Origin of the sequence: Nocardia sp. NPDC003269 (genome assembly GCF_042888005.1) — a bacterium.
Lineage (GTDB): Bacteria > Actinomycetota > Actinomycetes > Mycobacteriales > Mycobacteriaceae > Nocardia.
On the sequence record NZ_JBIAPA010000008.1, the window covers coordinates 1 to 55,334 of the forward strand.

Annotated in this window: 59 protein-coding genes (1 of these 59 running past the window's edge); 22 read left to right on the top strand and 37 right to left on the bottom strand. The window is 70.3% G+C overall.

Going from position 1 to position 55,334, the window contains the following annotated elements; translation table 11 throughout:
- Positions 1-386: 386 nt before the first annotated feature.
- Positions 387-875 carry a transcriptional regulator gene (locus ACFYWJ_RS34235; protein ID WP_355284974.1) on the top strand — a complete coding sequence of 163 codons (489 nt, stop codon included), beginning with the start codon at positions 387-389 and terminating at the stop codon, positions 873-875.
- Positions 876-935: 60 nt separating this feature from the next.
- Here ACFYWJ_RS34235 and ACFYWJ_RS34240 read toward each other — a convergent pair whose 3' ends face one another.
- On the bottom strand, positions 936-1,340 hold the full coding sequence (locus tag ACFYWJ_RS34240; RefSeq protein WP_355284971.1) for a hypothetical protein: 405 nt from the start codon (positions 1,338-1,340) through the stop codon (positions 936-938).
- Positions 1,341-1,419: 79 nt separating this feature from the next.
- A complete protein-coding gene (locus ACFYWJ_RS34245; RefSeq protein ID WP_355284969.1) occupies positions 1,420-2,916 on the bottom strand; it encodes an NAD(P)/FAD-dependent oxidoreductase in 1,497 nt (498 codons plus the stop codon).
- 42 nt (positions 2,917-2,958) lie between these two features.
- On the opposite strand from ACFYWJ_RS34245, the gene ACFYWJ_RS34250 reads away from it, so the two are divergent.
- From ACFYWJ_RS34250 to ACFYWJ_RS34260, 3 genes are read left to right on the top strand one after another with little or no spacing between them, the layout of a single operon-like run.
- The gene (locus ACFYWJ_RS34250) at positions 2,959-3,534 is read left to right on the top strand and encodes a YdcF family protein (RefSeq protein WP_387163780.1); all 576 of its coding nucleotides are present in this window, start codon (positions 2,959-2,961) and stop codon (positions 3,532-3,534) included.
- A 57-nt stretch (positions 3,535-3,591) separates the two neighbouring features.
- Positions 3,592-5,196 carry a GMC family oxidoreductase gene (locus tag ACFYWJ_RS34255; protein ID WP_355284966.1) on the top strand — a complete coding sequence of 535 codons (1,605 nt, stop codon included), beginning with the start codon at positions 3,592-3,594 and terminating at the stop codon, positions 5,194-5,196.
- A gap of 30 nt (positions 5,197-5,226) precedes the next feature.
- Positions 5,227-5,949, top strand: a complete 723-nt coding sequence (locus ACFYWJ_RS34260; protein WP_355284963.1) for a VIT family protein — start codon at positions 5,227-5,229, stop codon at positions 5,947-5,949.
- 6 nt (positions 5,950-5,955) lie between these two features.
- Here the strand turns inward: ACFYWJ_RS34260 and ACFYWJ_RS34265 are convergent, their stop codons facing one another.
- From ACFYWJ_RS34265 to ACFYWJ_RS34315, 11 genes are all read right to left on the bottom strand, one after another.
- Positions 5,956-7,530, bottom strand: coding sequence for a Na+/H+ antiporter (locus ACFYWJ_RS34265; RefSeq protein ID WP_355284961.1), 1,575 nt, complete (start codon positions 7,528-7,530; stop codon positions 5,956-5,958).
- Between the two features lie 53 nt (positions 7,531-7,583).
- Positions 7,584-8,198, bottom strand: coding sequence for a hypothetical protein (locus tag ACFYWJ_RS34270; RefSeq protein ID WP_387163773.1), 615 nt, complete (start codon positions 8,196-8,198; stop codon positions 7,584-7,586).
- A gap of 136 nt (positions 8,199-8,334) precedes the next feature.
- Positions 8,335-9,294, bottom strand: coding sequence for an MlaD family protein (locus ACFYWJ_RS34275; RefSeq protein WP_355284108.1), 960 nt, complete (start codon positions 9,292-9,294; stop codon positions 8,335-8,337).
- A complete protein-coding gene (locus tag ACFYWJ_RS34280) occupies positions 9,291-10,340 on the bottom strand; it encodes an MlaD family protein (RefSeq protein WP_355284111.1) in 1,050 nt (349 codons plus the stop codon). The genes ACFYWJ_RS34275 and ACFYWJ_RS34280 overlap by 4 nt, the downstream gene beginning before the upstream one ends.
- The gene (locus ACFYWJ_RS34285) at positions 10,337-11,425 is read right to left on the bottom strand and encodes an MlaD family protein (RefSeq protein ID WP_355284113.1); all 1,089 of its coding nucleotides are present in this window, start codon (positions 11,423-11,425) and stop codon (positions 10,337-10,339) included. The genes ACFYWJ_RS34280 and ACFYWJ_RS34285 overlap by 4 nt, the downstream gene beginning before the upstream one ends.
- A complete protein-coding gene (locus ACFYWJ_RS34290; protein ID WP_355284116.1) occupies positions 11,425-12,432 on the bottom strand; it encodes an MlaD family protein in 1,008 nt (335 codons plus the stop codon). The genes ACFYWJ_RS34285 and ACFYWJ_RS34290 overlap by 1 nt, the downstream gene beginning before the upstream one ends.
- Positions 12,420-13,424: an MlaD family protein gene (locus ACFYWJ_RS34295; RefSeq protein ID WP_355284119.1), complete on the bottom strand. Its 1,005-nt coding sequence runs from the start codon at positions 13,422-13,424 to the stop codon at positions 12,420-12,422. The genes ACFYWJ_RS34290 and ACFYWJ_RS34295 overlap by 13 nt, the downstream gene beginning before the upstream one ends.
- The gene (locus ACFYWJ_RS34300) at positions 13,424-14,455 is read right to left on the bottom strand and encodes an MlaD family protein (protein ID WP_355284121.1); all 1,032 of its coding nucleotides are present in this window, start codon (positions 14,453-14,455) and stop codon (positions 13,424-13,426) included. The genes ACFYWJ_RS34295 and ACFYWJ_RS34300 overlap by 1 nt, the downstream gene beginning before the upstream one ends.
- A 4-nt stretch (positions 14,456-14,459) precedes the next feature.
- Positions 14,460-15,326: an ABC transporter permease gene (locus tag ACFYWJ_RS34305; protein ID WP_355284124.1), complete on the bottom strand. Its 867-nt coding sequence runs from the start codon at positions 15,324-15,326 to the stop codon at positions 14,460-14,462.
- Positions 15,326-16,171, bottom strand: coding sequence for an ABC transporter permease (locus ACFYWJ_RS34310; RefSeq protein WP_355284127.1), 846 nt, complete (start codon positions 16,169-16,171; stop codon positions 15,326-15,328). Before ACFYWJ_RS34310 ends, ACFYWJ_RS34305 begins: the two co-directional genes overlap by 1 nt.
- A gap of 197 nt (positions 16,172-16,368) precedes the next feature.
- On the bottom strand, positions 16,369-17,469 hold the full coding sequence (locus ACFYWJ_RS34315) for a calcium:proton antiporter (protein ID WP_387163766.1): 1,101 nt from the start codon (positions 17,467-17,469) through the stop codon (positions 16,369-16,371).
- 95 nt (positions 17,470-17,564) lie between these two features.
- Between ACFYWJ_RS34315 and ACFYWJ_RS34320 the strand changes: the two genes are divergently transcribed.
- Entirely contained in the window at positions 17,565-18,221 is a 657-nt protein-coding gene (locus tag ACFYWJ_RS34320; protein WP_355284133.1) for a PhoU domain-containing protein, read from the top strand.
- Between the two features lie 5 nt (positions 18,222-18,226).
- Here ACFYWJ_RS34320 and ACFYWJ_RS34325 read toward each other — a convergent pair whose 3' ends face one another.
- Both ACFYWJ_RS34325 and ACFYWJ_RS34330 read right to left on the bottom strand, forming a co-directional pair.
- Positions 18,227-19,060 (bottom strand): RNA polymerase sigma factor, encoded by an 834-nt coding sequence (locus ACFYWJ_RS34325; protein ID WP_355284136.1) that lies wholly within the window; start codon positions 19,058-19,060, stop codon positions 18,227-18,229.
- Positions 19,061-19,077: 17 nt separating this feature from the next.
- Entirely contained in the window at positions 19,078-20,001 is a 924-nt protein-coding gene (locus ACFYWJ_RS34330) for a haloalkane dehalogenase (RefSeq protein ID WP_355284139.1), read from the bottom strand.
- Between the two features lie 201 nt (positions 20,002-20,202).
- On the opposite strand from ACFYWJ_RS34330, the gene ACFYWJ_RS34335 reads away from it, so the two are divergent.
- The 3 genes from ACFYWJ_RS34335 to ACFYWJ_RS34345 are packed head-to-tail and all read left to right on the top strand — an operon-like array spanning position 20,203 to position 22,011.
- Positions 20,203-20,988 carry an HNH endonuclease family protein gene (locus ACFYWJ_RS34335; RefSeq protein WP_355284142.1) on the top strand — a complete coding sequence of 262 codons (786 nt, stop codon included), beginning with the start codon at positions 20,203-20,205 and terminating at the stop codon, positions 20,986-20,988.
- A 35-nt stretch (positions 20,989-21,023) separates the two neighbouring features.
- Positions 21,024-21,248: a hypothetical protein gene (locus tag ACFYWJ_RS34340; RefSeq protein ID WP_355284144.1), complete on the top strand. Its 225-nt coding sequence runs from the start codon at positions 21,024-21,026 to the stop codon at positions 21,246-21,248.
- 25 nt (positions 21,249-21,273) lie between these two features.
- Complete coding sequence (locus tag ACFYWJ_RS34345; RefSeq protein ID WP_355284147.1) at positions 21,274-22,011, top strand: phosphatase PAP2 family protein; 738 nt, start codon at positions 21,274-21,276, stop codon at positions 22,009-22,011.
- Positions 22,012-22,021: 10 nt separating this feature from the next.
- Here ACFYWJ_RS34345 and ACFYWJ_RS34350 read toward each other — a convergent pair whose 3' ends face one another.
- Complete coding sequence (locus ACFYWJ_RS34350; protein WP_355284149.1) at positions 22,022-22,447, bottom strand: hypothetical protein; 426 nt, start codon at positions 22,445-22,447, stop codon at positions 22,022-22,024.
- Positions 22,448-22,580: 133 nt separating this feature from the next.
- On the opposite strand from ACFYWJ_RS34350, the gene ACFYWJ_RS34355 reads away from it, so the two are divergent.
- The gene (locus ACFYWJ_RS34355) at positions 22,581-23,387 is read left to right on the top strand and encodes a helix-turn-helix transcriptional regulator (protein ID WP_355284152.1); all 807 of its coding nucleotides are present in this window, start codon (positions 22,581-22,583) and stop codon (positions 23,385-23,387) included.
- A 25-nt stretch (positions 23,388-23,412) separates the two neighbouring features.
- On the opposite strand, the gene ACFYWJ_RS34360 is transcribed toward ACFYWJ_RS34355, so the two are convergent.
- From ACFYWJ_RS34360 to ACFYWJ_RS34380, 5 genes are all read right to left on the bottom strand, one after another.
- On the bottom strand, positions 23,413-23,883 hold the full coding sequence (locus ACFYWJ_RS34360; RefSeq protein WP_355284154.1) for a DUF2231 domain-containing protein: 471 nt from the start codon (positions 23,881-23,883) through the stop codon (positions 23,413-23,415).
- 89 nt (positions 23,884-23,972) lie between these two features.
- Entirely contained in the window at positions 23,973-25,184 is a 1,212-nt protein-coding gene (locus ACFYWJ_RS34365; protein WP_355284156.1) for an NAD(P)/FAD-dependent oxidoreductase, read from the bottom strand.
- A gap of 161 nt (positions 25,185-25,345) precedes the next feature.
- Positions 25,346-25,987, bottom strand: a complete 642-nt coding sequence (locus ACFYWJ_RS34370; RefSeq protein WP_355284159.1) for a PadR family transcriptional regulator — start codon at positions 25,985-25,987, stop codon at positions 25,346-25,348.
- Positions 25,988-26,069: 82 nt separating this feature from the next.
- Positions 26,070-28,100, bottom strand: coding sequence for an MDR family MFS transporter (locus tag ACFYWJ_RS34375; protein WP_355284162.1), 2,031 nt, complete (start codon positions 28,098-28,100; stop codon positions 26,070-26,072).
- A 67-nt stretch (positions 28,101-28,167) separates the two neighbouring features.
- The gene (locus ACFYWJ_RS34380) at positions 28,168-28,800 is read right to left on the bottom strand and encodes a TetR family transcriptional regulator (RefSeq protein WP_355284165.1); all 633 of its coding nucleotides are present in this window, start codon (positions 28,798-28,800) and stop codon (positions 28,168-28,170) included.
- A gap of 129 nt (positions 28,801-28,929) precedes the next feature.
- Between ACFYWJ_RS34380 and ACFYWJ_RS34385 the strand changes: the two genes are divergently transcribed.
- The 4 genes from ACFYWJ_RS34385 to ACFYWJ_RS34400 are packed head-to-tail and all read left to right on the top strand — an operon-like array spanning position 28,930 to position 31,613.
- The gene (locus tag ACFYWJ_RS34385) at positions 28,930-29,850 is read left to right on the top strand and encodes a sigma-70 family RNA polymerase sigma factor (RefSeq protein ID WP_355284168.1); all 921 of its coding nucleotides are present in this window, start codon (positions 28,930-28,932) and stop codon (positions 29,848-29,850) included.
- A 39-nt stretch (positions 29,851-29,889) separates the two neighbouring features.
- Positions 29,890-30,765, top strand: a complete 876-nt coding sequence (locus tag ACFYWJ_RS34390) for an oxidoreductase (protein ID WP_355284170.1) — start codon at positions 29,890-29,892, stop codon at positions 30,763-30,765.
- Positions 30,766-30,816: 51 nt separating this feature from the next.
- The gene (locus ACFYWJ_RS34395; protein WP_355284173.1) at positions 30,817-31,248 is read left to right on the top strand and encodes a transcriptional regulator; all 432 of its coding nucleotides are present in this window, start codon (positions 30,817-30,819) and stop codon (positions 31,246-31,248) included.
- Positions 31,245-31,613 carry a DUF3817 domain-containing protein gene (locus ACFYWJ_RS34400; protein WP_355284176.1) on the top strand — a complete coding sequence of 123 codons (369 nt, stop codon included), beginning with the start codon at positions 31,245-31,247 and terminating at the stop codon, positions 31,611-31,613. The genes ACFYWJ_RS34395 and ACFYWJ_RS34400 overlap by 4 nt, the downstream gene beginning before the upstream one ends.
- A 64-nt stretch (positions 31,614-31,677) precedes the next feature.
- On the opposite strand, the gene rdgB is transcribed toward ACFYWJ_RS34400, so the two are convergent.
- From rdgB to clpS, 10 genes are all read right to left on the bottom strand, one after another.
- Complete coding sequence (rdgB, locus tag ACFYWJ_RS34405; RefSeq protein WP_355284179.1) at positions 31,678-32,283, bottom strand: RdgB/HAM1 family non-canonical purine NTP pyrophosphatase; 606 nt, start codon at positions 32,281-32,283, stop codon at positions 31,678-31,680.
- Between the two features lie 2 nt (positions 32,284-32,285).
- Positions 32,286-33,050, bottom strand: coding sequence for a ribonuclease PH (gene rph, locus ACFYWJ_RS34410; protein WP_218716805.1), 765 nt, complete (start codon positions 33,048-33,050; stop codon positions 32,286-32,288).
- Positions 33,051-33,094: 44 nt separating this feature from the next.
- Entirely contained in the window at positions 33,095-33,859 is a 765-nt protein-coding gene (locus tag ACFYWJ_RS34415) for a cyclic nucleotide-degrading phosphodiesterase (RefSeq protein ID WP_355284182.1), read from the bottom strand.
- Positions 33,860-33,928: 69 nt separating this feature from the next.
- Entirely contained in the window at positions 33,929-34,654 is a 726-nt protein-coding gene (locus tag ACFYWJ_RS34420) for a rhomboid family intramembrane serine protease (protein WP_355284184.1), read from the bottom strand.
- 56 nt (positions 34,655-34,710) lie between these two features.
- Entirely contained in the window at positions 34,711-35,673 is a 963-nt protein-coding gene (locus ACFYWJ_RS34425) for a cysteine synthase (protein WP_355284187.1), read from the bottom strand.
- A 1-nt stretch (position 35,674) separates the two neighbouring features.
- Positions 35,675-35,953, bottom strand: a complete 279-nt coding sequence (locus ACFYWJ_RS34430) for a MoaD/ThiS family protein (RefSeq protein WP_355284190.1) — start codon at positions 35,951-35,953, stop codon at positions 35,675-35,677.
- Positions 35,954-35,988: 35 nt separating this feature from the next.
- A complete protein-coding gene (locus ACFYWJ_RS34435) occupies positions 35,989-36,408 on the bottom strand; it encodes a M67 family metallopeptidase (RefSeq protein ID WP_355284262.1) in 420 nt (139 codons plus the stop codon).
- 114 nt (positions 36,409-36,522) lie between these two features.
- Positions 36,523-37,581 (bottom strand): P1 family peptidase, encoded by a 1,059-nt coding sequence (locus ACFYWJ_RS34440; RefSeq protein WP_355284192.1) that lies wholly within the window; start codon positions 37,579-37,581, stop codon positions 36,523-36,525.
- A 24-nt stretch (positions 37,582-37,605) separates the two neighbouring features.
- Positions 37,606-38,175: a DUF2017 domain-containing protein gene (locus ACFYWJ_RS34445; protein ID WP_355284194.1), complete on the bottom strand. Its 570-nt coding sequence runs from the start codon at positions 38,173-38,175 to the stop codon at positions 37,606-37,608.
- A 13-nt stretch (positions 38,176-38,188) separates the two neighbouring features.
- Positions 38,189-38,539 carry an ATP-dependent Clp protease adapter ClpS gene (clpS, locus tag ACFYWJ_RS34450; RefSeq protein WP_355284197.1) on the bottom strand — a complete coding sequence of 117 codons (351 nt, stop codon included), beginning with the start codon at positions 38,537-38,539 and terminating at the stop codon, positions 38,189-38,191.
- Between the two features lie 61 nt (positions 38,540-38,600).
- Between clpS and ACFYWJ_RS34455 the strand changes: the two genes are divergently transcribed.
- The 6 genes from ACFYWJ_RS34455 (at position 38,601) to ACFYWJ_RS34480 (ending at position 45,607) form a co-directional block, all read left to right on the top strand.
- Entirely contained in the window at positions 38,601-39,914 is a 1,314-nt protein-coding gene (locus tag ACFYWJ_RS34455; RefSeq protein WP_355284200.1) for a nicotinate phosphoribosyltransferase, read from the top strand.
- A gap of 116 nt (positions 39,915-40,030) precedes the next feature.
- Positions 40,031-40,597 (top strand): isochorismatase family protein, encoded by a 567-nt coding sequence (locus ACFYWJ_RS34460; protein ID WP_355284202.1) that lies wholly within the window; start codon positions 40,031-40,033, stop codon positions 40,595-40,597.
- Positions 40,598-40,683: 86 nt separating this feature from the next.
- Positions 40,684-41,220: a hypothetical protein gene (locus ACFYWJ_RS34465; RefSeq protein ID WP_355284205.1), complete on the top strand. Its 537-nt coding sequence runs from the start codon at positions 40,684-40,686 to the stop codon at positions 41,218-41,220.
- Positions 41,221-41,276: 56 nt separating this feature from the next.
- Positions 41,277-43,322, top strand: coding sequence for an ATP-dependent DNA helicase (locus tag ACFYWJ_RS34470; RefSeq protein WP_355284207.1), 2,046 nt, complete (start codon positions 41,277-41,279; stop codon positions 43,320-43,322).
- A gap of 167 nt (positions 43,323-43,489) precedes the next feature.
- Complete coding sequence (locus tag ACFYWJ_RS34475; protein WP_355284209.1) at positions 43,490-44,119, top strand: methyltransferase domain-containing protein; 630 nt, start codon at positions 43,490-43,492, stop codon at positions 44,117-44,119.
- A gap of 150 nt (positions 44,120-44,269) precedes the next feature.
- Positions 44,270-45,607, top strand: coding sequence for a glycosyltransferase 87 family protein (locus ACFYWJ_RS34480; protein WP_355284212.1), 1,338 nt, complete (start codon positions 44,270-44,272; stop codon positions 45,605-45,607).
- 3 nt (positions 45,608-45,610) lie between these two features.
- On the opposite strand, the gene ACFYWJ_RS34485 is transcribed toward ACFYWJ_RS34480, so the two are convergent.
- The 6 genes from ACFYWJ_RS34485 to ACFYWJ_RS34510 all read right to left on the bottom strand — a co-directional run bounded on the left by ACFYWJ_RS34485 (position 45,611) and on the right by ACFYWJ_RS34510 (position 52,369).
- The gene (locus tag ACFYWJ_RS34485; RefSeq protein WP_355284215.1) at positions 45,611-46,423 is read right to left on the bottom strand and encodes a hypothetical protein; all 813 of its coding nucleotides are present in this window, start codon (positions 46,421-46,423) and stop codon (positions 45,611-45,613) included.
- Positions 46,424-46,632: 209 nt separating this feature from the next.
- Positions 46,633-47,190: a DoxX family protein gene (locus ACFYWJ_RS34490; RefSeq protein ID WP_355284218.1), complete on the bottom strand. Its 558-nt coding sequence runs from the start codon at positions 47,188-47,190 to the stop codon at positions 46,633-46,635.
- 178 nt (positions 47,191-47,368) lie between these two features.
- Positions 47,369-47,782, bottom strand: a complete 414-nt coding sequence (locus ACFYWJ_RS34495; protein WP_355284221.1) for a hypothetical protein — start codon at positions 47,780-47,782, stop codon at positions 47,369-47,371.
- Between the two features lie 64 nt (positions 47,783-47,846).
- Positions 47,847-49,208, bottom strand: a complete 1,362-nt coding sequence (locus ACFYWJ_RS34500; protein ID WP_355284224.1) for an NCS2 family permease — start codon at positions 49,206-49,208, stop codon at positions 47,847-47,849.
- Positions 49,209-49,305: 97 nt separating this feature from the next.
- The gene (glgP, locus tag ACFYWJ_RS34505) at positions 49,306-51,876 is read right to left on the bottom strand and encodes an alpha-glucan family phosphorylase (RefSeq protein ID WP_355284227.1); all 2,571 of its coding nucleotides are present in this window, start codon (positions 51,874-51,876) and stop codon (positions 49,306-49,308) included.
- Between the two features lie 70 nt (positions 51,877-51,946).
- On the bottom strand, positions 51,947-52,369 hold the full coding sequence (locus ACFYWJ_RS34510) for a VOC family protein (protein WP_355284230.1): 423 nt from the start codon (positions 52,367-52,369) through the stop codon (positions 51,947-51,949).
- A gap of 79 nt (positions 52,370-52,448) precedes the next feature.
- Between ACFYWJ_RS34510 and ACFYWJ_RS34515 the strand changes: the two genes are divergently transcribed.
- The 3 genes from ACFYWJ_RS34515 to ACFYWJ_RS34525 form a co-directional block, all read left to right on the top strand.
- Positions 52,449-53,039, top strand: coding sequence for a TetR/AcrR family transcriptional regulator (locus ACFYWJ_RS34515; RefSeq protein ID WP_355284233.1), 591 nt, complete (start codon positions 52,449-52,451; stop codon positions 53,037-53,039).
- 50 nt (positions 53,040-53,089) lie between these two features.
- Positions 53,090-53,734 carry a LysE family translocator gene (locus tag ACFYWJ_RS34520; RefSeq protein ID WP_355284235.1) on the top strand — a complete coding sequence of 215 codons (645 nt, stop codon included), beginning with the start codon at positions 53,090-53,092 and terminating at the stop codon, positions 53,732-53,734.
- An 82-nt stretch (positions 53,735-53,816) separates the two neighbouring features.
- Positions 53,817-55,334, top strand: partial view of an alpha-1,4-glucan--maltose-1-phosphate maltosyltransferase gene (locus ACFYWJ_RS34525; RefSeq protein WP_355284237.1) — the 5' portion only. 483 nt of this gene lie beyond the right edge of the window; only the first 1,518 of its 2,001 coding nucleotides appear in the window; the start codon lies at positions 53,817-53,819; the stop codon falls past the right edge of the window.

The following is a 55,334-nucleotide window of genomic DNA, read 5'->3' on the forward strand; positions in this document are numbered from 1 at the left end:
CCTCGTTTCCCTGTGCGATCCGCTAGCCTCGAGAGGCTCGGCGGTTCGGCACCGGGTCGGTGTCCGTGTCGCTCTGACTCGAATTAAGTTACGCAGCTGCGAACGCGAAGTCAAATCGCCTGGTAGACGCGGTGTTTCCCGAGGCTTTCGCACCTGGTCGCGGCCATTCGCGTGCGAGACCCGGCGGTCGAGCCGACGCCGGCGGCAATCCGCCGGTCACGGCGATCCATTGGCAACTGATCATTCGTCCAGCTCTGGACGATCTTCGAAACTTCCCCTCACCTGCCGACATGACATGACACACGTAGACACCCCACCCCCTCCGAGATACAGTTTGCCGACGTTCAGCAATTTTCCAGTTAACGTCAGGGTGGAAGGAGGCCGAGGTGACGGAGGATCTCGACTCGGTCGAACGTCGCGCCTGGAGCGCGGTGGTCACCCTCGCGATGCGAGTGCCGAGCGCGCTCGACTCGCGGCTGCAACGCGAGTTCGGCGTGACCCATTTCGAGTACCGGGTCATGGCCCTGCTGCGGGAGGCGCCGGACCATCGGATGCAGCTGAGCCTGCTCGCGGCCAGGGGGCACGGGTCCATCTCCCGGCTCTCCCACGTGGTGTCCAAGCTGGAACGGGTGGGCTGGGCCAAGCGGGCGGCGGCGGAATCGGGACGCGGCGTGGACGCGGTGCTCACCGAGACCGGGCTGGCCAAGGTGGCCGAGGCGACACCGGAGTACCTGGTCGCGGTGCGCAGGCTGGTCCTCGACGGACTCGACGAGCCGCAGAAGGCCGAGCTGGCCTCGCTGGGGGAACGGATCTCCGACCATCTGCTCGACACCCTCGGCGAGCCCGACGCCGGCGAACCGACCCTCGCCCGCTGACCTCCGACGACACGACGCCGCCCCGGTCGATGACCGGGGCGGCGTTGTCGGTGGCGGGGATCAGGCGTTGTCGGGGCGCCAGGTGGCCACCGCCCAGATCACCACGACGCTGATGATGATGATCAGGATCGACCACCAGGGGTAGTACGGCAGCCACAGGAAGTTCGCGATGATCGCGAGTGCGGCGATCACCATGGCCGCCACCCGTCCCCAGGTCTGACCGGCCAGCAGGCCGATCGCGACGATCACGGCGATCGCGCCCAGGACGATGTGCCACCAACCCCAGGCTGTCAGGTCGAACTGGTAGAGGTACTCGGGCCCGACGACGATCAGATCGTCGTTGGCGACAGCCGAGATACCTTCGAGGATCTGCAGGACACCGACCACGGCCAACAGAATGCCTGCGCCGATGGATGTTCCTGCCGCGATTCCCTCACGTACCGGGTGCTGATTCTGATCTGTCATCGCTCGGCCTTCCCGTCGGGTCAACGGATGTGCCACCACGGCACACGCCAACGGTAGAAACCCGACGGGGCCGCGCGCCTCACCCGTTGTGGGTGAACTCGCCTACCCGGCGGACCGGGCGCAATGTCTTGCCGAGGTCGGTGCGGAGGGTGAACAGCGTGTCCAGCAGGTAGTTCTGCCGGACCCGCCACGGACGGCGGTCGCCCTGCCGGGGGAACAGGGCGATCGAGCGCTGGATGTAGCCGGAGTTCAGGTCGAGCAGCGGGCGTTCGCCGAGCTTGCCCGTCGGCTCCGGGACGACGGCGGGCACCCCGGTCCGGTCGATGTGGGCGAGGACCTTGCAGACCAGGCGCGAGGTGAGATCGGCGCGCAGCGTCCACGAGGCATTGGTGTAGCCGACGCAGATCGCGAAATTGGGCAGGCCGGTGAGCATCGCGCCCTGCCAGACGAACTGGTCCGACAGCGGGACCGGGGTGCCGTCCACCGAGGGCGCGATCCCACCGAAGGCGAGCAGCCGCAGGCCGGTGGCGGTGACGATGATGTCGGCGGGCAGGACCTTGCCCGACGCGAGCTGGATGCCCTCGGGGACGAAGCGGTCGATCCGGTCGGTGACGACGGTCGCCTTGCCCTTCTTCATCGCCTTGAAGAAGTCGGCGTCGGGCGCGGCGCAGAGGCGCTGGTCCCAGGGGTCGTAGTCGGGGGTGAAGTGCTCGGCGACCAGCTTGTCGTCTTTGAGGATGCGGGAGGTGAGGCCGGTGAGCAGCTTGCGCGCGGCGGCGGGGCGGCGACGGCAGTACTGGTAGAAACCGATGTTGAACAGGATGTTCTTGGTCCGGATCAGCCGATGCGCGAGGTCGGCGGGCAGCGCTTCGCGGATCTTGTCGGCCTGCTTGTCGCGGCCGGGCACCGCGCTGATCCAGGTGGGGGTGCGCTGGAGCATGGTGACGTGCTCGGCCTCGCCGGCCAGCGAGGGCACCAGGGTGACCGCGGTCGCGCCGCTGCCGATGACGACCACCCGCTTGTCGCGCACGTCCAGATCGGTGGGCCAGAACTGCGGGTGCACGATGGTGCCGTCGAAGTCGGCGCGACCGGTGAACTCGGGGGTGTGCGGCTGCAGATAGTCGTAGTAGCCGGCGCAGGCGTAGAGGAAACCGCAGGTCAGGGTGCTCAGCTCGGGGCCGTCGGGGCCCTCGTGGGCGATGGTGAGCTGCCAGCGCGCCTGCGCCGACGACCAGTCGGCACCGATCACCCGGGAACCGAAGCGGATGCGCCCGTCGATGCCGTTCTCCCTGGCCGTCTCGCGGATGTAGTCCAGGATCGCGGCGCCGTCGGCGATGGAACGGGCCGCGCGCCAGGGCTTGAACGGGTAGCCCAGGGTGAACATGTCCGAGTCGGAGCGGATGCCCGGGTAGCGGAAAAGATCCCAGGTACCGCCGAGATCGGCGCGGGCCTCGAGGATGGCGTAGCTGCGGTGCGGGTGTTCGGTCTGCAGCCGGTACGCGGCCCCGATGCCGGACAGTCCGGCGCCGACGATGACGACGTCGAGGTGTTCGGGGGCAACGGCGGAGTCGGTCATGGGGTCCAGTGTGCACCCTTCGCTATCCTCGATGCAGTGTCGATCTTTCGACGTGCGGGATGGTTGCTCGTCGGCGCACTGGTCATCGTGCTGGGTACGGCAATCGCCGGATGGCCCGTCTTCGTCAACCCGCAGCTGGACCCGCTGCGTCGCGCCGATGTGATCGTGGTGCTCGGCGGCACCCCCTACGAACGCTTCGACCTCGGCATCGAGCTCGCCCAGCAGGGCTACGCGCCCGAGGTGCTGATCTCGCAGTCCACCGGGGCCGACGACCCGATGATGGACAAGTACTGCGGCGGCCGATTCGCCTTCCGGGTCTCGTGTTTCCTGCCCGATCCGTGGACCACCGACGGCGAGGCGCGCGAAATCATCCGGCGGGCAAAGATTTACGGCTGGCGCCACATCATCGTGGTGACGTTCACGCCGCACATCTCCCGCGCCCGCTACATCGTCGGCCGGTGTTTCGACGGCGAGATCACCATGGTCGCCAGTCCCACCGACACCGGGCTGGAATTCTGGGCCTGGATGTATGTGCGCCAATCCGCCGGGTACGTGCGGGCTTTCGTGAACCAGCATTGTGAGACCTCCGGAAATTCCGCGTCCCGGCTTCTAGAGTGACACCAAAGCGCGGCCGGGTGCCGGGCCGCGCGGGTGGCACGGGCGAGAGGACCGCCGATGCTGGTGGAGGATCTGCGCACCGTCGGCGACGACGCGCTGCGCACCCAGATCTGCGTCATCGGCTCGGGCCCGGCCGGGCTGACGGTCGCCACCGAACTGGCCGCGGCGGGACTGCAGGTGCTGGTCCTGGAGAGCGGTGACCACGACATCGGCCCCACCGAAACAGAATTCGCCGCCATCGACAGCATCGGCGCGCCACGCCTGCCACCCGACCGGATAGCGGGGAGCCGCGTTCTCGGCGGCAGCTCGCGGGTCTGGGCCGGGCGCTGCGGCCTGCTCGACGATCTCGACTTCGCCACCCGGCCGTGGGTCCGCCGATCGGGCTGGCCGATCGAGGCGACCGCGCTGCACCCCTACGCCGACCGCGCCGCCGCGCACGCCGGACTCGGGCACGGCGGCGGGTTCACCGACGCCGAGTTCTGGCCGCTCGCCGGCCGTCCGGCGCCCGTCACCGGACTCGACACCGCGTCGCTGCGCCCGTACTTCTGGCAGTTCAGCCGAGACCCGGGGAACCGATTCGACAGCAAACGGTGGGGTCCCGCGGTGCGCGATGTCGTCGCGCCGACCGCGCGGGTGCTGGTGAACGCGACCGTCACCCATCTCGACACCGATGCCACCGGGGCGCACGTGAATTCGGTCGAGGTGACCGGCGCGGGCGGACGCGTGCGCACTGTCGAGGCGCGGCTGTTCGTGCTCGCGGCGGGCGGGATCGATACGCCACGGCTGCTGCTGGCCTCGCGGCGCACCGTCGCGGGCGGCATCGGGAACCGATACGACCAGGTGGGGCGCTATCTGATCGATCATCGCAGCGGCGTGGTCGGGACGCTGTCCCCCGCCGCCGCGGGCGCGGCGCTGGCCCGGTTCGGCAAGTACGTGGTGCGGGGACCGCGCGGCAAGCACACCTATCTGCACGGGCTCGCCCTGTCCCCCGAAGTCCAGCGCGGGGAAGCGCTGCTCAACTGCGCGCTGTGGTTGCAGGAGGTCACCGCGCCCGACGATCCGTGGGACGCGGTGAAGCGGGTGCTCGGCGGACGGGGCCGCTGGCAGGACGGGCGGATCATGGTGTCGGACACCCGGCTGCTGCTGGCCGGCGCGCGGCGCAGGCTGATCGATGGGGTCGGGCTGCCGCACCGGCTGACCGGGGTCGAGGTGTGGGCGATGGTCGAGCAGGCACCCGATCCGGAGAGCCGGGTGCGGTTGTCGCAGCGCACCGACCCGGTGGGAATGCCGCTGCCCCAGGTGGATTGGCGCGTCGACGCGCGCGAGGACGCGACCGTGCGACGGGCGACGGCACTGCTGGTGGCCGAGTTCGCGCGGCTCGGGCTGCCCGCGCCGGCGATCGTGCCCGCGGCCAGGGCGGGCAGTACCGAGCCGCTGGCGCTGGCCGACCGGGCGCATCCGAGCGGCACCACCAGGATGTCGGCCGATCCCCGGCACGGGGTGGTTGACCGGCACTGCCGGGTGCACGGCGTGGACAACCTCTACATCGCGGGCAGTTCGGTCTTCCCGACGAACGGGCACGTCAACCCGACGCTGACGGTGCTCGCGCTGGCCGTGCGCCTGGCCGACACCCTCCGCGAGGTCCTGCGCGCCCAGCGCTGATCCGGCCGCGCCCCGGATTAGGCTGACCGGGTGCAGGACTCGTCTTCGACCATCCATCCGCACGAACCGCACGCGGAGGGACTCGCGTCGCGGTTGAACTGGCTGCGCGCCGGGGTGCTCGGCGCGAACGACGGCATCGTGTCCACCGCGGGTCTCGTCGTCGGCGTCGCAGCGACGACGAACAACACCCACACGATCCTCACCGCGGGCGTGGCCGGCCTGGTCGCGGGCGCGATCTCGATGGCCGCGGGCGAGTACGTGTCGGTCAGCACCCAGCGGGACTCGGAGAAGGCGCTGCTGGCCAAGGAGCGCCGGGAACTGGCCGAGGATCCCGCGGCGGAACTGGCCGAGCTGACCGGGATCTACGAGGCCAAGGGGCTCAGCCCGGCGACCGCCCGCACGGTGGCCGAGGAACTCACCGCCCACGACGCGTTCACCGCGCACGCCGAAGCCGAACTCCGGCTCGATCCCACCGAGCTCACCAATCCGTGGGCCGCGGCGGGTTCGTCGGCGGTCGCGTTCACCTGCGGCGCGCTGCTGCCGCTGATCGCGATCGCGATCCCGCCCGCGCAGTGGCGGGTCCCGGTGACCTTCGCGGCGGTGCTGCTCGCCCTTGCCCTCACCGGATCGGTGAGCGCGCGGCTGGGCGGCAGCCGCCGGGGCAAGGCGGTGCTGCGGGTGGTGCTCGGCGGCGCGCTGGCCATGGCGATCACCTACGCGATCGGCATGCTCACCGACACCCTCGGCGGTTGACGCCGGTCAGCGGGTCGGCCCGAGATCAAGCCTGCGGGTGACCCGGTCGACGACGTCGGGCGGCATGCCGGGTTCGCGGCGGGCGGCCTGGGCCTCGCGCCTGCCCGCCTCGAGGACGGCCGAGCGGACGGCCCGCAGCTGCGAGGCGAGTTTGCGTTCCTGGTCGAGGGCGGCCTTGGCGTCGGCGTCGGCCGCCTCCGGGTCGGCCTTGGCCGAGAGGTGACGCAGGGTGTCCTTGATGTCCTCGTAGACGTCGTCGGGCAGGCCGTCGCGGGCGGCGATCATCTTCAGCTCGGCGAGTTCGGCCCGCACCACCCTGGTCCACAGCTGCTGTTCGACCGCGCGTTCCTGGCGGGTGTCGGCGTGCACGCCGGTGATCCGCACGACCAGCGGCAGGGTGATGCCCTGCACGAGCAGGGTGAACAGGACGACGGCGAAGGCGACGAACAGGATCTCCGAGCGGGCCGGGAAATCCGCGCCGGAATCGATGGTGAACGGCACGGCCAGCGCCAGCGCGACCGTGGCCACCCCGCGCATCCCCGCCCACCAGGTGACGATCACCTCGCGCCAGGTGAACGGCTCGTCGGTGTAGCGCCAGAGCCGGGTGCTCACCGCCCAGGTGACCAGCAACCAGGCCAGCCGCAGCAGCACGACGACCGCGATCACCGCGGCGGTGACCCCGGCCAGCGACGGCCAGCCGTGCCCGGTGGTCTCGATGACCACGCGCAGTTCCAGGCCGATCAGCGCGAACGCGAATCCGGTGATCAGCATTTCGGCGATGTCCCAGAACGCGTCGGCGACCAGGCGGTAGTCGCGGTCGCCGATCTCGGTCACCGCGTCGGTGAGGTACAGCGCGCACACCAGCACCGCGAGGACCGCGGAGCCCTCCCAGTGCTCGGCGACGCCGTAGGCGACGAACGGCAGCAGCAGGCTCAGGGCCACCTGGGCGGTCGCGTTGTCGAGGTACTTGGTGAGCTTGCTGCCCACCCAGCCGAGCACCAGGCCGACCACGAGACCGACCACCGCGGCCAGCACGAAGTCACCGAGGGCGTGCCACGGCGAGAACAGGCCGGTCACCACGGCCTGGATGCCGACGGTGTAGATGACGATCGCGGTGACGTCGTTGAACAGGCCCTCCCCGCCCAGGGTGACGATCAGCCGGCGGGGCAGGCCGAGTCTGCCCGCCATCGAGGTGGCGGCGACCGGGTCGGGCGGGGCGACCAGCGCACCGAGCACCACGCCCGCCGCGACGGCGGTCGCCGGGTTCCAGGCGTGGAAGACCGCGGCCACCGCGACGGCGGTGACGATCACCAGCCCGACCGCGCGCAGCGCGATGATCTGCCAGTTCTCGGCGAACTGCCGCCAGGAGGTGCGCCGGGCGGCGGCGTAGAGCAGCGGCGGGAGGACCAGCGGCAGGATCAGTTCGGGTGGGATGTTCAGGCTCGGGACGGCGGGGATCAGCGCGAGCAGACAGCCGAACACGGTCATCAGGATGGACGGCGCGATCCCCAGCCTGCCGCCGAGCGATTCGGCGAGCACCGTCACGAGCAGGATCACCAGAGTGAGTACCAACTGGTCCATAGCGGATCAGTCTCACCGACGGTGGCGACGCGCGGCGGCCGACCCGCCGCCCGTCACGGCAGCACGGCCGCGGCGGGCGGAACGAAGATCGGCGGCAGCGGGAACGGCAACTGGATGACCGGCGGCGGTGGAGGCGGCGGCGGGGGCGCCGGTTCGGGCGCCGGGATCGGCTCGGGTGCGGGCGGGGGCGGCGGCGGCGCGTAGACCGGCGGTTCGTACACCGGCGGCGGCTCGAACGCGGGCGGCGGCGCCTGGACCGGCGCCGGTTCGGGTGGCAGCGGCTCCGCGGGTGGCGGGGGCGGCGGCGCGGGGGCGGCGGGGACCGCGGCGTCGGGGGTGGTCACCGTGCACTGCCACTGACCGTCGGTCTCGACCCGCCAGTGGGCGACGATGCCGCCCGCCGAGCAGTTGCCGCCGACCCGGCGGGCAGGCCACGGTGGCGCGAAGGCGACTTCCTGGCCCGATACCTCGGCGTCGACCGGCAGGCCGTTGGCGTCCGACCCCATCGGATTGACGGTCGACGGATCGTTCTCGTCGCCCTGATTCGCCCGCAGCACCAACCCGAGCGCCACGACCAGCGCCAGCAACGCGGCCAGCACCGCCGCGATCGCGATCACCCGGGTACTGCCTCCGGTCCCCTGGTCGGGATCCTCGCCGCCGTCTGCCATGGATCGCACCGCCTTCGCCCAGTGGACTCGGACTGCCTCGTCCAGCAGGCTACCGCACGGTTGCTCGAACCGGGCTCGGCTCGAGCCGACAACCACTGGCCAGGGACTATACCTATATTCAGTGGTTGCCGGATGTTTACCTGATCGCGACCCTGACCTTCACCGCATCAGCGTCGGTGTTGTGCAACGCCTGGGCGATGAGCGTGCTGAGGTCGATCTGCGGGCCCGTCGCCGTGATCGACTCGGTGAGCGGACGCAGTCCGGGCAGCAGCGCCGAGAGCTCGGGGCCGAGCTCGTTCAGCTTGGCGGTGAGCTGCTGGAGGAACGGCACCAGGCCGCCGTCGCGCAGATACATCTCCGGGTCGCCGCCCGCCGCGCTGACCCGCCCGACCGACTCGACGAACTCGTCGATGACCTGGCTCAGCCGCACGAAGGCGGGCGCCGCGGCCGAGGTGGCCGGTCCGGCCCAGCCGATGTCGCCGGAGACGTACTCGAAGTTGTTCTGCAGTTCGGCGATGGCGGGCGCCCGGCTCATGATGGCCGCGGCGAGCAGGTCGCCCGCCCTGGCCAGCTCCGGGATGACGTTCTCCGTGCCGGTCATCGCCTGCCCGAGCGTGTCGACGAGCGATCCGACGACCGCCGGGTCGAGCTGCTCGACGGTCTTGGTGACCAGCCGCGCGACCTCGGGGATCGACATCGGCGTGCGCACGTTCTCCCCGGACAGCCGCTGGCCGTCGGTCAGATACGGCCCGTCCGCGCTGCGCGGCACGAACTGCACGTACGGCTCGCCCAGCGAGGACAGGTGCTCGATGGTGACGATGCTGCTCATCGGCACCTTGTTCGCGGCGCCGAACTCGAAGCCGACCCGCACGCCACCGGTGGCCGAGGTATCGACCGCGGTGACCTTGCCGATCTCGATGCCGGTCAGCAGGATCGGCGAGCCGACGCTGAGGCCGCCGGAGTTCGCCAGTTCGATCGAGGCCTCGGTGTAGTCGGCGAACGGGTCGACCCGCACCACCCCGAAGGTCAGGTAGCTCGCACCGAGCACGGTGATGGCGGCGATGCCGCCCAGCGAGGCGAGGGCACCGATCTTCATCGCACCATTCCGATCATCCGCAGCGCGGTCACGATCTGCTCCACCTGCTCCTGTTCGGCGACCCGCACGCCGGTGACGTTCACCTTCGGGCCGCGTTCGGCGAAGGGAATCACCTTGTCGCGCAACAGCGCGGTCAGCAGGGCCATGTTCGTCGACGAGCGCAGATCGGCCGAGCCGCCGGTGGCCAGCGGCAGGAACGCCGTCGCCGCTGCGTCGCCCGCGTTCGCGATCGGTTCCAGCCAGGTCAGCGAGGAGCCGACCGGGCCGAGTGCCAGGAAGATGGCCATGGTCTTGGCGATCGAGTCCTGGGTGCCCGAGAGTGCCCGCACGGCTTCGGGACTCAGGATGTGGGTGAGCTCGGCGTCGATGCCGACCATGACCTCGGCATTGGCGGCCAGGCCGTTGACCAGCAGGTCGACTTGGTCCAGATGGGCGGCCAGATCGGCGGCGTCGGCGCCCATCACCGCCGAGATCCGCGCGGTCTCCTTGGGATCGGCGGGCATCACCGAGTTCACCCGGCCGATCATCTCCTGCAGCTGACCGATCGCGCCGCCCTGCACGAACAGCGCCATGGTGGCCATCGTGTCTTCCAGCTGCACCGGCGGTTTCGTGCGTTCGATCGGAATGGTGCCGCCGTCGCGCAGCAGCGTGCCGAAGCCGTCCTTCGGGGTGGTCAGCGCGACGTGGATGTCGCCGAGGATGGTGTCCTGGCGCAGTTCGGCGATGGTGGTGGTCGGCAGCCGGACGGAGTCGAGGATGTCGGCCTCGACGACGACGTACCCGCCGCGACCGGCGGGCGCGTCGGCGGGCTGGATCACCCGGACGGTGTCGACGGTGCCGATCTCGGCGCCGTTGGCGATCACCTTCGACTTGGCGGGCAGGTTCAGCGCGCTGCTGAACTCGATCTGCACGCGGTAGGTCGGGCCCGCGACGGTGGAGCCGGGCACCGGCACCTCGGCCGGGTCGAAACCGCAGCCGCCGGCCGCGAGACCGGCCGCGACCACCAGCGCGATCATGGTGCGCCGCAGTGTCTTACGCGAGTTCATCGGGCACCTGCCATTCCCAGCACGACCTGCACGAGGTTCACATCGGTCAGGCCCTGCGCCGGATCGGCGCACTGCCCGGGGAGCAGCGCGTTCACCGCGGCGCACACCTGGTCGGCCTCGCCGCCGGGCAGCGCCACCTTCGGCGCGGCGTAGGTGATCGCGGTGCCGCCCGCGGCGCTCTGGAAGGCCGAGGTCAGCGCGGGCATCTTCAGCACCACCTCGCGCAGCGATCCGACGTTGGCGCGCAACAACTTCACCAGCGGGACGGCGCCGTCGAGGGCGCCGATCAGCGGGTCACCGAGGATGGTGGTGACGTCGTTGAGCATCGGCAGCAGCTCGCGCAGACCGTCGAACAGCGTGGTCGCGGGGCCGAGCAGGTCGTCGGAGGCCTGGTTGAGCAGTGGTGCCAGCCGGACCAGCATCGATTGCAGGTCACCCCAGTTGGCGGCGACCCGGTTCGAGACCGAGGCGAACGCGTCGAACAGACCGGCCAGGTGGCCGATGTCGGCGTCGGGCTTGTTCATCGCCGAGCCGAGCTTGTGCACCAGTTCGTTGACCGTCGGGCCGACGCCCTCGGTCGCGCGGTCCAGCGAGGACAGCCCGTCCACGAGCGCGCTCGGCTGCCCGGCCTCGACGCCGGAGAGCTCTTCGGACAGGCTCGCCAGCGCGGTCAGCGTCTCGGTGATGGACTTGGGCGTCAGCGTCTTGGTGATGCAGCCGCCGGTGAACTTCGTGGTGTCCTTGCCGCTGGTCAGCACGGCCAGATTGCGGTCGGCGGCAACGGAATACGCGACGGTGGTCGCGGAGGCGTCGGCGTAGACCGGATGGTCGGCGTCGACCTCGAACTCGACGCGCACCTTGGCGCCCTCGTTGCGCACCGCGGTCACCTCGCCGACGTCGATGCCGCGCATCGTGACGTGGTTGCCCGGGTACAGCCCGATCGCGTCGGGCATGAGCGCGCAATAGGATTCGGTCTTCTTCAGCGGATCGAAGGTGACGAAGTAGCCGGCGATCACCAGCACCGCCAGCACGCCGACCCCGGCGATCGACATGAACGCCTGGGATCCGAGCAGTCGTTTCAGCATCAGCACGCCTTCCCCGGCAGCGGCACGCAGACGCGCGCGCCGGACTGGTCGACCACGACGCCCGCGTCCGGGGTCACCAGCTGCGACAGCTTGGTCTGCAGGTCGTGCACGGTCCCCAGGACCGGCTCGAACCCGCCTTCGAGCTGCTGCAGGCGCGGCAGCGCGTCGGCCAGTGCCTGGGCCTGCGGTTTCAGCGTGGAATCCCAGCTGGGCGCGAGCCCGGCGAGCCGATTCACCACCGAGACCAGCAGCCGGACCGCCTCGGCCAGTTCGGCCTTCTTGCTCAGCAGCACGTCCTCGAGCAGGTTCACGTTGTCCATCAGCCTGCCCAGGTCGGACTTGGCGCCGTCGTACATGGAGATGTATTCGTCGAGGATGGCGATCGACTTCGACACCTGCGAGCGCTGCCGGTCGAGCATGTCGACGTACTTGCCGACGGTGTCGAGGGTCGAGCGCAGCGCCTCCGGGGAGGCCGCGATCGCGGTGTTGGCGGCGGCCAGGTTCTTGCGCACCGTGTCGCCGTCGACGGCGGCCAGCGGCGTGGTGGCGTCCTGGAAGGTCTCGATCAGGCTGTAGGGCAGGCGGATTCGATCGGCGGGGATCGGCTGCTCACCCAGCGGTCGTGAACCGGCCGGGTAGAGCGCGACGTAGTGACCGCCGACGACGGTGAGCATGCGCACGTCGAGGGAGGTCTGGTCGCCGACGAAGACGTCGGAGTCGACGGTGAACTCCATCAGCACCTTGTCCGGTTTCAGCTCGAGCGAGACGACGCTGCCGACCGAGATACCGGCCAGGCGCACGTCGTCGCCCTCGCGCACGGACTGCGCCTCGCTCAGCTCGGCGGTGTAGGTGTGCTTGCCCAGCGGCACCACGTAGATCACCGCGGCGCCGATCATGAACAGCACCACCAGGCTCAGGCCGATGATGCCCATTCGCAGTTCGCGGGCGCGCTTGCCCGCCTCGTCCAGGATCGGGCGATCACCGGCGAAGAACTTCAGGCGTTGCATACCGTCACCTTCTGTCCGGCGATCAGCACCTGCAGCGGCGCGGGCACCTGGGCGGCGCCGTTGCTGCAGTGCGGCGTGAAGTCGGCGAAATCGCGGGACAGCGACGCGTCGACCGTGGCGAGCAGCCCGGGCAGCCGCCCGAAGACCGCGACCGCCTCCTGCGGGTCGGGGAACAGGCCGCGGATCATCGCGTCGACCTCGGCGCTGCCGCCCTCGACCAGGCCGAGCGAGGCCAGCAGCCGGTCGACCGGGGCCAGCACCGACGGCGCGGTGGCCGCGAACTGCGCGACACCGCCGATATTGCGCTGCATCGCCTCGAAGATGTCGGTGAGCCGGGCCAGCAGCGGCAGCAGGTAGCCGACGCGGCCGCCGTGCCGGTCGCCCAGCGTCGACAGGTTGCGGATCAGGGTGTCGATGACCTGCTGGCGGTCCTCGGCGTAGCTCGCGAGCTGGTCGATCGCGGTCAGCGCGGGGCCGAGGCCGCTGCCGTCACCCTCGATGACGGCGAGCATGCTCGCGGTGAACTGGTTGATCGCCTCCGGCGACAGCGTCGCCAGCACCGGCTTCAGGCCGCTGAAGAGGCTGGTCACGTCGAACGACGGGACGGTCATGTGCGCGCCGATCCGGGCGTCGGCGGCGATCCGCGTGCCCGGGTTGGGCGCCTGCTGCAGGTCGATGTAGCGCTGGCCGGTCAGGTTCTGGTAGCGGATGGCCAGCTTGCTGTTGTCGTAGATCGGGGTGTCGGTCTTGACCGTCAGGTGGACTTTGGCCTTGTCGCCCTCGAGGCTGATCTTCTCGATCTTGCCGACCTGCACGCCGAACATCCGCACGTCGTTGCCGACCTTGAGGCCGTTGGCGTCGGTGAACAGCGCGTCGTGGGCCTCGGTGTCACCGGAGACCGGGCGCTTGATCAGGGTGAAGACGAGTCCGAGCACGGCCAGCATGACCAGCGAGAACACGCCGAGTCGCAGTGCGACACCGCGAATCTTCATCACGCACCGGCCTTTCCGAACAGCGGCACCGCGATGGCGGGCACGCCGCTGAGCTCGACGTCGAGGTTGAGCACCGGGCCGTTCGGGCCGTCCGGCATGGCGCCGCGCAGGTTGGTCAGCAGGGCCTGCAGGTCGGCGCCGGTCTGCCGCGCGTTCGGCGACATCTGGGCCAGCGCGAACAGCATCGGCGCGAGCATGTCGGTGGTCTCGGCGAAGTGGCCGCCCGCGGTGGTGAGCGTGGTGGTCAGGGCGGGCAGGATGCTGCCGCCGATCACGCCGACGCCGATGTCGTAGCGGTCCTTGTCGACCTGGGTCACCTTGATGTCGCTGAGCTTGTCGATCACCTGCATGGTGGCGCCGGCGAACTGGCCGCCGCCGTCGAAGGCGGGGCCGAGCTTGCCGAACAGCTCCGAGGGCGACACGTCCTGGTTGTCGGCGATGGTCTTCGCCATCGTGATCAGCGCCTGGACCAGCGGGGTGAAGGCCTTGAAGTCGGCGGCCAGCTGGGAGATGACCGTGGCCATCTGCGGGCTGGTCACCGTCATGCCGACCTGCGAGAGGCTGCGCAGGATCGCGCTCATCGTCGCGTCGTAGACCCGGCCGGAGTTGGCCCCGGTCAGGTCGAGCACCGTGCCCGCGCGCAGCGGCGCGCCGCCGGTGCCGCGGCGCAGCTCCAGCTCGGCGATGCCGAACAGGTTGGTCGGGGCGTAGTCGACGGCGAGACTGTCGTCGATGCCGTGCAGGCGGTCGGCGTCGAGCAGCAGCGAGATCCGCTGGGTGCCGCGCTCGCCGGGGGTCACCTCGGCGACCTCGCCGACGGTGACGCCGTCGATGCGGACCTGGCTGCCCGCGCTGATGCCGTCACCGAGGTGTTCGGTGTGCAGCGCGATCCGCAGGCCGTCTTCGGTCCTCAGCGTGCGGTAGCAGACCGTGGCGAGCACGACCGCGGCGATGAGGCCGAGGATGATCGCGCCGGTCAGCCGCGCGGTGCGCCGATCGGCGGCGACGCCGGGCATTCCGTAGTTAGGCACTAGCTCACCCCGTAAAACTGATCGCCGAGTTGAAGCCCCAGAGCACGATCGACAGCACCATGTCGATGGCGACGATGGCCACCGAGCTGGCGCGCACCGCGCGACCGGAGGCGATGCCGACGCCCTCGGGGCCGCCGGTGGCGAAGAACCCGAAGTAGCTGTGCACCAGGATCACCACCGTGCCGAACACGGCCACCTTGATGACGGCGGCGATCATGTCGAACCCGGAGATGAACTGGAAGAAGTAGTGGTCGTAGACGCCGGCCGACTGGCCGTAGACCATCGTGAGCAGCCCGCGGCAGGCGCCGTAGGACAGGATCAGCGCGATCAGGAAGGTCGGCACGATGGCGATCGCGCCCGCGATGACGCGGGTGGTCACCACGAACGGCACCGAGCGCAGGCCCAGCGCCTCGATCGCGTCGATCTCCTCGGAGATGCGCATCGAGCCGATCTCGGCGGTGATCCGGCAGCCCGCCTGGGCGGCGAAGCCGATGGCCGCCGCGATCGGGGCCAGCTCGCGGGTGGTGGCGTAGGCCGAGATCACGCCGGTCACCGGGCCCATGCCGAGCATGTCGAGCGAGGCGAAGGATTCGACGCCGACCGAGGCGCCCATCACCAGGCCGAGCACGATCATCATCGGGACGGTGCCGCCGCCGACGATGATCGACCCGCGACCCCAGGTCATGTCGGTGACCGCGCGCAGCGTCTCGTCCCGGTAGCGGCGCAGCGTCAGCGGCACCGAGGACAGCACCTGCCAGACGAACACCGCGACGAAGCCGAGCGATTCGCCCGCCGAGCCGATCCGCTTGCCGAGCCGGGCCGGCTTGCGCAGCCAGTGCAGGGAGGTGGGGATATAGGAGGAGGCAGCCATCACGCCAGCTTCGTCGGCAGGAACATGGCGCTGATCTGGGTGGCCAGCAGGTTCACGATCGCGATCGAGACCACCGAGAGCACCACGGCCGCGTTCACCGCGTCGGCGACACCGCGCGGACCGCCCTTGGCCTCCAGCCCGCGCTGGCAGGAGATGACGACGACCAGGAAGCCGAAGATCAGCGCCTTGAGCAGCGACACCCACACGTCACCGGCGGTGGCGAAGGAACCGAAGGTCGACCAGTAGCTGCCCGGGGTCACGCCCTGGCCGCCGACGGCGACCGCGTACCCGGCGAGCACGCCGACGAAGATGATCAGCACGTTGAGCATCGGCGCGACGATGAGCATCGCCATCATGCGCGGGATGACGAGCCGGTGCACCGGGCTGATGCCCATGGTGTTGAGCGCGTCGATCTCCTCGCGGATGGTGCGCGCGCCGAGGTCGGCGGCGATCGCGGCCGCGCCCGCGCCGCCGAGCAGGAAGCCGGTGGCGATGGGCGCGCCCTGCTTGATGACGCCGAGACCGCCGGTCGCGCCGAGCATGGAGTCGGCGCCCAGGCTGTGGATCAGGTTGCCGACCTGGATCGAGACGATCACGCCGAACGGGATGGCCATCAGGATCGCGGGGATCGCGGTGACCGTGATCAGCCGCCAGGCCTGGACGAGGGTCTCGCGCCACTGGAAATGTCCGCGGGCGATATCGGCGACGGTGCCGGTGACCGACTCCTGCGCGAGGTCGACCGCGCGCCCGAAGGTCCGCAACGACGACACGACCGTGTCGGTGAAGTTCTTGCGGACGATCTGGGTGGCGGAATCCGGCTTCGCGGAATGCAGATCGGTGGACATCAGCGATGCCCCCGGCCCGCTCGCGAAGCGCGGAGCATGGTGATTTTCATACCGCACTCTCTGGCTTCGGCGTGGTGCCAACTCCAGCAAGCTAGCCGGTACTCTGCGTCACAACAAAATTTCGGGGTGGTGACCCTCGTCGCTTTTTCGCGGTTTCAATGACAGATCACCACCCCCTGTGATCCGCAACACTTCAGCTACGGACTTGCGGCCAGGAACACAAAAGCGGCGAACAACGCCAGGTGAACGCCACTGTGCAGGAGGGTCGCGCGGCCGGGAACGATGGTCAGCGTGCTCACCACGACGGTCAGCGCGAGCAACACCATCTGGGTGGCGCCGAGGCCGAGCACCAGCGGCCCGCTCAGCCAGATCGTCGCCAGGGCGATCACCGGAATGGTGAGGCCGATGCTGGCCATGGCCGAGCCGAGCGCCAGGTTCAGGCCGATCTGCACCTGGTTGCGGCGCGCGGAGTTGACCGCGGCCAGCGTCTCCGGCAGCAGCACCAGCATCGCGATCACCACGCCGACCGCCGACTGCGGCAACCCGGCCGAGGCGACGCCCGCCTCCAGCGCGGGCGAGACCACCTTGGCCAGGCCGACCACACAGACCAGCGCGAGCACCAGCATGCCCAGACTGATCAGCGCCGCCCGGTTGGACGGCGAGTGGTCGTGGATATCGGCGTCGTCGACCGCGCCGCCGTCCTCCACCGGGAGGAAGTCGTCGGGGTGGCGCACCGTCTGCACCATCACGAACAGCAGATACAGCGCCAGCGAGGCGACCGCGGCGAAGGCCAGCTGCGCGGGCGAGAACTCCGGGCCCGGCTTGCTGGTGGTGAAGGTCGGCAGCACCAGGCTCAGCGTCGCCAGGGTGGCGACGGTGGCCAGCGCGGCACCGGTGCCCTCGGAGTTGAACACCGCGACCCGCCTGCGCAGCGCGCCGACGAGCAGGACCAGGCCGAAGATGCCGTTACAGGTGATCATCACCGCGGCGAAGACGGTATCGCGGGCCAGCGAGGCCGCCTTGTCGCCACCGGAGATCATCATCGTCACGATCAGCGCCACCTCGATCACGGTGACGGCCACGGCCAGCACGAGCGAGCCGAACGGTTCGCCGACCCGATGGGCGACCACCTCCGCGTGATAGACCGCGGCCAGTACCGCGCCGACCAGCGCGGCGCTGACCAGCGCCACCACGAGTCCAGGCACGTCGCGCCCCCAGGTGACGGCGAGTACGAGCGCGGCGAGTATCGGGACTAAGAGGGTCCATCTGGTCGTCAACGCGGCAATCATGGCCTCCATCGTTCCAGCCGCGCCGGAGTGCGCCGGGATACGCGGCCGCGAAAGATCCGCCGATGGATTCCCCGGGACCGCCTCGATGGGGAACAATTCAGCCCGTGCGGACCCAGTTCACCCTCGAGCTCGTTGCCCTGTCCAACGATCTCACCCTGATGTCGCGCTTGGCCCATGATGCGACCGAGCGAGTCACCGAGGCGCTGGCAGGCGCCGACCTGACCGCCGCCTACGAGGTCTTCGCGCTCGACGAGCAGCTCCAGCAGATGTTCGCCGCCTGCGAGAGCCGCACCATGGCCCTGCTCGCGTTGCAGGCGCCGGTCGCCCGCGACCTACGACACGTGGTGACCGCGATCCAGATCGCCGGGGAACTCTCGCGGATCGGCAGGCGCACCGAGACCGCCGGCCAGTACGTGTACCGCGCGCATCCGCGCGCCGTCGCGCCGGAGCCGGTCGTCGCCGAGCTGGTGGCGATGGGCATGCTCGCCGCGGAAAGCGTTGCGCGGGTGAGCGCGTCGGTCGCGACCGGCCGCTTCACCGAGGACGACGGCACCGCGGCCGCCACCATGGAGACCCGCTGCGGGCAGCTGCGCACGGTGCTGACCACGGCGGAGATCGGTGTCGGCACCGGCCCGGCGATCGATCTGGCGTTGCTGGGCAGCCAGTTCCAGCGCTGCGTCGACCACGCCGCCCGCATCGCCCGCCTGATCCGCTTCCTGGACACCGGGATTCCGCCGGAGACCGGCACCCTGCCCGACTGATCCGCTCAGTCGAGCAGCGGAAACCGGCCAGAGCCGAGCAATCCGGTGATCGCCGCGATCTTCTCCCTCGGTGCCGCGTAATCCGGGTGCGCGGTCAGCACCGCCGCCGCGTCCCGCAGGTCACGCAGCTGCGCCGCCGCCTCCGCGACCGTCCGGCCACCCGGCCGCACCGCGTGTTTCGTGTAGACCGGGCGCGCGGGATCGATCCGCCCGAGCTCCCCCGCGCGGGTCACCCGCCGCGCGCACCGGCACGGCGCCGCCGGATTCGCCAGCCCGCACGCGCTGCGCAGGAAGGCGCCGAGCCGCTGTTTGGCCCGCTCCCAGCGCTTCTGGTACGCGGCCGGGGTGATGTCGAGCACCCAGGCCGCCTCGGCCACCGAGAGGCCGAACACCTCACCGAGGACGAAGGCGATCCGCTCGTCCCGGCTCAGGCATTGCAGGACCGCCTGGGTGCAGCTGAGCCGGACCTCCTCGGCGAGCAGGGTGGCCTCGGGTCCGCGATAGTCCTCGGTGGCCAGCCCGTCGAGCAGACTCGCGCCGAACTCGTCGAGGCCGACCCGGTCGCGCTCGAGTGCCGAACGCCGGTGCTGGGAGATCAGATAGTTCGCCCCGACCCGATAGGCCCAGGTGCGCAGGGCGGCCTCGCCGCGCCAGGTCGACAACCGCGTGACCACCCGGATCAAGATCTCCTGCACCGCGTCCTCGGCGTCGGCGGGACGGCCGGTCATCCGCAGTGCCAGGCGGTACAGGGGATCCTGCAGGTGCGCGATCACCTCGCCCAACGCCGCCCGGTCGCCCGCGACGGCGCGGGCGACCAGTGCGGCCTCGTCGGTCTCCATGCCGACATTGTCGCCGGTCACGCCAGTAGCCCGTGCCGATCCAGCCAGCCCGCAACGGATTTCGCGATCGCCACCGGCTGGTCCTCCGGCGCGTGGTGCGAGCCCCGCCCCACCGATTCCACCTCGAGGTCGGCGAAGGTGGCCGCCGCCCAGGCGATCACCTCGGCACCGCCGAGTCCGACGGCGGGTTCGACCGTCATCAGCAGCTTGGGCACGCCCGCGCTCGCCGCCATCCACGCGCCGTAGGCGTCCACCCTGGCCACGACGTCGGCGGGCTCGCCGTCGAGCGGGAACTCCCTGGCCCAGGCCAGCATCGGCGCCCGCGAGGCCGGAGTGGGATAGGGCGCGCGATAGGCGTCGAGGTCGGCCTCGGTGAGCGCGGGGACCAGGGTCGGCAGGTTGTATTCGATGAACTTGTTCTCCGCGAGCACCGCCTGTTCGCCCGCGGGCGACCGGAACAGCCGGAACATCTCGGCCGAGCGGGCGGGCAGGTCCGACCAGCGCAGCGGGCGCAGGAAGGTCTCGATCACCGCGATCCCGGCGACCCGGCCGGGATGCCGAGCGGCGAAGTCCATGGCCAGGGTGCCGCCCCAGTCGTGGCCGACCAGGATCGGATCGGTCAGGTCGAGCGCGTCGAACCAGGCGTCGAGGTAGCGGGCGTGATCGTCGAGGCGGTAGGCGATCTCGGGTTTGCCGGAGGCGCCCATCCCGATCAGGTCGGGGGCCAGGCAGCGGGCGTGTTCGCGGACCACCGGCAGCACGTCGCGCCACAGGTAGGAGCTGGTGGGGTTGCCGTGCAGGAAGACGACGGGTCGGGTGTCGGCACCCGCGTCGCTGTAGGAGATGAACGAGTCGATGACGTCGACGGTCGGCATGGCCGGTTCCTTTCGCTGAATGATCCTTCCCCCGGTTGGACGCGCGGAACCGGCCGCCGCCGACACGGATTCACCGTGACGTGCGTCACTCCGGGTTTACGGCACTCCACCGCAGGTCACCACCCTCGATAGGCGAACGCTATTGAGCCGCAATTCCTTTGCGGTGCCCTGTGCCGAACGTCATAGCCGACAATCGGATACGACACCCGGTGCGGCCGTTAGGTTGTGCCGGTTCATTTTCGACGAAGGCATGTGGGTGGTACGGGCATGAAATGGTCATCGATCAGCAGCTCTCCGCTGGGCAAGGCGCTGCTGGCGCTGGCCGCGGCGGTGATCGTCGGCGTCGTGCTCACCGTGGCCAACTCGATGCTGGACAAGGTGAGTCCCACCGCGCCGGGGCCCGGTCCGGCGAGCGCGGCGACGGTGTCGGGCAAGGAGATCGGCGATCTGGTCGGCAAACTCGTTGTCGCCAAGGAAGGCCCGATGACGGGCTACACCAGGGAGAAGTTCCCGCACTGGGACACCAACAAGCCCGAACACGGCTTCGGCGGCGACCTGGCGCAGTACACCAAGTGCACCAGCCGCGACGTGATGATGCTGCGCGACGCGACCGGCAAGGTCACCCTCGACCCGAAGACCTGTGAGCTGACGATCCCCGCGGGCGCCGGCTGGCAGGACCACTACGGCTTCGTGGACAAGAAGACCGGCGAGCTCGGGCCGTACAAGTTCATCACCGACCCGGCCAAGGTCGACGCCGAGCACATCGTGGCGCTGGCCGAGGCGTGGCGGTCCGGCGCCGCCGACCGCGACGAGGACACCCGCCGCCGCATCGCCAACGACTCGATGAACCTGGTCGCCGCCGATCCCTCGGCCAACCGCTCCAAGGGTGATCAGGACCCGGCGAACTACCTGCCGCCCGGCAATTTCCGGTGCGTCTATATCGAGCATTACGTCAAGGTCAAGATAAAGTACGCCCTGACCGTTGATACCGCCGAGCACACCGCGTTGCGCACCGCAGTCGACGACTGCCTCCGCCGAGGAGAGTTCAAATAAGCGAGACGATCGAGATCACCGCCGAGAGCGCCGTCATGACCGAAGAGGAAGGGACGGTGTCCGGCGAGCTCGACGTCATGCTCGACGACGCGGGCAAGGGCCTCGTCCGCTACCGCGGTACCGATACCTGGTACACCATCGGCAACATCGACTGCGAACCCCCACGCGTGTGGGACACCGTCGCCGACCTGGTGAAGGCGATCAAGAAGGTCGCGGGCACCCGCGACGTGACGGGGAACACGGTCGTCTTCGAAGCATGAGGCCGGAGCTGGCAATCTGGTAGCTATGCCGATCGCCTCCCGCCGACCCCCGCCCGACGACCTCGCCTGGTCGGTCCTGGGCCGACGGCCACCGCTGGCCGCGGCACTGCTCGTGACCGCCGCCGTGCTGCTGGCCGTGCTCACCTGGCAGGTCAACAACGACGCGGGGATCATTCGGATCGATCCACGCGTGCTGGAGTGGATGATCGCGCACCGCGGCGAACCACTGACCTCGATCGCCCGGGTGATCACCGACCTGGGCGACACCCAGTCGATGACCATCCTGGCGGCCGTCACGGTCGCCTGGTTCGCCTGGCGGCGCGAGTGGGCGACCGCCGTGCTGGTCGCCGTCACCTCGGTGGGCGCCGGGGTCCTGGTGGTGGTGATCAAACAGCTGGTCGGCAGGCACCGGCCGCCGGAGGTCACCCGCCTGGTCGCCGAACCGAGCCTGTCGTATCCGTCCGGGCACACGCTCGGCACGACGGTCGTGGTCGGCATCGTCGCGATCACCGTGATCCCGACGGTGCGCAGGCGCTGGGTCCGCTGGGTGGCGACGGTGGTCGCGGTGCTGTTCCCGATCGCGGTCGGGCTGTCGCGGATCTATCTGGGCGTGCACTGGTGCACCGATGTGCTGGCCGGCTGGCTGTTCGGGCTGGCCTGGCTGGTCCTGTGCGTCACCGTGTTCTGTCTGCTGCACCGCTCCCCCACCGATCAGCCCACCGTCACCACCGCGGTGCCCGACGCCGCGCCCGAACGCAGGTAGCGAGGGGCGTTCATCGCGACCCCTCGATGAACTGGTGGTCGGTGACCACGCGGCCGTCGCTGTCGAGGGCGAGCAGGTCGAAGCCGCCGCCCTGGGGTGTGCCGTCGTCGCGGCGGTTCATCGTCCAGGCGACGCCGACGGTGCCCGCTGGGAGTTCGACGGCGGGGCCCGCCGCCGCGAAGACGAATTCGCCGTCGGCCAGGAACATCTCGTAGGCGCGGGTGACCCGGCGGTCGAGCGCGTCGTGGCCGTGCACCGCGAGCGGCGGCGCCGCGATCGCGAGGTCGGCCGCGGCCGCGCGGGCCTCGGCGGGCGGATCGACCAGGTACTGCGCGCCGTCGACGGCGAAGAGGTCCTCGATCAGGGTGCGGCGGACGGTGGGGTCGGCTTCGTTCCAGAGGGCCACGTAGCGGGTGGCGATGTCGTTGCTGCTCATGGCGACAACTCTGGCGAGACCTCCGCCGCCGCGCGATTCCCCGCGGGGAATGACGGCGGCGCACGGTCGCGCACCGCGCCTCATTCCCTGCCGGGAATGGCGCGGGGCGCGCACACGCGGTTGACTCGCACCCATGACGACCGCGCTGACCACCACCGCCTTCGGCCCGCAGTTGCGGCACTGGCGCACCCTGCGCCGGGTCAGTCAGCTCGACCTGGCGATTCGCGCCGAGACGAGTCAGCGCTACCTGAGCTTCCTCGAACAGGGCCGGTCCCAGCCCGGCCGCACGATGGTGGTACGGCTGGCCGAATCGCTGGACCTGCCCCTGCGCGATCGCAACAATCTCCTGCTGGCGGCGGGATTCGCGCCGGTGTTTCCCGAAAGCGATCTGGCCGCACCGGAATTGGCGCCGGTGCGGGAAGCGCTCACCGCCGTCCTCGACGGGCATCTGCCGTATCCGGCGCTGGTCGCCCGGCCGCGCGGGGAGCTGGTCACCGCCAATGCCGCGTTCGACCTGTTCACCGACGGCGTGGCCGATCACCTGCTGCGCGCGCCGATGAATGTGCTGCGCCTGGCTCTGCACCCGGACGGCGTCGCGCCGCGCGTGCGCAACCTGCCCGAATGGGGCAGGCACATCATCGACTCGCTGCGCAGCCGGGCCGCCCACACGCCCGATCCCGCCGTCGACGCGCTGATCACGGAACTGTCCGGCTATCTGCCCCCGGTGGCCCCTGGTCCCGACCATGTCGGCTTCGCCGTGCCCCTGCACCTGCGTACCGACGACGGCGACCTGCGCCTGATCACCACCCTCACCTCGTTCGCCACCGCGACCGACGTCACCATCGCCGAACTCCACCTCGAGGCGTTCCTGCCCGCCGACGCGGAGTCCGCGCGCATCCTGACCCTGCGCGCGGCGCGGCGCCGACCCGCCGGTCGATAGGAATCGGCTATTTCCGGGTGCCGGGTCAGCCCGTCGCGGACACCAGCGGCCCCCAGGTGGCCCGGGCGCCCGAGTCACCGACCCGGACGACCTGCACGGTCGCGGCCACCCCCGCCGCCACCGCGAGCACGGCCACCACCGCGACCACCCCGCGCGTGAGCCGTCTGCCCGCGCGCTCGGCCAGGTGCACCCCGACGAGCAGGGCCGCGACCACCAGCAGCGGGATCACGAAATACAGCAGCGTGCCGCCCAGATCGATGTGGGTCTGGATGGCGGGCGTGCTGCCGACCCGCTGTGCCAGCCAGCGCCCCGCGCTCACCGTCACCGGGGTGAGGGCCACGGTGAGCACCGCCAGTGCCGCGGTCGGCCATACCAGGACGCGGCGGGCCGCGGGCCAGAGCGCCGCCAGGATCAGCAGCAGCGCGGTCAGCGGGACGAGCACCACGAGCAGGTGCACCAGCAGGATGTGGGCGGGCAGTCCGTTGATCGTCGACACGAGCGTCTCCTGGCAACCAGAGTCTGTCGTCCCAGTATGCGCGCGCGAACGCCCCCGGTCGGCGAATACCGGCCGGGGGCGTGCGCGGATCAGGACCCGATCGTGGCGAGTTCCCGCTGGACCGGGGCGTCCCAGTCGATGCGGTAGCGGCGTTCGGCGCCCATCGTCTTCTCCGGGTTCATCACCGTCTTGACCATCAGCGGCATCATCGCGTTCATGATCCTGCGGGCGAACGGGCCCGGCGTCTTGCTGTGGTTGACCTTCGCCGCGCGCGCCGCGATGCCCTCCACCCTGGACCGGCGCAACCGCTCGTAGGCCGCGAAGGCCGCGGTGGGCGCCTCGATGTCGCGCAGGCAGCGGGCCAGCTGCACGGCGCTCTCGATGGCCAGCGACGCGCCCTGCCCCGAGCTGTTGGACGGCGCGTGCACGGAGTCACCAACCAGCACCATCCGGTCGCGATACCAGTGCGGCACCGGCGGCATGATGTGCAGCGCCCCGGTGATCTCCAGGTTCTCGGCGGTCGTGCGGCGCGCGAACTCCCCACCCGGGGTGTCGGGCGCGTAGGTCTCGCGCAGCACGCGCAGCCAGTGCTCGGCCGGGACCGCGCGGGCCTCGGTCAGCGAGTAGTACCGCTCGCTGGGCAGATTCGCGCCCCACACGACGCGGCCGTCGGCGTGCTGCCAGTACAGGTAGTAGGCCTTGGCGCCGAAGGCGAACACCATGGTGTCGGCGGGCAGGTCCTGGTCGCAGTCGACCAGCGCGCCGAAGCCGAGCATGCCCGTGTAGTCGGGTCCGGGCGCGGCCGGATCGATCAGGGTGCGGACGGTGGACCGGATACCGTCGGCGCCGACCAGGATGTCGGCCGACGCGGTGGAGCCGTCGGTGAAGTGCGCGGTCACGCCGTCGGCGTGCTCGTCGACGCGCACCAGCCGCTTGTCGTAGCTGAACGGCACGCCCGCGGCGACCGCGTGATCGTGCAGCGCGCGGTGCAGTTCACCGCGGTCCACGACCTGCAACGGCGGCTGATCGGCCAGCACCGGCAGGACGTGTTCGCGGCCGCCGACGGCCAGCCGCATGCCGCGCACGGGCAGCGCGATCGCGCGGACGGCATCGTCCGCGCCGATGAGGTCGAGGGCCGCGACCCCGTTGGGAGCGAGGGCGAGCCCGGAGCCGATGCCCTCGGACGGCCCGGAATAGGCCTCGTAGACGTGGGCGTCGATGCCTGCCCGGAGCAGGGCGGTGGCGGCGACGGGTCCGGCGATGCCACCGCCGATGACCAAGGCGGAACGGGTGTTGGACATGAGTGATCTCCAGATCTGAGTCCGCGTCACCCGGGCTATCCTGTGGTAGCCAGCCTCGTAGCCGGGTGCGCGTATGTGTGAACACGGTGTCGGGACGGTTTCTCGGACTCGGTGGGGTGTTGCCGCACACCACCGGGTCCGGGGTCTTTTCTGGGCGAGAGCTAGCCGGTCCCCCCTTCGCCGAATTCCGGAATCCGGTCGGCGGGCATGCCCTCGGCATGCCACTGCCGCCACATCTCGAGGCCGTCGAAGGTGCCGTCGCGCAGTTCGTCGCGCAGCGAACGCGCCCAGCGCGCCTCGGCTTCCAGCATCGCCACCCCGAATTCGGTCTCCACGAGGAACAACCGGGGCAGGGTGCCCGCCAGGTCGGCGAGTTCGGCCTTCGCGCGGTCGACGGACCGCTCGAGCGCGTCGATCCGCAGGCCGAGCAGCTCGACCACCTCGTCGGGCGGGAGCACGGCCAGGATCGACAGCCCGGCGGTGAACCGGTGGTGTTCGGGCTCGGGCGAGGCGAGCAGTTCCCTGGTCCAGTCGGCCATCTCGGCGCGGCCCGCGTCGGTGATCCGGTAGATCACGCGCTCGGGGCGGGCGCCGTCGCGTTCGCTGCCGACGACTTCCAGGAATCCGGCCTTGGCCATGTTCTGGACGACCGTGTAGAGCGAACCCCACTTGATGTCCATGTCCTTGTCTTTGCCATGGGCTCGCAGGGTGGCGGCGATCTCGTAGCGGTGCATCGGCCGTTGCACGATCACCGACAGCACGGCGAGCGCCAGCAGGTTGTTCACCTTGCGCTTCGTGGCCATGCGCACCTCCTTACTCGTCTACGAATATACGTCGACGAGTATTCGGCGGGCAAGGACTGTCCAGCCGACTGGACGAATCGGCTCAGACCTTGGCTACCTCGGCGCTGTCGGCGCCCTGGTCGAGCAGCTTGCCCGCGATGTTCGACAGCGCCTCGTCGAGCAGCGCGCGATCGGCCGGGTCCTGGTAGTTCCAGTCGTCGAGCCGGTCGCCGAGCCAGCGCCGCCACCCCGCCCGCAATCGGTCGACCTCGCGGGTGCCCTGCTCGGTCAGGGCCAGCGTGCCGCCGTCGTCGAGCAGCAGACCGTCGTCGACGGCCTGCCGGAACACCGGCGAGAGCACCTCCACCGGCAGCCGGTGCCGGAAGGCGATGCCGTGCACCCTGGGCGACAGGCCCTGCTTGTCGTACAGGTACACCTGCCCGAGCGCCCAGGCGGTATCCGGTTCCAGCGAGCTGCCCGCCGCCGCGATGAGCTCGGGGATGATCGGCTTCTGCGCCCTGGCCTTGCGCACGGTCGCCGCGACCGCGCGTTCCAGCTGCACCACCCGGTCGTCGGAGTCCGGCACCGAGAAGCCCTCGCCGATATCGCCCGCGCCGTGCCTGGCGCTGTCGCGCAGCCGGACCTGCGGCAGGAACCAGGCTACGACGAATCCGAGCACCGCGACCGGGACCACCCAGCGGAAGACGTAGTCGATCGAATCGGCGTAGGCGTCGATGATCGGCGCGGTCTGCTCGAGCGGCAGCTCCCGCAGCAGTTTCGGATTCGCGATCACCTCCGGGGTGAGGCCGGGGGTCTGCTGGATCGCCTCGGCCAGCGCGGTCTTGCTGTGGTTGTTGTAGAGCGTGCCGAAGACCGCGGTACCGAACGCGCTGCCCAGCGTGCGGAAGAAGGTCACGCCCGAGGTGGCGGTACCGAGGTCGGCGTAGGGCACGGTGTTCTGCACGACGATGGTGAGCACCTGCATGGACAGGCCGAGCCCGGCGCCGAGGATCAGCATGTACAGCGATTCCAGCCAGACGCTGGTCTGGCGGCCCATCGTCGACATAAACCACAGGCCGAGGACCATCACCGCCATGCCGACGATCGGGAAGTACCGGTACTGCCCGGTGCGCCCGACCACCTGGCCGGAGAAGACCGAGGCGACGAACAGGCCGACGACCAGCGGCAGCGTCCGCACCCCCGAGATCGTCGCCGTCGCGCCGTCGACGTATTGCAGGTAGGCGGGCAGATACGTCATCGAGCCGAGCATCGCGAACCCGACGATGAAGCTGAGCACCGACGACACCGTGAACACCCGGCTGTTGAACAACCGCATCGGCAGCATCGGCGCCACCGCCCGCTTCTCCACCATCACGAACGCGGTCAGCAGCACGGCCGCCAGCACGAACAGCCCGATGATCTGCCACGAGGCCCACGGATATTCGTTGCCGCCGAACTCCAGACCGAGGATCAGCGCCGAGACGCCGAGCGCGACCAGCCCGATGCCGAGGTAGTCGATCACCGGCCGCGCGACCGCGCGCAGATGCGGCAGCGTGCGCGCCGCCATCGCCACCATGATGATCGCCAGCGGCACATTGACGTAGAAGCACCAGCGCCAGCTCGCGTGATCGGTGAACAGCCCGCCCAGCGTCGGGCCGATCACCGTGGTGATGCCGAACACCGCGCCGAGCGCGCCCTGATACTTGCCGCGTTCGCGCAACGGGATGGTGTCGGCGATCAGCGCCATCGAGGTCACCATCAGCCCGCCGGCACCGACGCCCTGGATACCACGGGCCAGGATGAGCACGCCCATGCCGGGCGCCATGCCCGCCAGCGCCGAGCCCGCGATGAAGATGACGCCGCTGATCTGGAACAGCAGTTTGCGGCCGAACAGGTCGCCGAGTTTGCCCGCGAGCACGGTCGCGACGGCCTCGGCGAGCAGATACGCCGTCACCACCCAGGCCATGTGCCCCGCGCTGCCGAGATCGGCGACGATCGAGGGCAGCGCCGCCGACACGATGGTCTGATCGAGCGCGGCCATGAGCATGCCGAGCACGACCGTCGTGAAAATGAGATTGATCTTGGTCTTGCTCATCGGCTCGACGGGCTCGTCTACAGCAACACCATCCGACATGGCCTCAGTATGGGCTTTCCGACCGCGCACGGTGTCTCAGTGACACGGCAGCAATCGGACCGATACGTCAGCGGACGGCGTACCCGCCCAGGCCCGGCTCGAGCGCGTCGAACGCGATCCGCGCGTATTCGGCCATGGCGGAGGCGATCTCGTCGCCGGACTGGCCGTCGAGCGTGCGGCGCAGGATCTCCTCGAACAGCACCCGCTGGACGCCGACGAGCTGGGCCGCGGCGACGCGCGGGGTGATGTCGTCGGCCGCCGCGCCGGTGACCTCGCCCAGGACCCGCGCCAGCGCGAGCTGCCGCTCGTCGTGGAACTCGCGCAGGCGTGCCACCAGCGCCGGGCTGTCGGTGATCATCCGCGCGAACGGTTCGCCACTGAACCCGATCATCTGGGACTGCGCGGCCACCGCGGCCAGGTAGTCACCGCGCAACGCGGCCAGCGCCGATTGCCCCGACGCGCGGTCACGGACGACGGCGGCCAGCTGCCCGACGAACACCTCGCCCAGGTCCAGCGCGAGGTCCTCCTTGCGCGGGAAGTAGTTGGTGACCGTCATCTTGGCGACATCGGCGGCCGCGGCGACATCGGCGATCGTCACCTTGTCGAAGCCGCGCGCGAGGAACAGCTCGGTCGCCCGGTCCGAGATCTGCTCCCTGGTCTGCTGCTTCTTCCTGGCCCGGAGCCCCTGCTGCGTCGTCATGGTCGAAGCATAACTGAAGTCAACCCAAAATTGTGCTTGACATATTTTTAGGTCCGTTCTAAGTTTGTGTTCGTCGCCCCACCGAACACCCGGCCAGTCACGCTTTCGCCGCATCGAACGGAGCTCTCCTTGACCGTCACCACCGATTCCGTCCGCGACTACCTGACCGCCATCGCCCGCACTCCCCTGCTCACCGCCGAGGAGGAGTACGCGCTCGGCGCCCGCATCGCCGCGGGCGTGGCGGCGCGCACCGAGCTCGATGAGAACGCCGCGGCGGGCATCGAGCTCACCGCCGCGCGGCGCGAACAGCTGCGCCGGACCGAACTCGACGGCCTGCGCGCGAAGGACCGGATGGTGCGGGCGAACCTGCGCCTGGTCGTCTCCATCGCGCGCCGGTTCCCGACCAACACCGGGATGGCACTGCTCGACCTGATCCAGGAGGGCACCCTCGGCCTGATCCGCGCGGTGGAGAAGTTCGACCACACGCGCGGCCTCAAGCTCTCGACCTACGCGACGTACTGGATCCGCCAGTCGATCGGGCGCGCGCTCACCGATCAGGGCCGCACGATCCGGCTGCCGTCCAACGTCGCCGACGTTCTGCACCGGGTGATCCGGGTGCGCCGCGAGCTGACCCAGCGGCTCAGCCGCGCGGCCACCGTCGAGGAACTGGCCGCGGCCGCCGAACTCACCGTCGCCCAGGTCGAGGCGGTGCTGCGGCACGAGCCGGAGCCGGTGTCGCTGCACGCGCCGGTCGGCGAGGGCACCGAACTGGGCACCCTGCTGCCCGACACCGCGCCCGCACCCGCGGATGTGGTGGCCGAGCGGCTGCTGCCCGGGTACGTCGAGGCAGTCCTCGCGGTCCTCACCGAGCGCGAGTCGGCCGTCATCCGGCTGCGCTTCGGCCTCGATCGCGGCGAGGCACGCTCGCTGGAGGAGGTGGGATCGGCGCTCGGCGTCTCCCGGGAACGGGCCAGGCAGATCGAGGCGAAGGCGCTGACCAAGCTCCGCAGGCCCGCCTGCGCCGGTACGCTGGCCGGGCTGCTCGGCTGACCACTTCCCTCCGATCTTACTCCGGAGTAAGGTCGGCCCATGGCATGGAAACCCACTGACATCGCGGACCAGACCGGCCGCACCTTCGTGATCACCGGGGCCAACGGCGGCCTCGGTGCCGAAACCACCAAAGTACTGGCCGGCAAGGGCGCCACGGTGATCATGGCCTGCCGCAACGCCGCCAAGGCCCAGCCGATCGCCGACGCCATCCCCGGTGACGTCCGCGTCGCCGCGCTCGACCTCGCCGACCTGGCCTCCGTGCGCGCCTTCGCCGAACAGCAGGGCGAGTTCGACGTCCTGATCAACAACGCGGGCCTGATGAACATCCCGTTCTCGCGCACCGCCGACGGCTTCGAGACCCAGTTCGGCGTCAACCACCTCGGCCACTTCGCCCTCACCGGCCTGCTGCTGGACCGCATCACCGACCGCGTCGTCACCCTGGCCAGCATCGCCCACAAGCAGACCCCGAAACTCTGGATCGACGACCTCAACTACGACCACCGCCGCTACCAGCGCAACCTCGCTTACGCCCAAGCCAAGCTGGCCAACCTGATGTTCGGCCGCGAACTGCAGCGCAGGCTCACCGAGGCGGGCTCGGCCAAGAAGTCCTACGCCGTGCACCCCGGCGTCTCCGCGACCGACCTGTTCGCCCGCACCGAGACCCCGCTCGACCGGGTCAGCAAGCCGTTCATCAAGCTCATCGGCCACCCGCCGGCCAAGGCCGCCCACTCCAGCCTGTTCGCGGCCACCGAACCCGACGCCGACCCCACGGTCTACTGGGGCCCCAACAGGTGGATGCAGTCCCAGGGACCGGTCGAGGCGTGCCCGTCCAGCGCCATCTCGCGCAATCCGGAACTGCTGCGCAGGCTGTGGGAGGAATCCGAGCGGATGACCGGGATCACCTACAAGTTCTGAGCCGGTGACCTGCTCCTACGCCGCCTGTAGTAGGCGGGTACCGTGGAGCGCGTGTCCGCTTCATCTCCCCGCCCGGCGCACAATCGACCGGCCCTGATCGCGCTGGTCATCGTCGTCGCGCTGGGCTGCCTCGCGCTGGCCTGGTGGCAGTGGGAGCGGTTCGAATCGGCCTCCGGAACCGGCCAGAACCTCGGCTACGCCCTGCAGTGGCCGCTGTTCGCCGCGTTCGCGGTGTTCGCCTACGTCCGGTTCGTCCGCCTCGAGCGCGAGGCCGAGGAACCGGACACGGCACCGCGCGCGGCGAAGGCCGAGGCACCGCGCGAGATCCCCGCCGGGATCCTGCCCGAACGACCGAAGGCCGCCCCCGCCGACGACCCGGAGACGGTCGCCTACAACCAGTACCTGGCGGGACTGCACGCCAGCGACATCGATGCGCAGGTCCGCTCGGCCGGTCTGCACGCCCCTGAGAGGAACGCCGGGTGACCACCGACGAGAACACGACCGCACCGTCGCTCGACAAGGCCGCCCCGGCGGGTGACACCGCCAAGATCCGCTCGGCGCTGCAGCGCTACCGGGTGCTGGCCTGGGTCACCGGTCTGTGGCTGCTGCTGCTCACCGGCGAGATGATCGCCAAGTACGGCTTCGACGTCGACACCCCTAGCTGGATCGCCGTCGTGCACGGCTGGGTGTACTTCGCCTACCTGCTCGTCACCGCCGACCTCGCGGTGAAGGTGCGCTGGCCGATCGGCCGCACCGTCGGCACCCTGATCGCCGGCACCATCCCGCTGCTGTCGTTCTTCGTCGAGCACCGCAACGCCAAGGACGTCCAGCAGCAATACGGACTCTGAGTCCCGGAAACGACGACAGCGCCGCCGCACCCGGTATCCGGGGCGGCGGCGCTGTCGTTTCGGCTCAGGCCAGGGCGGCCAGTGCGGGCAGGAGCTGGGTGAGGGCCCGGCCACGGTGCGAGACCGCGTCCTTCTCGGCCGGGGTCAGTTCCGCGGCGCTGCCGGTGCCGCCCTCGGGCAGGAACAGCGGGTCGTAGCCGAAACCGCCCTCGCCCACCGGCTTCCGGGCGATGGTGCCCGGCCATTCGCCGCGCACCACGGTCTCGGTGCCGTCGGGCAGCACGAGCGCGCAGGTGGAGACGAACCGTGCGCCGCGGCGCTCGTCGGGCACGTCGCCGAGCTGACCGAGCAGCAGGGTGTTGTTGGCGGTGTCGTCGCCGTGGCGACCCGACCAGCGCGCCGAGAGCACGCCGGGCATGCCGTTGAGCGCGTCCACCTCGATCCCGGAATCATCGGCCACACACGGCAATCCGGTGGCCACGGCCCCGTCGCGCGCCTTGGCGACGGCGTTCTCCTCGAAGGTGGCGCCGATCTCGGGCGCCTCCTCGTAGGGCGGCACCTCGTTCAGGCTCACCAGTTCGATCCCGGCCACGCCCGCCTCGTCGAGGATCCGGCGCAGTTCCTTCAGCTTCTTGGCATTCCGGCTGGCGACCAGCACACGCACGGCCACGGCTACTTCTTACCGGCCGGCTCGGGCAGCGCGCCCGGGTAGGGCTGCGCCAGTACTTCCTTCTGCACCGCGAACAGCTGCTCACAGCCGGCCAGCGCCGAGTCGAGCAGCTTGTCCAGGGTCGAGCGCGGGAACGTCGCGCCCTCGCCGGTGCCCTGGATCTCGACCAGGGTGCCGGTGTCGGTGGCGACCACGTTCATGTCGACCTCGGCGCGCGAATCCTCCTCGTAGGGCAGATCCAGCCGCACCCGGCCGTCGACGACGCCGACGCTGACCGCGGCGATCATGCACGAGATCGGTTGCGGGTCGGCCAGTTTGCCCGCGGCGGCCAGGTAGGTCACCGCGTCCGAGAGCGCGACGTACGCGCCGGTGATGGCGGCGGTGCGGGTACCGCCGTCGGCCTGCAGCACGTCGCAGTCCAGCGCGATGGTGTTCTCGCCCAGCGCGGCCAGGTCGATGCAGGCCCGCAGCGAACGCCCGATCAGGCGGCTGATCTCCTGGGTCCGGCCACCGACCTTGCCCTTCACTGATTCCCGGCCGCTGCGGGTGTGGGTGGCGGCGGGCAGCATCGCGTACTCCGCGGTGAGCCAGCCCAGCCCGGAGTCGCGCCGCCAGGGCGGCACGCCCTCGGTGACGCTGGCCGTGCACATCACCCGGGTCTGCCCGAACTCGACCAGCACCGATCCCGCCGGGTGCGTGGTGAAGCCACGGGTGATCCTTACCTCGCGGAGTTCGTCATCCGCCCTGCCATCGGCTCGTCTCGACACAGTGTTGGATTATGCCCGCCTGCGCGGGCCTGCGTGCGAGACCCCTACAGGTCGAAAGTTTCGCCCGGTGAGACGGCGTGGACGGGGCCGGAGAACGCCGCCTTCGCCTCCGCGATGACGTCCTCCCGCGAGGTCCACGGCGGAATGTGGGTGAGCAGCAGTTCCTTGGCGCCGGCGCGGGTGGCGATCTCGCCCGCCTCGGTGCCCGAAAGGTGAATGCCGGGCGGGCGATTGGCCGGATCGTGGGTCCACGAGGCTTCCGCCATCAGCACGTCGGCGCCCTGCGCCAGCTCGACGACGGCGTCGCACATGGCGGTGTCGCCGGTGTAGACGAAGACGCGGCCGTCGGCGGCGGTGATCCGCAGGCCGTAGGACTCCGGCGGGTGGTACATCCGGCGGGCCTCGACGGTGTGGCCGGGACCGAACGGCACCGGCACGTTCTCGACCCAGGCCTGCGAGTCGATCACGTCGGACCAGTCGTCGGTCTCGCCGCCGATCTCGGCGGAGGCGTTGCCGATGCGCAGCGCGGCGTCGGAGGGGCCGCGCACCAGCGCCAGGCCCTGCGGCGGATTCGGGTGGTAGCGACGCCACACCAGCAGCGCGGGCAGATCGAGGCAGTGATCCGCGTGCAGGTGGGTCAGGAAGATGTCCACATCACCCGGGTTCAGGTACTTCTGCAGCGCACCGAAGATGCCGGGACCGAAGTCGATGACGGTCGGCCTCATGTCGGGACCCGTCAGCAGGTAACCCGACGCTGGGGAGTCCGGGCCGGACACGCTGCCCGAGCACCCGAGGACGGTAAGGCGCATGCCCCCATGCTGCCACGACGTGCTGGTGCTCAATGCAGGATCCCCCCATTTTCCAGACCGGATCCCCGGCTACCGCGTAGGTACTGCGCGGCCGACCGATGCTCCACGGCGGCGTCGACGTTCATCACCAGAGAGTACCCAGCCCGCGAGGACTCCACCCACCGCCCCGAAAAGATGTCCCTGCCAAGAAATTAGGGGGTCGCTGGGCAGCACGCCCCACAGCATCGAGCCGTACAGCGCGAAGATCACCACGCCGAGCACGATCTGCCCCACATTGCGGGCGAACCACCCGCGGCAGATCAGGTAGGTCAGCCAGCCGAACACCAGCGACGACGCGCCGACGTGCACGCTGCCCGCCGAGCCGGTCAGCCAGGTGCCGACCCCGGCGACCACCCAGATGATCGCGGTGGCCGCGATGCCACGCCCGATCCCGGACAGCAGCACCAGGAAGCCGAGGATCAGCAGCGGCAGGGTGTTGGCCATCAGGTGATCCCAGCCACCGTGCAGCAACGGCGCCCACAGGATGCCGTCGAGGCCGTCGAGCTCGCGCGGCTCGATCCCGCCCGCGTCGAGCTGACCGGGCGCGCCGCTCGGCCGGTCGGCCGAGAGCACCGCGTCGACGCCCTCGATCACGTACAGCGACCCGACGAACGCGACGATCACGACCGCCGCGCGCGTCCACGCCCGGACGCCTTCGCGCCGGGCGGGCGGGGTCGCGCCGGGCCGCCCCTGCAACCCGGCGATCCGATCCGGATCGAACGAGGCTCCGATTCCTCCGCCACCGCTCACCGACATCGCCTCCGCTCAGGCCGGGCCGCCACCGGGCCCACTCCCCACAGGGTACCGAGCCGTCAGGCCCAGAGCTGGCCGTCGAGGCGTTCCTCGGCCTCGTCCAGGGTGCCGTCGTAGGCGCCGGTGGACAGGTACTTCCAGCCGCCGTCGGCGACGACGAACGCGATGTCGGCGCGCTTGCCCGCCTTCTGCGCCTTCTTCGCCACGCCGAGCGCGGCGTGCAGGATCGCGCCGGTGGAGATGCCTGCGAAGATGCCCTCCTCGCCGACGAGCTCGCGGGTGCGCTTCACCGCGTCGTACGGGCCGACGGAGAACCGGGTGGTCAGCACCGTCTCGTCGTACAGCTCGGGGATGAACCCCTCGTCGATGTTGCGCAGGCCGTAGACCAGCTCGCCGTAGCGCGGCTCGGCGGCGACGATCTCGATGCCGGGCACCTTCTCGCGCAGGAATCGCCCGGTGCCCATCAGGGTGCCGGTGGTGCCGAGCCCGGCGACGAAGTGCGTGATCTCGGGCAGGTCGGCGAGCAGTTCCGGGCCGGTCGTCTCGTAGTGCGCGAGCGCGTTGGCCGGGTTGCCGTACTGGTAGAGCATCACCCAGTCCGGATTCTGCGCGGCGATCTCCTTGGCCATGGCCACGGCCTGGTTCGACCCACCGGCGGCAGGCGAATCGATGATCTCGGCGCCGAACATGGTGAGCAGCTGACGCCGCTCGACCGAGGTGTTCTCCGGCATCACGCAGACGATCCGGTAGCCCTTGAGCTTGGCCGCCATGGCCAGCGAGATCCCGGTGTTGCCGCTGGTCGGCTCCAGGATCGTGCAGCCGGGGGTGAGCTTGCCGTCGGCCTCGGCCTGCTCGATCATCCGCAGCGCGGGCCGGTCCTTGATCGACCCGGTGGGATTGCGGTCCTCGAGCTTGGCCCAGAGGCGGACGTGATCGTCGCCGTCCCACTGCGGGGACAGCGTCTTCAGTCCGACGAGCGGGGTGTTGCCGAGGGTCGCGATGAGCGATTCGTAGCGGGCCACGTCAGCGCGCGCCGCCGGCGACGGCCGGCAGGATGGTGACCGACGCGTCCGCGGGCACCTCGGCGTCGAGCCCGCCGGCGAACCGCACGTCCTCGTCGTCGACGTAGATGTTGACGTAGCGGTTGAGCTTGCCGTCCTTGAGCAGCCGCTCGGCCAGGCCGGGGTGGTTGGCCTCGAGGTTGTCGATCAGGGCCGACAGGGTCGCGCCCTCACCCTGGACGCGCTTCTCGCCTCCGGTGAGACCTCGCATGATGGTCGGAATGGACACGGTTACCGGCATGGGGACTCCTCGGGTGTGACTTCGTTTCGGTGGGTTCAGGCGTCGTAGGAGGCGACGATCCGCACGGGCTCTTCGGTGACCTCGCCGTCGACGATGCGGTAGCTGCGCAGTTCGTGCTGCTCCGGATCGCGGGTGGAGATCAGCACGTAGTGCGCGAACGGCTCGGAGGCGTACGAGATGTCGGTGCGACTGGGGTAGGCCTCGGTGGCGGTGTGCGAGTGGTAGATCACCACGGGGGTCTCGTCGGCGTCGTCCATCGCGCGCCAGACCTTCAGCTGCTCACCGGAGTCGAAACGGTAGAACGTGGGCGAGCGCTCGGCGTTGACCATGGCGACGAAGCGTTCCGGCCGGTCGCCGCCCTCGGGTCCGGCGATGATGCCGCAGGCCTCGTCGGGGTGGTCGGCGCGCGCATGCGCCACCATCGCGTCCACGAGATCGGCCCTGATCACCAGCACTTCCTCGACCCTTTCCACAAACCTGCCTGCGTGCTGTCGAGCACCACCTCGACAACGACCCACCCTATTCGGCTATTCCGCGCGGCGCGCATCCCGGTCCCCACCTGCGGGGAGTCAGCGCGGAAACAGATCTCGATAGGCCGGGATCCCGGCGATCGAGGTCGCGCTGAGCACGGCGTCGACGACGGCCCGCTCCACGACCACGGCCGCCGCGGTGCACAGCTGGTCCAGCAGCAGCAGATCGCCGGGGAACGCGCCGGGCAGCGGGATCGGTGGCACCTCGATCGTGCCGGTGGACAGCGCGAACAGGGTGTCGCCGTCGAGCGGGGAATGCACCGGGCGGATCGCGCGGGCGAGGCCGTCGTGCGCGGTGGTGGCCAGTCTGCGGCAGGCGATCGGATCGAGCGCGGCGTCGGTGGCGACGACGCCGATGGTCGTGTTGAGCACGGTGCCCTTCACCGGCAGGGCGGCGAGCGCGGCGATCTCGGCCGCGGTGCCGGGCCGCAACCCGAAGAAGTCGGGCCCGTCGGTGCCGACGCCCCACGGCAGACCGGTGCGCGGATCGACCACCGAGCCGACCGGATTGGCGACGATCACCGCGCCCACCGTGACCCCGGCGCCCGGCCCGTCGGCGAGAACCACACTCGCCGAACCGATTCCGCCCTTGAGCGCCCCGGCCCGCGCCCCGACCCCGGCACCGGCGGTACCGCGCGCGAACTCCCCCGCGGCCGCCTCGGCCGCCAGGAAACCGAAGTCGGCGTCGGGCCGGATGTGCCACGCCCCCACCGGCAGGTCGAAGATCACCGCGCCGGGCACGATCGGCACCACCCGGCTCGGATCGGTGGGATCCATCGGGATGCCCTCGCCGTGTTCCTCCGACCAGCGCATCACGCCGTCGGCGGCGGCCAGCCCGTACGCGCTGCCGCCCGCGAGCAGGACCGCGTTCAGCTGCCGGACGGTATTGCCCGGATCGAGCAGGTCGGTCTCCCTGGTGCCGGGCCCGCCGCCGCGCACGTCCACCGCGGCGGTCGCGCCGCCGGGGACGCGCACCACAGTGCAGCCGGTCGCCGCGCCGGTGCCGAGGGTGACGTCGTCGTCGAGGACCTGATGATGGCCGACCAGCACGCCGGACACATCGGTGATCGCGTTGCGTGGACCGGGAACGCCGCTCATGCCCCCGACCCTAACGCGCGGAAATCAGGGCGCGAGCGCCTGCAACAGCGAGTCCTGCATCCAGGTCAGCCAGTGGTAGACGTCCAGGTGCGGCGCGCGCGGATCACTCGGATCGAAGTGTTCGGGCGTGTCGTCGTCGATGTCGAGCAGGGTGCCCAGCGCCAGGCGGACATCGGTGAGCGCGGCCAGCCAGGCGTCGGCCTGCTCGGGGGTGAGCACGATCTTGCCGCCCACCTCGGGACAGCTGTCCAGCACGACCCGGCCCGCGGCCAGTTTCGCGTCGATGATCTCGGGCTCGTGCAGGCTGCGCAGGGCGGAGTTGAGGTCGGCGCGCTTGGCGTCGGGCGACCCGGGTTCGGCGCGGTGGAAATCGGGCAGCAGGCGCAGCAGCTGCGGATCGTCGGGCGGGGTGGAGTTGCCGGTGCGCAGGCCGGTCAGCGCGGCGAGTTCGTCCTCGGGGGCCTCGGCCGCGCGGTCGCTGAGCAAGCCGGACACGGCGCCGACCAGGGAGCGCAGAACGGTGGCCTCGTGCTCGTCCATCTCGGATCGAAGCTTCAGGCCACTCAGTGAGTTCTTCCTGCTCCACTTGCGCACAGGGTTACGGTACTCAGTCGTCTCGCTGCATGGTTGCCCAGAGTCCCGCCGCGTGCAATCGGCGGACGTCCTGCTCCATCTTGTCGCGTGATCCGGAGGACACGACCGCTTTGCCCTCGTTGTGCACCTGCAACATCAACTCGGTCGCCTTGGCTTTGCTGTAGCCGAAGAGCTTCTGGAAGATGTAGGTGACGTAGTGCATGAGGTTCACCGGGTCGTCCCAGACCACGGTGACCCAGGGCCGGTCCTCGGCCTCGAGGATCTCGGTCTGCTCGACCGCTTCCGGCGTCGCCTGTGCCGCTGACAGTGCGGCGTTCACGGCGTCGGTGACGGCGCCGGCTCGAACGGAATTGCACACGGCCATAAATCCCAGGGTACGACGCGGCCACACAGAAACAACACCCGCGGTGACTACAGTTTCCGGTGTGCAGATCCGTGACGAGTTCGCCAGCACCGCGCTGCTGACCGATCAGTACGAGCTGACCATGCTCGCCGCCGCCCTGGCCGACGGCTCGGCGCATCGGCAGTGCACCTTCGAGGTGTTCGCCAGGCGCTTGCCGCACGGTCGCCGCTATGGCGTGGTGGCCGGTACCGGGCGGCTGCTCGACGCGCTGACCCACTTCCGGTTCGGTCCCGCCGAGCTCGACGTGGTCGCCCGGTTCCTCGACCCGGCCACCGTCGACTGGTTGCGGGAATATCGCTTCACCGGCGATATCGACGGCTACGCCGAGGGTGAGCTGTACTTCCCCGGCTCACCGATCCTGTCCGTGCGCGGCAGTTTCGCCGAATGTGTGCTGCTGGAGACGCTGGCCCTGTCGATCCTCAATCACGACAGCGCGATCGCCTCGGCGGCCGCGCGCATGGTGAGCGCGGCGGCGGGCAGGCGGATGATCGAGATGGGCTCGCGGCGCACCCACGAACTGGCCGCGCCGTCGAGTTCGCGCGCCGCCTACCTGGCCGGTTTCGACGCCACCTCCAACCTGGAAGCCGTGCGCGGCTTCGGCGTGCCGGGCGCGGGCACCAGCGCGCACGCGTTCACGCTGCTGCACAGCGGCGCCGACGGCGAGCACGAGGCGGCCGCGTTCCGCAGCCAGATCGACGCGCTCGGCGTCGGCACCACCCTGCTCGTCGACACCTTCGACATCACCAGGGGCGTGGCGACGGCGATCGAGGTGGCCGGTCCCGAGCTGGGCGGCGTGCGGATCGACTCCGGTGATCTCGGCGTGCTGGCCAGGCAGGTGCGCGACCAGCTCGACGGGCTCGGCGCCACCGGCACCCGCATCGTGGTCTCCGGCGATCTCGACGAGTACGCGATCGCGGCCCTGCGCGCCGAACCGGTCGACGTCTACGGCGTCGGCACCTCGCTGGTCACCGGCTCCGGCGCGCCGACCGCGGGCATGGTCTACAAGCTGGTCGAGGTCGACGGCATCCCGGTGGCCAAGCGCAGCAGTCACAAGCAGTCGCGCGGTGGCACCAAGAAGGCGGTCCGGCTGGCCCGCGCGACCGGCACGATCGTCGAGGAGATCATCTACCCCGCCGACGGAGAAGCACCGGCCACCAACGGTTTCCAGGCCAGGGAGCTGCTGGTGCCGCTGGTCCGCAAGGGCGCCGTGGTCGACGGTGTCGCGACGCTGGCGCAGAGCCGGGAGCTGGTCGCGCGCGGGCTGGTCAGCCTGCCGTGGGAGGGGCTCAAGCTGTCGGCGGGCGAGCCCGCGGTACCGACGACCTTCCTGGGCTGAGGCCCACGCGCGGCTGAGTGGCCGCACCGGCATAGGCAGCGGAGAATGATGTCGTCGAGGCCCGGCGTGACGCGACCGTCGCGCGAGTTCGGACCGGCGGAGAAGTGGAGGACGGCATGGCACGCGGTCTGGTGATCGTGGATGTGCAGAACGACTTCTGCGAGGGCGGCTCGCTCGCCGTCGCGGGTGGTGCCGCCGTGGCAGCGGCGATCAGCGAGTTCGTCGCGGGCGCCGGCTACGACGCGGTGGTCGCGACCAGGGACTATCACGTCGACCCCGGTCCACATTTCTCCACCGAGCCCGATTATGTCGACACCTGGCCGCCGCACTGCCGGGTCGGCACGCCGGGCGCGGACTTCCATCCCGCCCTGGATACCGGCTCGATCGAGGAGATCTTCTCCAAGGGCGAGTACTCGGCCGCCTACTCCGGCTTCGAAGGCGCGGCCGCCGACGGCACCACCCTGGCCGACTGGCTGCGCGCCCGCTCGATCGACACCGTCGACGTCGTCGGCATCGCCACCGACCACTGCGTCCGAGCCACCGCGCTCGATGCCCGCGCCGCCGGGTTCGGCACCCGCATCCTGCTGGACCTCACCGCGGGCGTCGCCCCGGCGACGGTCGCCACCGCGCTCACCACGCTGCGCGAAGCAGGCGTCGAGTTGTCGGGCGAAATCCCCGCCTGACCCGGTCCTCGGCGCGACCGGCTCCCGGCGCGGGCAGCCGCGTGACCGCTCGCGGCGAGCGGGTGGGACACGGCTAGCCTGCCCCCATGGACTACCGATTCCCGGCGCAGGCGCGCGCCCGATTGACGACGGCGCTGGCCGAGATCGACTCCATCCACGACGCCGCCGACATCGTCTTCTGGTCCAACCCCGTCACCGACGACCTCCAGCGTCGCGGCGTCGGCGCCTTCGCCGAACTCCCGCCCGCCTTCGCCCACCTGCTGGCCCTGTCGAGCCTGCACACCAGCGTCCTGGACACCGGCTTCAGCGGCTACCTGCGCACCCGGCGCGGCGAACTCCCCTGGGCCACCCGTGGTTTGCGCGCCGCGGGCATGCCGCGCCTGGCCGCCGCCGCGATCCTGGCCGCCCGCGACGCCTCCCCCAGCTCCCCCGACGACGCCCTCGACCGCTTCTTCGACGACGAACACCAGACCCTGGCCAACCCCGGCCAGATCCGCCGCCCCGACGGCGCCCGCGCCGACGACCCCGACGAGATCTACGACATCAACGAACCGGCCGACTTCGAACAGCGCGTCCTCGACTACATCCGCGCCAACCTCGACGACTTCGTCCGCGAGTCCTGACCGGGGCTCGCCGTCGGCCGATCGGACTTGTCCGAGGGGGCGGATAAGCTGCCAGCGTGCCCGAACTTCCTCCCGTCGCCGACCTGCTCGCCACCGCCGTGCATGCCCTGGGAGGCAAGGAACGCACCGGCCAGACCACCATGGCGACGGCGGTCGACCACGCGATCGACACCAAGGAGCACCTGGCGGTGCAGGCGGGCACCGGCACCGGTAAATCGCTGGCCTATCTGGTGCCGAGCCTGCGGCACGCGGTGCGGACCGGGCGCACCGTGGTGGTCTCCACCGCGACGATCGCCCTGCAGCGTCAGCTCGTCGACCGCGATCTGCCGCGCCTGGCCGACGCGCTGAGCAAGCCGTTGGGCCGGGTGCCGCAGTTCGCGATCCTCAAGGGCCGCAACAACTATCTGTGCCTGAACAAGATCAACAGCGTGATCCCCGAAGACACCGGCGGCGAGGCGGAACTGTTCGACGCCTTCGCCATCTCCAAGCTGGGCCGCGAGGTGCAGCGGCTCAACGAGTGGGCGTCGGACACCGAGACCGGCGACCGCGACGAGATCGCTCCCGGCGTGAGCGACCGGGCCTGGCGTCAGGTCAGCGTGTCCTCGCGCGAATGCCTCGGCAAGACCCGCTGCCAGTTCGGCCAGGACTGCTTCGCCGAGAAGGCGCGCGCCGAATCGGCCCAGGCCGATGTCGTGGTGACCAACCACGCGCTGCTGGCCATCGACGCGATCAGCGGCATCCAGGTGCTGCCCGAACACGATGTCGTGGTGATCGACGAGGCGCACGAACTGGTCGACCGGGTCACCGGCGTCGCCACCGCCGAACTCGCCGCGACCGCGATCAGCGCCGCGGCCCGCCGCTGCACCAAGCTCATCGACGAACGCGAGGTCGACCGGCTCGAGGGCGCCGCCGAGGCGTTCCACGAAGCGCTCGAGGACATGCCGCCCGGCCGCTGGGACCAGCTGCCCGACGGCATCGCGCCCGTCCTCGCGCTGGTCCGCGACGCCGCCTGGAACGCGCGCACCGCCCTGGCCCCGACGGGCAGCGTGAAGGCCACCGACGATCCCGACAACGCCGCCGCCCGCACAATGGCCGTGGCCGCCATCGACGACGTGCACGACGCGGCGGTGCGCACCCTGACCGCGTTCGAGGAGGCCGATCCGGCCGCGCGCCGCGATGTCATCTGGCTCTCGGCCGACGAGATCCGCGGCGTCGCCCGCCGCACCCTGCGGATGGCGCCGCTGTCGGTGGGCGGCCTGCTGCGCAGCAGGCTGTTCGGCACCGCGACCGTCGTGCTCACCTCGGCCACCCTGCAGATCGGCGGCTCGTTCGACGGGCTCGCGATCACCTGGGGCCTGCCCTCGCAGTCCGGCGGCAAGGTCGACCCGGCACTGGCCAACGGCGCCACCGCGCCCGCCGACCTGGAGTCGGTGCGCTGGAGTTCCCTCGATGTCGGTTCGCCGTTCGATCACGCGAAGTCCGGCATCCTCTACGTCGCCAAGCACCTGCCCGCGCCGGGCCGCGACGGTCTGGCCCCCGCCTACCTCGACGAGATCGAGCAGCTCATCACCTCCGCGGGCGGGCGCACGCTCGGCCTGTTCTCCTCGATGCGCGCCGCCAAGGCCGCCACCGAGGCACTGCGCGAGCGGCTCGACACCCCGGTGCTGTGCCAGGGCGACGACTCGATGGGCGCGCTGGTGCGCAAGTTCGCCGACGACCCGGCCACGTCGCTGTTCGGCACGCTCACCCTGTGGCAGGGCGTCGACGTGCCCGGCCCGTCGCTGAGTCTGGTGATCCTGGACCGCATTCCGTTCCCCCGCCCCGACGACCCGCTGCTCACCGCCCGCCAGCGGGCGGTGGAATCGCGCGGCGGCAACGGCTTCATGACGGTGGCGGCCAATCACGCGGCGCTGCTGCTGGCCCAGGGCACCGGCAGGCTGTTGCGCAGCGTCGACGATCGCGGCGTCGTCGCGATCCTCGATTCGCGGCTGGCCACCGCCCGCTACGGCGGCTACCTGCGCGCTTCGCTGCCGCCGTACTGGGAGACCACCGACCCCGAGGTGGTCGCGAAGGCGCTGCGCAGGCTCACCGCGTCCGCGTGAGCTGAGGGACTTTTACACCCGGTCTTGCAATCGGCATGACCACACCCGTGAATTCACCGCCGGGCGAACGCAACTCGTGAGAACGTTGGGTGATGAAGCACCACGCCGATGGCGAGGTACTCGGCGAATTTCTGGTCAGTGCAAGATCTTTGGCCGAGTACCGCGCGATGTTTCACCTGTCCGACGACGATCTCACCGGCCGCAGGGTGCTCGATTGCCCCGGTGGCGCAGCGAGTTTCGCGGCCGAGGCCACCGCCCTGGGGGCCACGGTCACCGCGATCGATCCGATCTATGCCCGTCCGACCACCGACCTGGCCGTCGACGCCGTCACCGAGAACGACCGCGCCGTGGCCTGGGCCGCCGCCAATGCCCACCGCTACCGCTGGGACTGGTACGGCTCCCCCGACGGCCATGCCGCGATCCGGCGCGGCGCGGCCCGGCGCTTCGCCGCCGATCTGCGCGCCGCGCCCGACCGCTACATCGCCGCGAGCCTGCCCGAACTCCCGTTCCCCGACAAATCCTTCGATCTGTCGCTGAGCTCACACCTGCTGTTCAGCTATGCCGACCGCCTCGACGCCGAATTCCACCTGTCCGCCCTGCTCGAACTGTCCCGCGTCACCGAGGGCGAGGCCCGGCTCTATCCCCTGCTCGACTACACCGGCGCACCACTGGACGACCTCATCGCCGGGCTGCGCACCGAACTCCACGACAAGGGCGTCCCCACCGCGCTGCGCAAGACCCGTTACGAATTCCATCACGGCGCCGACACCATGCTGGTCCTGCAACCGGCCGCGTGACCGGGCCTTTCCGAGTTCGGTTCGCCGCCAGGCCGAACCAGTTTCATAGGGATCGCCTACCAACGGCGGGCCACACCGCGCCACTCCGACGGGCGGGCGGTAGGTTCTTAGTCGTGCATACGATGCGAGCCGGCCGGTAGTACGGCAGTGGTGGAGAAATCTCGACGCGCGGAGTTCCCGCGCACGGTCTCGACGCTCCTCCTGCTACTCGGTACCGCCGTCCTCGGCGTGACTCTGCTGTTCACCACCATGGATCCGTGGATGGACAGCGGCGGCATCCTCGTCGGCGGCCTCGACGTCCACATCTACCGCGACGGCGGCTGGCGGGTGCTGCACGATCGGGCGCTCTACATCGAGCCGACGCACTACGGACTCCTCTACACCTACACGCCGTTCTCGGCGCTGGCCTTCCTTCCGCTGGTGCTGGTGCCGTGGTCGGCCGTCACCACGACCTGGCTGGTCCTCAACCTCGCCGTGCTGTTCGCCTGTGTGCTGCAGAGCTGGCGGATGCTCGGCTACCGGGTGACGCCGCGCCTGGCCGTGGTCAGCGCGCTGATCATGCTGGCGTTCGTCTTCGCCGAGCCGGTGCGCACCACGCTCTACTACGGGCAGATCAATCTGTGGCTCATGCTGCTGGTGCTGTGGGACTTCTCCCGCGCCGAGCACAGCAGGCTGCGCGGTCTCGGCGTCGGCATCGCGGCGGGCATCAAGCTGACCCCGCTGTTCTTCGTTGCCCAGTATCTGGCGCAACGGCAGTGGCGCGCCGCGGCCACCGCCGCACTCACCTTCGCCGCGACGATCGGCCTGACCGCCCTGGTCCTGCCGAGCGATTCGTACCAGTACTGGACCTCGACGTTCTTCCAGTCCGGTCGCATCGCCCCCGATGTCCACCCCGCCAATCAGTCGCTGCGCGGCGCCGTCGCCCACCTCGTGCACGGGCCCGCCCCGGTCTGGTTGTGGCTGCTGATCGCCGTCCCGATCGCGCTGCTCGCCCTGTGGCTCGCGGCCGAGCTGGTGCGCCGCGACGAACCGCTGCTGTCGGTGACCCTCGGTGGGCTCACCGCCTGCGCGGTCTCGCCGTATTCGTGGGGGCACCACTGGGTCTGGTTCGTCCCGCTGACGGTCTATCTGATCCATCGCGCCCAGACCCGCGGCCGCTGGTGGGTCGCGGCGGGCGCGCTGTACCTCGCCATCGCGGCGTGGACCTACACCTACACCCCCACCTGGGTCAGTGTCGGCACCTTCCTGCTGCCGCCGTGGTGGCCGGGCGCGCAGGTGATGATGAACATCTACGTGGTGGTCTACCTGATCGTGCTGATCGGCGTCGTCCACCTGGTCCGCTCGACGCCGCCGCGCCGACGCCCCGAGCCGATCGAACCGACCGTCATCGATCCCCCTGCCGCGCAAGAACTCTCCCGCGCGATCCGGCCGCCGCGCGTCGCCGGCGGGGCGCACCCCGACGACGACCGCCCGGCCATGGTGGACTGAGCGCTACCCGCAGGCCCAGTCGAAAACGCCCGACTCCAGGTCGAGCTGGGCGTTGCCGCCGCCGAAGTTCATCCCGGAGACCTCCTCGATCTCCAGGTAGAACGGGGTCAGGCCCTCCGGGAGCGCCTGGACGGGGAACGCGGTGCCGCCCAGGTGGGAGCGGCCGAACAGCGGCTCGGCCCAGGGGTTCCAGCCGGAGTCCTCGGTGAGCGGGTCCTGGTAGCGCGAGTTCGGGACGTATTCGACCGGCGGGATACCGATATTGGGGTCGGCGACGCGCTCGGCCAGCCAGACGCCGATGGTGGGATGCACGTCGTCCCAGGCATTGCAGCCCTCGTCGCTCGCGACCGGCGAGCCGGGCAGGCGCACGTCGGCGGGCGGCGCGACCGGGCCCGCGGCGAATTCCGCTTCGGTCAGCCAGACCAGCGCGAAGACGCCGCCGATCTCGTCGTGCAGGAGCTGCAGCTGCGAGTGCAGCCGGGTCGAGACCAGCTCGCGAGCGACCGGATCGTCGGCGGCCGCGTCGGCCACGATCGGGTCGGTCGCGTCGGCGAACTGCCCCTCGCCCTGGAAGAAGGCGATGGCCGGGTATTTCGGCCCGCGGCGCTGATAGTCGACGGGCAGTCGCAGGGTGAGCGCGTGCATCATCGGCAGTCCGGTGACCGGCCCGCGCGGCCAGCTCGCCGGATCGATCGCGGGCCCGTCGCTGCCGATCCACCCGGAGCGCACCGGCGTGTCGAGCGTCAGCGGCTCACCGCCGGGCGTCTCCGCCAGTTTGTCCGCCGAATCCCCGAAACCCAGGTCGTAAGCCTTCATCGCAGCTCTCCTCTTCGATGCGCGGACGGTGCGTGGCGCCGCTTCGACAAGCGCCGTCGCCGAGGGTAACCGCTACCGGCGACAGGCGCGGGCACTGCGTGGAACCGCGGGCATACGGCCGATGACGAAACGTCGCACACCGGGAACGAAAGCGGCGGCGCGGCAACCGGATACCGGTCACCGCGCCGCCGCGAACGACGCCGCTCAGCTCAGAGCGCGGCCTTCAGGATCAGCGTGAGCACCGCGGCGACCACGGCGACGGCCACGGCCGCGCCGCCCCAGGCGACACCCTGGCGCGCCCACGGACGGCCCGCGTCGAGCGAGAAGCGGCCCGGGCCGGTGAAGGCCAGGCCGGCGGCGGCGATGGCGTAGACCAGCGGCGTCGAGTAGCCGGTCACCGACGGGTCGGCCGGGAACAGGCCACCGGCCCACAGCACATTGATCGCGTTGATCATCGTGCCGAGCACGATGGCGGCGGCCAGCGGCGTGAACAGACCGAATACCAGCAGCAGGCCGCCGACCAGCTCGCTGAGCCCGGCGAGCGTGCCGAAGAGCACGCCGGGGTTGTAGCCCATCGCCTCGAAGCTGTCGGTGGTGGTCTGCCACCCCATGCCGTTGAACCAGCCGAACAGTTTCTGCGCGCCGTAGGCGGCCATCAGGCCACCGAAGCCCACGCGCAGCACCAGCAGGCCGATGCCGGCGGCGGTGACCTCGTCGGCGGTGGCGGGGGAAGTAGCGGGAGTGGTGCGGGTAGCGGTGTCGGTCATCGTTTCCTCATCTGCGATTCGATACATGCCCGCAACCGGACCACGGTCCGATTGCCTCGTCCGGTCACAACCCCGGGTCCGGCGCGACTATTTCCCGCCACCCCCGGCACTTCCGTGACCCTGCTCACACACAACAGAAAGGCCGCCCCGAAGGGCGGCCTCTGCGCGAAGACTCAGTTCACCACGCCATGGTCGCGTAGCTGACCAGGGTGCTCTCCGACTCCTGCGACAGCTTCCAGGTGCCGCCGATGTTCTTCCAGGTCACCGGGATCGGGAAGGCGTAGTCGCCGAGGCGGCTGTTCAGGGTCGCCGAGAGGGTGTCACCGTCGACGGTGACCGGGCCCGAGACGTCCCAGCTGTAGCCCGGGATCCGGTTGACGGTGTCGCGAACGACGGTGAGGCTACCGGCGTTGCCCGACTCGAGTTCGGCCGAGGAGCCGTTCATGGCCGCCTGGAGCTTGCCCTGGAGCTCACCGGCCGACGGGGTCGCCGGGGCGGCGATCGCGGCGGGAGCGGTGGCGACGACGGCCGCGGTGACCGGCGCGAAGATGGTGGCAACCGCCATCGACGCGGCAACGAGCGAGCGCTTCATAGGTAACTCTCCTTCAAGCTTGGCTAGGCTAGCCTAAGTATAGGCACAGCTATGGTGAGTTCACCTACTCGACGAGGAAGAAGAAGTACCCCAGGAACAACACCATCAAAACCCACATGGCCGGATGGACTTCCTTGACCCGGCCCCGGGCGACCATCACCACCGGGTAGAAGATCATGCCCATCGCCAGTCCGTTGGCGATCGAATAGGTCAGCGGCATCATGATCACGGTCAGGAACGCGGGTACGGAGTATTCGAGGTGCTGCCAGTCGATCTCGCCCAGTGAGCGCGCCATCAAGACGCCGACCACGATCAACGCGGGCGCTGTCACCTCGGCCGACCCGGCGATCACCGAGAAGATCGGGTAGCAGAACATCGCGATCACGAACCAGCCCGCCGTGGTGATCGCGGTGACACCGGTTCGGCCGCCCGCCGACACACCGGCGGTCGATTCCACATAGGCGGTGGTGGTGGAGGTACCGATGATCGCGCCCGCCGTCGTGCCGACCGAGTCGGCGGCCATCGCGCTGCGCGCCCGTGCCAGCGTGCCGTCCTTGTTGAGCAGGCCCGCCTGGTTGGCGACACCGATCAGGGTGCCCGAGGCGTCGAAGAAGTCGACGAACAGCATGGTGAGCACCACCACGATCATCTGCCCGGTGAACGCGTCGGGCAGATGGATGATCGCCTGGCCGAAGGTCTGATCCAGGCCCTTGGGCAGCTCGGCGATCCCGTCCGGGATGCCGACCAGGCCGGTGACCATACCCAGGACCGTGGTCGCGACGATGCCGTAGAGCACCGCGCCGTGCCAGCCGATCACCAGGAAGACCACCGTGACGACCAGCCCGAACAGGGCGAGCAGCGTGGTGCCCTTGGTGAAGTCACCGAGCGTGACCAAGGTCGCGTCGCTGTTGACCACGATGCCCGCGTTCTTCAGCCCGAGGAACGCGACGAACAGACCGATGCCGGCGCCCACCGCGAACTTCATCTGCAGCGGAATGGCATTGAGGATTCGTTCCCGGATCTTGGTGATCGCCAGGATGAAGAAGATGATGCCCGACAGCAGGGTGCCCGACAGGGCGACCTGCCACGGAATGCCCATGCTCAGCACGACCGTGTACGCGAAGAACGCGTTGAGACCCATGCCGGGCGCGAGCGCGATCGGGTACCGCGCCCAGATGCCCATGACCAGGGTGCCGAAGATCGCGGCCACCGCCGTCGCGGTGAACACGGCCTGCATCGGAATGCCCTTGTCGCCCAGGGCGCCCTCGTCACCGAGGATCGACGGATTCACCGCCAGCACATAGGACATCGCCAGGAACGTGATCGTGCCCGCCATCGCCTCGCGCCGGAAGGTGGACCCGCTCGACGTGACACCGAAGTATCCGTCGATGCGCCCTCGGGCGCGGGTAACGACATCGCTGGCCATGACACTCCAGTCCGAATTTCAAAGAAGAAGGATGCCCAGGAACGGTAGCGGAAAGTTCACTGAATCGAAGAACCCGGCATCCGTGTCACGACGCAGGTCACGCCCCCGCGACGGCCACCAGCCCCAGTTCGGCATCCGACGCGAGCAGCGCGTTGTGGGGCAGCACACGCACGGTGTAGCCGACGGCGCCCGACAGCGGCACCGGCGACTGCACGGCATACAGCTCCACGCCCTCGTCGGTCCCGGTGTGCGTCATCTCGATGGTGGTGGTGTCGGACAGGTCGTCGGCCGGCGAGACCCGGCCGAGCACCGCCTGCACCACGACATCCGAGGGCGCCAGCCCGCCGAGTTCGACGCGCGCCTCCAGCGACAGCTTCGCCCCGATCACCGGGGTGTCGGGCAGGCCGGAACTGTCGACCTGCGCCACCCGCACCGACGACCAGGCCGCGTCGACCCGCTTGCGGTACTCGGCGACCTGCGCCGCGCCGGCGAATCCGTCGGCGGCGGCCCGGCCGAACGCGGCGGCCGCCGGGCCGTAGTACTGCTCGGCGTAATCGCGGACCATCCGCGAGGCCAGCACCTTCGGGCTGGTGGTCTGCAGGGTGTGGCGCACCATCTCGGTCCAGCGCACTGGCACGCCTGCCGCGTCGCGGTCGTAGAAGCGCGGGGCGACCGTGCGCTCGACGAGCTCGTAGAGCGCCGCGGCCTCGAGATCGTCGCGGCGGTGCTCGTCGCGTACGCCGTCGGCGGTGGGGATCGCCCAGCCGTTCTCGCCGTCGAACATCTCGTCCCACCAGCCGTCCCGGATGGACAGGTTGAGGCCGCCGTTGAGCGCGGACTTCATGCCGGAGGTGCCGCACGCCTCGAGCGGGCGCAGCGGATTGTTCAGCCACACATCGCAACCCCAGTAGAGGTAACGGGCCATCGACATGTCGTAGTCGGGCAGGAAGACGATGCGGTGCCGCACCGCCGGATCGTCGGCGAAGCGCACGACCTGCTGGATCAGCGCCTTGCCGCCGTCGTCGGCGGGATGGCTCTTGCCCGCGACCACCAGCTGCACCGGCCGCTCGGGATCGAGCAGCAGCGCGCGCAGCCGCTCGGGGTCGCGCAGCATCAGGGTCAGCCGCTTGTAGGTGGGCACGCGCCGGGCGAACCCGACGGTGAGCACCGAGGGGTCGAAGACCTCGTCGATCCAGCCCAGTTCCGCGTCGGCCGCGCCGCGCTGATGCCACGACTCGCGCAGCCTGCGGCGCACCTCCTCGATCAGGACGCCGCGCAGGGTGTTGCGCGTCGACCACAGCTGCCCGAGATCGACATCGCTGAGCTTCTCCCAGCCGCGCGCCTCCTCGACCAGCTCCGGGCCGACCAGCTCGCGCGCCTTGTCGATCCATTCCCTGGCCGCCCAGGTCGGCGCGTGCACGCCGTTGGTGACCGAACCGATCGGCACCTCGGCCGCGTCGAAGCCCGGCCACAGCCCGGCGAACATGTCCCGGCTGACCTCGCCGTGCAGCTTCGAGACACCGTTGGCGCGCTGGGCCATGCGCAGACCCATGTGCGCCATGTTGAACACGGAGGGATCGGATTCCCGGCCGAACGCCAGGATCCGGTCGACCGACAGCCCCGGCAGCAGCGCGGATTCGGACTCACCGTGCGCGCCACCGAAGTAGCGGCGCACGAGCGGCATCGGGAACCGGTCGATGCCCGCGGGCACCGGGGTGTGCGTGGTGAACACGGTGCCTGCCCGGACCGCAGCCAAAGCGGTGTCGAAATCCAGTCCGCCCGCGATGAATTCCCGGATCCGCTCCACCCCGAGGAAGCCGGCGTGGCCCTCGTTCATATGGAACACGTCGGGATCGGGCAGCCCGTTGGCGCGGGTGTAGGCGCGCACCGCGCGGACCCCACCGATCCCGGCCAGGATCTCCTGCTTGATCCGGTGGTCCTGATCGCCGCCGTAGAGCCGGTCGGTGACCGCGCGCAGCTCCGGATCGTTCTCGGCGATATCGGAATCGAGCAGCAGCAGCGGGATCCGGCCCACCTGGGCGATCCACACCCGCGCCCGCAGCACCCGGCCCTCCGGCATGCCGACATGGATCAGCACCGGCGAGCCGTCGCTGGTGAGCAGCCGCAGCGGCAGACCCTGCGGGTCCAGCGCCGGGTAGTGCTCCATCTGCCAGCCGTCGGCCGACAGCGACTGCCGGAAATACCCGGAGCGGTACAGCAGCCCGACGCCGATCAGCGGCAGACCCAGATCGGAGGCGGCCTTGAGATGGTCACCGGCCAGGATGCCCAGCCCACCCGAGTAGTTCGGCAGCACCTCGGTGACACCGAACTCCATCGAGAAGTAGGCGATCCCGGCGACATTCGTCCCGGTCTGCTGCTGGAACCAGCGCGGCCGCGCCAGATAGTCGCGCAGCCCGTCGGCGGCCGCGTCCACCCGGGCGACATACCCGGCATCGGCGGCGAGCGCGTCGAGCCGCTCGGCGGGCACCTCACCCAGCATCCGAACCGGATCCTGGCCGACCGCGCGCCACAGCTCCGGGTCGAGGTCGGCGAACAGATCCTGCGTCGGGCCGTGCCACGACCACCGCAGGTTCGTCGACAACTCGCCCAGCGCGGTGAGCCGCTCCGGCAGATGGGCACGGACAGTGAACCGACGAAGTGCCTTCACCCGCCAAAGAGTACCGAGTGTCGCGCCCGGATGCTGTTCGGGAGCCCGAGCGTCGTCGATCCAGCCGGTTCTACCCGGTGAACTGGGCGGCGAACTCGGGAGTGGGCGGGACCTCCGTGATGACGTCGATCAGGACGCCCGAGGGGTCGCTGACGATGAAGTGGCGCTGGCCGAAGTCCTCGGTGCGGAGCGCGAGTTCGGGGTGCAGGCCGCCGGTTTCGACCAGACGGTGCCATTCGGCGTCGACGTCGTCGACCTCGAAGTTCAGGACCAGACCCTGGACCGGCTTGCCGTAGCCCTCGGGGATGGTGGGGTGGGTGGGATCGAGCAGGGCCAGTTCGTAGGCGGGCTCGGCGTCGCGGGCGGGGCGGCGGAGGCTGACGTACCAGTCGGCCTCGAAGGTGATCTCGAAGCCGAACCAGCGCGTGTAGAAGTCGCGGGACTCCGCGATCCGGGAGGTGGCCAGAACCGGGTAGAAGCTGCTCAGTGCCATGACTTTTCCTTTCACATACCGATGGTATGTGTCGTAGGCTAGTTCACATACCACTGGTAGGTCAATGGGAGGACGGCGGATGACAGCCACGGCGCGGGCACGACAGCGCGAGGAGACGCGGCGGGTGCTGGTGACGCAGAGCAGGCGGCTGTTCGCCGCGAAAGGCTATGCCGCCGTTGGCCTGTCGGAGATCGTGTCGGCGTCGGGTGTCACCAAGGGCGCGCTCTACCACCACTTCGACAGCAAGGCCGAGCTGTTCCGCGCGGTCCTCACCCAGGTGCAGCAGGAGGTCGGCGAGCAGGTCGCCGCGGCCGCCGACGCCGAGCGCGATCCGTGGGCCCAGCTGACCACCGGATGCGCCGCGTTCCTCCGGGCCAGCGCCGATCCCCTGGTCCAGCGGATCATGCTGATCGACGGACCCGCCGTGCTCGGCTGGCACGAATGGCGCGCCCTGGACGAGGCCAACTCGGCCCGGCACCTGCACGAGGCCCTGGCAGCCCTGGTCGACGCGGGCATCCTGGCGCCACAGCCGATCGCTCCCCTCACCCAGCTGCTCTCCGGCGCGATGAACGAGGCCGCCCTCTGGCTCGCCACCACCGCCGACCCCGGCGCGCTCCCCGACACCATCACCGCCCTGGACAAGCTCCTCGCGGGACTGCGCACCACCTGACCGCCACAAACCGCTGGCAGCCACCGCCGAACCCATGTCACCATGCAGCGATGCCGCACTGGGTCGATGTCCTGCCCGAATTCCTGCTCGCCTCGCTGATCCTGGCCGCCCTGCCGGGCCCGGCGACCGCGCTGTTCCTGCAGCGCTCGGTGCGCGACGGCCGACGCGCGGGGCTGGCCGCGGTCGCGGGCAACGAGATCGGCGTACTCGGCTGGACGCTCGCCGGCGGCACGGGGCTGTCGATCCTGCTGGCGGCGAACCGGTGGCTGAACACGGCGATGCACGTCGTCGGCGCGGCGGTGCTGATCTGGCTCGGCGTCCAGGCCTGGCGCCACGCCCGCGGCGCCGACGACGATTTCGGCGCCGCCCTGACGGCGAAACTCCCCGGCGGCAACACCCCCGCCGCCGCCTTCCGCGCGTCGCTCCTCTCGATCGCCGCCAACCCCAAGGCCGCGGTCTTCGGCATCACGATCCTGCCGCAGTTCCTGCCGACCGAAGGACCGGTGCTGCCCACCCTGCTGATCCTGGCCACCATCCAGGTGATCCTGGACGGGGCCTGGTGCGTCGCGGTCGTCCTGGCCGCCGATCGGGCGGGTGCCTGGCTGCGCCGCGCCGCCATCCGCCAACGCGTGGAACGGACCCTGGCCGCGATCTTGGTCGCCCTCGGCCTCGGCCTGGCCGCGGACGCCCGCTGAGCGGAGGCGGCCCGCGTTCTCGGCTGGTCCGCGGGTTGCGGCGCTCAGCGCCCGGTCGGCGGAAATGCAGTAGGTTTGTGCGGTGACCGGCCGGATTGCCATAGATGACATCGCCCCGTCCATCCCCGGCGGCCGCCCGGCCAAGGCCGCCGTCGGCGAGGTGTTTCCCGTCCGCGCCGTGGTGTGGCGCGAGGGGCACGACGCCGTGGCGGCGACGCTGGCGGTGCGCGCGCCCGGCTCGTCCCGGATCACCCGCCTGCGGATGACCCCCGACTACGAGCCCGACGTCTTCAACGGCCTGTTCACCCCGCACACCCCCGGCGTGTGGACCTTCCGGGTCGAGGGCTGGAGCGATCCGATCGCGACCTGGCGCTCGGCCGTGGAGGCCAAACTCGCGGTCGGCCAGACCGCCCTCGACCTGGCCAACGATCTCGAGATCGGCGCCACCCTGTTCGAGCGGGCCGCCCAGGCGGTGCCCAAGAAGCAGTTCGAACGGTTGCGCGCCGCCGCCACCGCGCTGCGCGGCGACGAGCAACTGCCGGCCAGGGTCGCCCCGGCGTTCAGCGAGGAGGTCGCCGAGATCCTGCGCGCGACCCCGCTGCGCGAGATGGTCACCCGCGGCGCCCAGCATTCGGTGCTGGTCGAACGCAGGCGCGCGCTGGTCGGGTCCTGGTACGAGTTCTTCCCGCGCTCGACCGGCGGCCGCGACGCCGACGGCCATCCCGTGCACGGCACCTTCGCGACCGCAGCGCGCGAACTCCCCCGCATCGCGGGCATGGGCTTCGACGTCGTCTACCTGCCGCCGATCCACCCGGTCGGCGAGATCAACCGCAAGGGCCGCAACAACGCGCTCACCACCGAGCCGGGTGACGTCGGATCACCGTGGGCGATCGGTTCGGCCGACGGCGGCCACGACGCCACCAACCCACTGCTCGGCACCGAGGCCGATTTCGTCGACTTCGTCGCCACCGCAACAGGTCTCGGCCTCGAGGTCGCGATCGACCTGGCCCTGCAGTGCGCCCCCGACCACCCGTGGGTCCAGGCGCATCCGGAGTGGTTCACCACCCTGCCCGACGGCACCATCGCCTTCGCGGAGAACCCGCCGAAGAAGTACCAGGACATCTATCCGGTCAACTTCGACAACGACCCCGACGGCCTCTACGCCGAGGTGCTGCGGGTGGTCCGGCACTGGATCGCCCTCGGCGTCATCATCTTCCGCGTGGACAACCCGCACACCAAGCCCGCCGACTTCTGGGAGTGGCTGATCGCGCAGGTGCGCCGCACCGACCCCGACGTGATCTTCCTGTCCGAGGCGTTCACCCGCCCGGCCCGGCTCTACGGTCTGGCGCGGCGCGGATTCAGCCAGTCCTACACCTATTTCACCTGGCGCGTCTTCAAGTGGGAGCTGGCCGAATTCGGCACCGAGCTCGCGGCCAAGGCCGACGAGGCCAGGCCGAACCTGTTCGTGAACACCCCCGACATCCTGCACGAGAGCCTGCAGCACGGCGGTCCCGGCATGTTCGCCCTGCGCGCGGTCCTCGCCGCGACCCTCGCACCCACCTGGGGCGTGTACTCCGGCTACGAGCTGTTCGAGCACGAG

What these genes read in the sequence shown, in the direction of transcription:
- ACFYWJ_RS34430 (WP_355284190.1), bottom strand. Translation starts at nt 35,953, where the DNA reads ATGCCGGTAACCGTGTCCATTCCGACCATCATGCGAGGTCTCACCGGA.
- ACFYWJ_RS34275 (WP_355284108.1), bottom strand. Translation starts at nt 9,294, where the DNA reads ATGAAGATCGGTGCCCTCGCCTCGCTGGGCGGCATCGCCGCCATCACC.
- ACFYWJ_RS34495 (WP_355284221.1), bottom strand. Translation starts at nt 47,782, where the DNA reads ATGAAGCGCTCGCTCGTTGCCGCGTCGATGGCGGTTGCCACCATCTTC.
- ACFYWJ_RS34315 (WP_387163766.1), bottom strand. Translation starts at nt 17,469, where the DNA reads ATGGAGGCCATGATTGCCGCGTTGACGACCAGATGGACCCTCTTAGTC.
- ACFYWJ_RS34460 (WP_355284202.1), top strand. Translation starts at nt 40,031, where the DNA reads ATGGCACGCGGTCTGGTGATCGTGGATGTGCAGAACGACTTCTGCGAG.
- ACFYWJ_RS34420 (WP_355284184.1), bottom strand. Translation starts at nt 34,654, where the DNA reads ATGTCGGTGAGCGGTGGCGGAGGAATCGGAGCCTCGTTCGATCCGGAT.
- ACFYWJ_RS34280 (WP_355284111.1), bottom strand. Translation starts at nt 10,340, where the DNA reads ATGAACTCGCGTAAGACACTGCGGCGCACCATGATCGCGCTGGTGGTC.
- ACFYWJ_RS34465 (WP_355284205.1), top strand. Translation starts at nt 40,684, where the DNA reads ATGGACTACCGATTCCCGGCGCAGGCGCGCGCCCGATTGACGACGGCG.
- ACFYWJ_RS34290 (WP_355284116.1), bottom strand. Translation starts at nt 12,432, where the DNA reads ATGCAACGCCTGAAGTTCTTCGCCGGTGATCGCCCGATCCTGGACGAG.
- ACFYWJ_RS34255 (WP_355284966.1), top strand. Translation starts at nt 3,592, where the DNA reads ATGCTGGTGGAGGATCTGCGCACCGTCGGCGACGACGCGCTGCGCACC.
- ACFYWJ_RS34245 (WP_355284969.1), bottom strand. Translation starts at nt 2,916, where the DNA reads ATGACCGACTCCGCCGTTGCCCCCGAACACCTCGACGTCGTCATCGTC.
- ACFYWJ_RS34515 (WP_355284233.1), top strand. Translation starts at nt 52,449, where the DNA reads ATGACAGCCACGGCGCGGGCACGACAGCGCGAGGAGACGCGGCGGGTG.
- ACFYWJ_RS34345 (WP_355284147.1), top strand. Translation starts at nt 21,274, where the DNA reads ATGCCGATCGCCTCCCGCCGACCCCCGCCCGACGACCTCGCCTGGTCG.
- ACFYWJ_RS34415 (WP_355284182.1), bottom strand. Translation starts at nt 33,859, where the DNA reads ATGCGCCTTACCGTCCTCGGGTGCTCGGGCAGCGTGTCCGGCCCGGAC.
- clpS (WP_355284197.1), bottom strand. Translation starts at nt 38,539, where the DNA reads ATGGCCGTGTGCAATTCCGTTCGAGCCGGCGCCGTCACCGACGCCGTG.
- ACFYWJ_RS34325 (WP_355284136.1), bottom strand. Translation starts at nt 19,060, where the DNA reads ATGGAGACCGACGAGGCCGCACTGGTCGCCCGCGCCGTCGCGGGCGAC.
- ACFYWJ_RS34390 (WP_355284170.1), top strand. Translation starts at nt 29,890, where the DNA reads ATGGCATGGAAACCCACTGACATCGCGGACCAGACCGGCCGCACCTTC.
- ACFYWJ_RS34265 (WP_355284961.1), bottom strand. Translation starts at nt 7,530, where the DNA reads ATGGACCAGTTGGTACTCACTCTGGTGATCCTGCTCGTGACGGTGCTC.
- ACFYWJ_RS34335 (WP_355284142.1), top strand. Translation starts at nt 20,203, where the DNA reads ATGAAATGGTCATCGATCAGCAGCTCTCCGCTGGGCAAGGCGCTGCTG.
- ACFYWJ_RS34370 (WP_355284159.1), bottom strand. Translation starts at nt 25,987, where the DNA reads ATGGCCACGAAGCGCAAGGTGAACAACCTGCTGGCGCTCGCCGTGCTG.
- ACFYWJ_RS34340 (WP_355284144.1), top strand. Translation starts at nt 21,024, where the DNA reads ATGACCGAAGAGGAAGGGACGGTGTCCGGCGAGCTCGACGTCATGCTC.
- ACFYWJ_RS34510 (WP_355284230.1), bottom strand. Translation starts at nt 52,369, where the DNA reads ATGGCACTGAGCAGCTTCTACCCGGTTCTGGCCACCTCCCGGATCGCG.
- ACFYWJ_RS34295 (WP_355284119.1), bottom strand. Translation starts at nt 13,424, where the DNA reads ATGAAGATTCGCGGTGTCGCACTGCGACTCGGCGTGTTCTCGCTGGTC.
- ACFYWJ_RS34500 (WP_355284224.1), bottom strand. Translation starts at nt 49,208, where the DNA reads ATGGCCAGCGATGTCGTTACCCGCGCCCGAGGGCGCATCGACGGATAC.
- ACFYWJ_RS34375 (WP_355284162.1), bottom strand. Translation starts at nt 28,100, where the DNA reads ATGTCGGATGGTGTTGCTGTAGACGAGCCCGTCGAGCCGATGAGCAAG.
- ACFYWJ_RS34270 (WP_387163773.1), bottom strand. Translation starts at nt 8,198, where the DNA reads ATGGCAGACGGCGGCGAGGATCCCGACCAGGGGACCGGAGGCAGTACC.
- ACFYWJ_RS34355 (WP_355284152.1), top strand. Translation starts at nt 22,581, where the DNA reads ATGACGACCGCGCTGACCACCACCGCCTTCGGCCCGCAGTTGCGGCAC.
- ACFYWJ_RS34440 (WP_355284192.1), bottom strand. Translation starts at nt 37,581, where the DNA reads ATGAGCGGCGTTCCCGGTCCACGCAACGCGATCACCGATGTGTCCGGC.
- ACFYWJ_RS34305 (WP_355284124.1), bottom strand. Translation starts at nt 15,326, where the DNA reads ATGGCTGCCTCCTCCTATATCCCCACCTCCCTGCACTGGCTGCGCAAG.
- ACFYWJ_RS34350 (WP_355284149.1), bottom strand. Translation starts at nt 22,447, where the DNA reads ATGAGCAGCAACGACATCGCCACCCGCTACGTGGCCCTCTGGAACGAA.
- ACFYWJ_RS34310 (WP_355284127.1), bottom strand. Translation starts at nt 16,171, where the DNA reads ATGTCCACCGATCTGCATTCCGCGAAGCCGGATTCCGCCACCCAGATC.
- ACFYWJ_RS34490 (WP_355284218.1), bottom strand. Translation starts at nt 47,190, where the DNA reads ATGACCGACACCGCTACCCGCACCACTCCCGCTACTTCCCCCGCCACC.
- ACFYWJ_RS34285 (WP_355284113.1), bottom strand. Translation starts at nt 11,425, where the DNA reads ATGCTGAAACGACTGCTCGGATCCCAGGCGTTCATGTCGATCGCCGGG.
- ACFYWJ_RS34520 (WP_355284235.1), top strand. Translation starts at nt 53,090, where the DNA reads ATGCCGCACTGGGTCGATGTCCTGCCCGAATTCCTGCTCGCCTCGCTG.
- ACFYWJ_RS34475 (WP_355284209.1), top strand. Translation starts at nt 43,490, where the DNA reads ATGTTTCACCTGTCCGACGACGATCTCACCGGCCGCAGGGTGCTCGAT.
- ACFYWJ_RS34240 (WP_355284971.1), bottom strand. Translation starts at nt 1,340, where the DNA reads ATGACAGATCAGAATCAGCACCCGGTACGTGAGGGAATCGCGGCAGGA.
- ACFYWJ_RS34365 (WP_355284156.1), bottom strand. Translation starts at nt 25,184, where the DNA reads ATGTCCAACACCCGTTCCGCCTTGGTCATCGGCGGTGGCATCGCCGGA.
- ACFYWJ_RS34485 (WP_355284215.1), bottom strand. Translation starts at nt 46,423, where the DNA reads ATGAAGGCTTACGACCTGGGTTTCGGGGATTCGGCGGACAAACTGGCG.
- ACFYWJ_RS34380 (WP_355284165.1), bottom strand. Translation starts at nt 28,800, where the DNA reads ATGACGACGCAGCAGGGGCTCCGGGCCAGGAAGAAGCAGCAGACCAGG.